The sequence below is a fragment of the Salinivibrio sp. IB868 genome (assembly GCF_001995655.1).
Taxonomy (GTDB): Bacteria; Pseudomonadota; Gammaproteobacteria; order Enterobacterales; family Vibrionaceae; genus Salinivibrio; species Salinivibrio siamensis.
The window spans coordinates 57,450-115,120 of sequence record NZ_MUEW01000006.1 but is presented as its reverse complement, the minus strand read 5'-3'; the positions used below and the strand labels follow the sequence as shown (position 1 = coordinate 115,120).

Below are 57,671 nucleotides of genomic sequence, written 5' to 3'. Positions count from 1 at the left end.
GCTATTCGCGTCGTCTGCCTCTGTTTTCCAGCCTACCGCTGCTCCGGTGTCATAACGTAGGTCGACATACTCAATGGCTTTATCTTGCGCCTTTATCCGAGGGTATAAATTGACCAGTCGCGCCAGCCTTTCTTGTCGCGCCTTTCGCCCTAACTCAATCCGTACGCCATCTCGTGTCACAATACGCCATGATCGCCGCTTGTTCAGTGATAAGGCCTGAATTGATAAGCCAATTCGCTGTAATTCATCTTCAAGCTCTCGGCTCGTTCGCAAGACTTCTTCCGACGTGCCGGTATTGCCGTGTAGCGACACCAGATTTTTATCGGCGACATCTTGCGGGGCACCATCGAATACATCACCGTCAGGCGTCAGCAGTTTTTGTCCATTCCAAATTGCACTTGCCTGATATTCGGTAATATGTACCTTCAGGGTATCCGGCCACTGCTTTCTTACCGCAACCTGTTTGACCCAAGGTAAAGCCTCGATATGGGTTTGGATGCGATCCACATCCTGCAGCATAAAGCTTTTTAAATCGCCGCCTGATAACACTGCTTTGCGCACCTGCGCCGCACTCACATGTGTCTGGTCACCTTCCATCACCAGCTGCGATAAGGGGAGCTGCTGCTCATCACTCATCCAATCAATCACACGTATCAGCCCCAGCAACATCAGGGTAATCACCCCAACCAGGAACGCGAGCGACGCGCCCGTTTGCCGATCCAGTTTTATCACTGCTTGTACGCGTGTCAGGGCATTGACCATGCTCATACCTATCTTATCGCCTTGTGTCGACACGACTTGACACTCACAGCGAAAAACCGACTGATTATAGCGATCCCGCGTCGTGCACTCCAACCCAGATACGCACTTTTATCAATATGCTGGGAGATGTTGCGAGCAATTTGGCCCGTAAAGGCGATAAAAACCTACTTTTATCCTCGCAACCGCCGATATTGGCAGCCTTTGCACTTCTCACCGGCTCATTTTTATTGCGCCATTTTAGCCTTGTCTAGCTGCTTTGCCGCTAAATTTTTCGCTACTTTACCAATATCACCCGCGCCTTGTGTTAAAACCAAGTCATTAGGTTGCAGTACATTGGCCAGCGCGGCGGGCAATGCCTCTGCGTTAGGGACAAAAATAGGATCCAGTTTGCCCCGAGCGCGAATACTACGACACAAACTTCTGCCATCCGCACCTGCAATCGGTGTTTCGCCAGCTGAATACACATCTAACATCAACAACACGTCGACTTTTTCCAACACATTGGCAAAGTCATCATAAAGATCGCGCGTACGACTATAACGGTGAGGCTGAAAGATCATCACTAAGCGGTGATCTTGCCAGCCTGCACGCGCCGCTTTAATGGTGACATCCACTTCACTGGGGTGATGACCATAATCATCCACCAGCAAGGCTGTCCCCTCATCCACCGCAAACTCGCCGAGTTGATCAAAGCGTCGACCCGTACCAGCAAAGTTGGCCAAGGCGCGCAAGATTGCGTCATCGTCCACACCATCTTCGGTCGCAACCGCAATCGCCGCTGCTGCATTGAGCGCATTATGTTGCCCGGGTGTGTTCAAGCGAATAGTTAGCGTTTCTCGATGAGGGCGTGTCACCTTAAACACACCACACTGCCCATGCTGTTGGTAATCATGTAAACATACATCGGCATCGTGCGAGAACCCGTAGGTGATCACTTGCCGCCCAATCGCGGGGATCAATTCACGCACCACAGGATCATCAATACACACCACTGCCAAACCATAAAACGGCAGATTGTGGAGAAAGTCGATAAAGGTCTGCTGCAACTTCGCAAAGCTGCCGCCATAGGTATCCATATGGTCAGCTTCTATATTGGTGACAATCGCCACCATTGGCTGCAGGTGTAAAAAAGAGGCATCACTTTCATCCGCTTCTGCAATCAAATAGCGACTGCTTCCTAACCGCGCGTTGGTCCCAGCACTTTTCACTAACCCGCCATTGACGAACGTGGGATCCAGTCCTGCCTCGGAGAAAATCTGAGTGACCATCGCTGTCGTTGTGGTTTTGCCGTGGGTGCCGGCAACGGCAATACCATGCCGATAGCGCATTAACTCGGCAAGCATTTCCGCCCGACGTACCACAGGAATGCGTGCTGCCTTTGCCGCTTCCACTTCTGGGTTGTCCGGTTTAATTGCCGTCGACACCACTACCACGCTGGCTTGTTCGACATGGCTCGCTTGATGTCCGATAAAAATCTGCGCCCCCATGGATGCCAATCGCTCTGTGACGATATTCTGTGCAAGATCCGAGCCGGTTATTTGGTAACCTTCATTAATCAGCACTTCAGCAATACCACACATGCCTGCACCACCGATCCCCACAAAGTGGATCCGCTTAACCCGGCGCATTTCCGGGATCATGGTGCGAATTTTTTCCAGCTGCTGATTATCCAATTTACCCATTCTCTATTCTCTATTTGTTGGCGTGCGAGACAATCACTTCCGCGACACGCGCATCCGCATCAATGATGGCTGCCTCTCTAGCCGCCCTTGCCATCGCTAACAAGCGTGGGCGGTCAAGCTGGTTCATTGTCTCAGCCAACGTGCTCGCTGTCAGTGATGGCTGTTCGATCATCAAGGCAGCGTCACGCGCCACCAAATAATCGCCATTGAGTGCTTGTTGTCTATCTGCGTGCATAAAGGGCACGAAAATCGCCCCAACGCCAGCCGCCGCCAGCTCAGAAACCGTCAATGCCCCGCTGCGGCAAATCACCACATCCGCCCACGCGTACGCCTCGGCGACATCATCAATAAACTCACTGACTTCAACGTCGTTGACACCGGCTTGTTGATACGCATCGCGTGTCTGCTCAGCGTTATGCTTGCCTGCTTGGTGGCGAACCGTAACCGCTTGCTCGGTGAGCGCAATCGCCTCTGGAACCGTTTGATTAAGGATCCGTGCGCCTTGACTGCCTCCCATGACTAGGACGCGCAAAGCGCCTTCTCGCTCACTCAAACGTTGCTCAGGCGCAGCGAGATCGCACACATCTCGACGCACAGGGTTACCGACCACTGTCGTGCCATCGAATGCGCCTGGAAACGCTTGCAACACTTGCTTAGCCACCTTAGCCAGCCAGCGGTTGGTTAACCCTGCCACCGCATTTTGCTCGTGCAGAATCACAGGTACACCACTTAACCATGCAGCAATCCCGCCTGGGCCACTGACATAGCCACCCATGCCCAATACAGCGTCGGGTTTAAAGCGTTTGATCACTTGTCGCGCTTGCCAAATTGCACTGACAATCATCCAAGGGGCTCGTAGCTTGCGCATCAGCCCTGATCCAATCAAGCCTTTAACACGAATAAATGCGATCTCGATGCCATATTTAGGCACCAAATCAGCCTCCATGCGATCGGCCGTCCCTAACCAGCAGATCTCCCAGCCTTGTTTTTCTAAATACTTGGCGACCGCGAGCCCGGGGAACACATGGCCACCGGTACCACCCGCCATCACTAATAATCGTTTTTTACTCATTATTCTGTTCTTTACCTTGATAAGGGTTTCGTTGATGCGCTTGCGAGGTGGCGAGCCGGTACTCGTGGTCAATACGCAATAACAAAGCAACTGCCACCGCCATGGTCACTAGACTGGACCCGCCGTAACTGATCAAGGGCAATGTGAGACCTTTGGTTGGCAACATACCAGCGGCAGCGCCCACATTGACCATAGTTTGAAACGCAAACCAAATCCCAATCCCGAAGGCGAGAAACCCACCAAATAACTGCGTTTGCTCGAGGCAACGCTTGCCAATAAACAAGGCTTTAAACACCAAGTAAAAAATCAGACACAAAATCACACTGACGCCCACCAAGCCAAGCTCTTCGGCAATCACCGCAAACACGAAATCGGTATGGGCTTCTGGCAGATATTCCAGTTTTTGAATCGAGTTACCTAGCCCTTGTCCAAACCAATCCCCGCGCCCAAATGCCATTAAGGATTGGGTTAGCTGATAGCCACTGCCAAACGGGTCTTGCCATGGATCTAAAAAGGCGGTGACGCGGCGTACCCGGTAAGGCTCAGCGACAATCAAGCCTCCGACCAAGGTCAACCCGGTGATCAGCAGTGCAATAAACTGCCACAGCTTCGCCCCTGCTATAAATAACATCCCCACGGTGGTAACAAACATCACCACCACCGAGCCTAAATCAGGTTGCGCCAACAATAAGCTTGCGAAGAGCAAGAGCACTGCCAAGGGCTTAGCAAAGCCACGAAAATGTTCACGCACCTCACCATGGCGACGTACCAGGTAGCCAGCCAAAAAAACAAACAAGGATAACTTGGCAATCTCCGCAGGCTGAATATTGATCCCGGCAATCGAAATCCAGCGCGCCGCGCCGTTAACAGACCGACCAATAGCAAGAACCGCCAGCAGCAGCATCGACGAAAGCAATAACATGTAGCCGCTATAACGCTGCCATAATCGCACCGGGATATACATCACCACCACGGCCGCAATGATGGCGACCGTCAGATAAAAAGCATGACGCTTGGCAAACAAAAACGGGGCATCGGCCAGCCTAAGTCCAACCGGCAAAGACGCCGAGGTCACCATGACTAACCCAATAACCATTAACAGCAGTGAGGTCCAGACCAATTGGCGGTCGTACAACACCCCAGGAGATGGGGTGCGTAGCCACTGCCAGCAATATTGGGGAAGTCGGCTTACTGTCATGCGTGCCTCGCGATCATCGATTCTACCTCGGCAATAAAGGCATCCCCACGGGCAGCAAAATTAGTGAACTGATCCAAGCTTGAACAAGCGGGTGATAACAGCACCATGTCTCCGGCACAGGCTTGATGAGCCGCTGCATCGACCGCTTGATGCAGCGTTTCCACACACTGCGCCGTATTATCAAGCGCTGCTAACTGCGTTTGATCTTTGCCAAAGCAGTAAAGCGATACCGAGAGTTTCGCCAACGCCGGTTGCAACAGACTAAAGTCCGCACCTTTACCATCGCCACCCACCAAAAGATGTAACCGCCCTTCAATATCTAGGCCATCGAGCGCGGCCAGGGTACTGGCCACATTGGTAGCCTTTGAGTCATTAACCCACAGCACACCTTGGTGCTCGGCGACCTTTTGGCAGCGGTGCGGGAGGCCGGCGTAAGTACTTAATGCCGATTTTTGCCCCTGCTGACTGATACCAACACTGTCAGCCAATGCCATTGCCGCCAGCCCATTTGCCACGTTATGACGCCCCACCAGCCCCAGCGAAGAGACAGGCAGCAATGGCTGGCCGTGCGCCGATAGCCACGCTTCGCCCTGGTGAGTGCTAAGGCAGTAGTCACCTTGATGAAAACCAAACAGACGCATGGAGGAGGCGCTGCTTGTTTGCAAACCTTGGCGTGTTTGCAGATCATCGTGCGTTTGCGGATCATCAGCATTGGCAATCAAGGTGGTCGCATGGGTAAAAATACGACACTTGGCGGCACGATAATCAGCCAAGCTGTCGTACCTATCCATATGATCTTCTGAGAAATTCAAAAAGGCCGCGCCATCTAGCACCAGCGAGTCGGTGGTTTCGAGTTGAAAGCTCGATAGCTCTAACACATACAGCTCGTGACCGTGGTCGAGCAAATCTAACGCCGCGACACCGATATTGCCACCCACTCCGACGTCAATCCCGCTCGCTTTCGCCATTTCGCCCACCAGCGCCGTGACGGTGCTTTTACCGTTGGAGCCAGTGATCGCCACTACCGGCTTATCGCAATACCACGCAAATAGCTCAATGTCTCCCACAACAGGCGTACCCGCTGCATGGACTGGTGCCAACGCTGGCGTCTGCAGCGATATCCCTGGGTTAATCACCACCAAATCGGCATCGGCTAACCACTGCGCCTGCCAACTGCCTGTGTGCAACTCGACGTTATCTGGCAGTTGGTCTTGCCCCGGTGGCTGCGCGCGCGAGTCCATCACACGGATGCATGCCTTGGGGTGACGGCGTGCAATAAAACGCACCACCGACAGGCCGGTCACGCCCAAGCCCATCACTACGATATGGCGAAACTCGGTTAATGAACGCTGGCTTGCGGCTGACATGATTAGCGTACCTTGAGTGTGGCCAGTGCAATCAGCACCAGCATCAACGAAATAATCCAAAAGCGCACGATCACGCGCGGCTCCGGCCAGCCTTTTAGTTCATAGTGGTGATGGATCGGCGCCATGCGGAAAATACGTTGGCCGCGCAACTTATAAGAACCAACCTGTAAGATCACTGAGACGGTTTCCATCACGAACACTCCGCCCATGATGATCAGTAGCAGCTCTTGACGCACCAATACGGCGATAGTGCCGAGCGCGCCGCCTAATGCCAACGAGCCTACATCCCCCATGAAAACTTGCGCCGGATAGGTGTTAAACCACAAAAAGCCAAGACCAGCACCCACAATCGCGGCACACACCACCACCAGCTCACTGCTGTATTGGATATACGGAATATGCAAGTAGCTGGCAAAGTTGACGTTCCCGGTTGCCCAGGCAATAAAGGCAAACCCACCGGCGACCATCACGGTGGGCAGAATCGCCAACCCATCTAGGCCATCCGTCAGGTTCACCGCATTGCTGGTGCCGACAATCACAAAATAGGTAAAGACCACATAAAACAGACCAAGTTGCGGCATCACGTCTTTAAAAAACGGCACCACCAACTGAGTGGCCGCGGTGTCTTTGCCGTGCGCATACAGCGCAAACGCCACCCCTAATGCAATGGCGGATTGCCAAAAGTACTTCCAGCGCGCCACCAAGCCATCGGTATTTTTGCGCACCACTTTACGGTAATCATCGACAAAGCCCACCGCGCCATAGCCGAGCAGTACCACCATCACCGCCCACACATAAGGGTTAGCTAGGTCTGCCCATAAAAAGACGGTTAAACTGATGGCAGCAACAATCAGCACCCCGCCCATGGTTGGCGTGCCACGCTTGCTAAAGTGAGACTCAGGCCCTTCTTCGCGTACCACTTGGCCAATTTGCATCGATTGTAAACGTTTAATCAAACGCGGTCCGGCCCACAGCGAGAACAGTAACGCCGTCAAGGCACTGACAATTGCCCGAAAGGTGAGGTATTCAAACAAGCGCATTGAAGGTAAGAGGTTTTGTAACGCCTCCGCTAACCATAAAAGCATTAGCAAGCCTCCTTGATGGCGGCAACCACGGCTTCCATCGCCATCCCGCGAGCGCCTTTAATTAAAATTGTGTTAGGTGTGTGTGTGTTCATCATGGCTACTACATGCGCGATTAGCGCCTCTTTACTGTCAAAATGGTCGCCGCTGCAGCATTCGCTGATCACACGGCTATCGTTTCCGGTCGTGAAAACACGGTCTAACTGTGCCTTTTCAGCATGTTGTCCCACTTCACGGTGCATTTGTTCACTGTATTGCCCCAGCTCAGCCATATCACCCACAATGAGCCAGCGCTCCCCAGGGTAGCTGGCCAGTACATCTATGGCTGATTTCATCGCCGGCACACTGGCGTTGTAGGTATCATCAATCAACCGCAGCCCCGGGCGTGGCTCTATCACCTGAGTGCGTCCCGCCACGTTTTCTACGGAGGCAAGGCCGTTGACCACATCGTCCAAACTCACCTCCGGTAGCTGCATCGCCGCACAACCGGCCATCAATGCATTGGTGATGTTGTGCACACCGGGTAATGGCAAGGTGACCGTTTTTTGTATCTGGCCATCACTTAGGGTGATTTGATAACAGCCTGCATCGGTGAGCACACTCTCTATTAACCTCAGTGGCGCCGCCTCGGTGTCAGTGACGGCGATCACCTGCTTGTCAGCCAAGACCGCTTGCCACTTTTCGTCGCCGTGGCTGTGCTGATTCACCAATGCAATGCCACCTTCTGGCAGACCTTGGTAGATCTCTCCTTTGGCAATTGCCACCCCTTCCAATGAGCCAAATCCCTCAAGGTGCGCCGCAGCCAGGTTGGTCACCATAGCAATATCGGGTTTCACCAGCGCGGTGGTGTAGGCAATCTCGCCAATATGGTTCGCGCCCAGCTCAATCACCGCATATTGGTGCTCAGGGGTTAGTCTAAACAGGGTCAGCGGCACACCAATATCATTATTAAAATTGCCTGCAGTGGCTAAGGTCGGGCCTTTTTGTGCCAGAATAGCCGCCAGCATTTGCTTTACCGTGGTTTTGCCACAGCTGCCGGTGATGGCAACGGTGGGTACCTGACACTGGCTTTTTACCCACGCGCCCAGCTGGCCAAGCGCGATACGTGTATCCTCCACCAACAATTGGGGCATCGCGACATCCAGCGGACGCTCGACCACTATCGCCGCCGCACCGGCCGCTTTGGCTTGCTCTGCAAAGTCATGCCCATCAAAGCGCTCACCTTTCAGGGCAACAAACATCGCCCCTTGGCCAAGTTCGCGGGTATCTGTGGTGATAGCCTCAATTCGGTCATTTTCAGGCACAAATTCTCGGTGCAATATCGTTGCGTTCACCGCGTGCGCAAGCGTGTCGAGTGAAGTCCGAATCATGATAACTCCTTGAGTTGCGCGGCCACCGTCTCTCGGTCGGAATAGTGCACCTTGCCGTGCGCTAAAACTTGATAATCTTCATGGCCCTTGCCTGCGACTAAAACAATATCCTCGGCTTTGGCTTGGCGAATAACCTGGCTCACCGCGTCGGCGCGATCGTGTTTTACCCATGCGCGCTCTGGCGCCTCCATGCCCGCAAGCATGTCTTGAGTAATGGTCTCAGGGTCTTCACTACGTGGGTTATCGTTGGTCAATACCACATGATCGGCGTGCTGCTCAGCCAAACGGGCCATTAACGGCCGCTTGCGTGTATCACGATCGCCACCGCAGCCAAAGATGCACCAAAGCGCACCATTACAATGGCGACGCAAGGCAAGCAGCGCTTTCTCTAACGCATCGGGCGTGTGAGCATAATCAACCACGACTGTGGGTTTGTCAGCAGCGAGAAAAACCTCCATCCGCCCTGTGACAGCTTGCAGCTGCGGGCTCACGGCCAATAACGGTGCTAACGGATAGCCCAGCCCCAATAAGGTGGCCAAGCTCACCAGCAAATTGCTGACATTAAAATCCCCCACCAAAGCAGCATGAATTTCGCCTTGCCCCCAGGATGAGTCAATCTGCACCCGTACACCATCGCTGGCATAGGCCACCGAGGTCGCGTGCACAAATCGGCCTGCGTGGGCATCCAGTGAAGCTGCATCCATGGCCACCGCGATCGCCTCGGGCCATTGCTGTAGCCAGGTGCGACCAACACTATCATCCGCATTGATGACTTTAAGTGGCGAACCTAACTCAAACAGTTGTTTTTTCGCCTCGGCGTAGGCATCCAGTGTGCCGTGATAATCAAGGTGGTCATGGCTTAAATTGGTAAACACCGCCGCATCAAAAGCAAGGCTGGCGACGCGTCCTTGTGCTAGACCGTGCGATGATACTTCCATCGCCACATGGCTGGCCCCTTGCTGAACAAAGTCTGCCAGCTGGGCTTGAATGCTGATTGCGTCCCCGGTGGTGTTTTCGGCCGCTTTCAGCGCGCCGATAAAGCCGTTGCCCGTGGTGCCCATTACCGCCGTGCGCTTGTCTAGCGATTCAAGCCACTGAGCAATCAGTTGTGACACCGTGGTTTTGCCGTTGGTCCCAGTCACACCAATCATCTGCAGGTGCTGCTGGGGGTTGTGATAAAAACGCGCCGCCATCGCAGACAGTGCATGGGGTAAGGCGCACACAGTGATCACGGGCACTTGGCCGTGCCAACTTACTTGGTCGTGCTCGCCTTGTTGCACCACGGCCGCCGCACCTGCCTCAATCGCAGCCTGAATAAACTGACGACCATCGACCTGATGGCCTTGCACCGCCACAAACACATCGCCATCACCGACGCAGCGACTGTCGAGTGTCATCTGTTTTACTGGGACACTCGGCGCATCTGTCAGCCACGGACTCAGCCATTGGTTTAAATCATTCATTCTGGTTCACTTCACTTGCATACTTAGCCACTTGCAACCCAGGGCCTGTGCCCGCATCCGGTGCAATGTTTAAGATCTGGAGCGCGCTTTTCATCACATCAGAAAACACCGGCGCCGCGACCTGGCCACCATAATACTTGTCGCCTTGAGGCTCGTTAATCACTACCACCATCGCCAGTCTGGGATCGCTAATCGGTGCCAGCCCCGCGGTATAACCGATATACTCATCGCCATAGCCTCCTGCCACCGCCACTTTGGCGGTACCGGTTTTCGCACCAACCCGATAACCATCCACCGCAGCACGGCGTGCGCTCCCGCCTTCTTGGGTCACGCCCTCTAGCATTTGCAGCACTTTATACACATTCGCACGTGAAGCGACTTGTTTCCCTTCAGTCACTCCCTCGCGCTTTAAAATACTCAGCGGACGATTGATACCCAGCGAACCGAGCGTGGCATAGGCACGCGCCAGTTGCGCCGGTGTCACTGACAAGCCATAGCCAAAGGCCAACGTCGCCCGTTCAAAGTCTGACCAGCGGCGGCGAGAGGGAAAGTGCCCTACCGATTCACCGACCAACTCGACGCCAGTACTTGCCCCCAAGCCAAAGCTACCGTATTCACCCAATAAGGTTTCCACGGGCATCGCCAACGACAGCTTACTGACACCGATGTTGCTCGATTTTTTGAGGATCCGCGCCAAGTTGGCTTTACCCACTTTGGAGACGTCACGCACACGACTGCCGCCGATTTGCATGATGCCATTGCCGGTATCAATCACGGTGTCCATATCCGCGACACCGTTTTCCAACGCGGTGAGCACCACAAAAGGTTTCATGGTTGACCCCGGCTCAAACACGTCAGTGATCGCGCGATTACGCATATTAAAGCTTTTCAGCGAGCTGCGATTGTTAGGGTTATAAGAGGGGGCATTCACCATTGCCATCACTTCGCCGGTTTTGACATCCACCATCACCAACGAACCGGACGTGGCGCGATAGTCGGCCACCGCTTGCTTAATCGCACGGTAAGCGATGGCTTGCAAACGCTGGTCGATACTGAGCGTGAGCGATTGACCTTCTTTTTTGTCTTCAGTGGCAATGTGCTCGACCACACGGCCAAACCTGTCTTTACGCACGGTGCGCTTGCCATGCTCTCCGGCAAGCCAGTCATCAAAACGGCGTTCAATGCCTTCCAGACCATGGCCGTCAATGCCTGTCATCCCCACTAAGTGGGCACTTACCTCAGCACTAGGATAAAAACGGCGAGACTCGGCTTTAAGACCCACGCCGGGCAAGTCAAGCTTGTTCACATACGCGGCCATTGCGGGGCGCACTTGGCGCTGCAGATAAACAAAACGCCGCTTACGGTTCGCTTGAATCTTGTCAATCAACGCCTGGCGGTCTAGGCCCAGCACATCAGCCAGCGCGTACCAGCGTTCAACGTTGTTCAGTCCCTGGTATTTAAACACTGTCACCGGATCGGCCCACACCGCTTGCACGGGGACACTGACCGCCAACGGCTCGCCTTGGCGGTCTTCAATCATCCCTCGCGCGGAATGTACTTGTTCAACCCGTACTGAGCGCAAGTCACCCTCATGACGCAGCCGGTCGGGCTCAATCACTTGGATGTACGCCGCACGAGCCACCAGTGCGACCAAGGCCAACGCGATAAACGCGCAAATAAGGCCAAAGCGCCACTGTATCAGCACAGGTGGCGCTTTTGGTGTACGGCGATTGGCAGGCTTGCTAGTACGTTTTTTCACCGGCTATTACTCAAAGACCGTTTGACGATCACTTCGTTATCACTGGTCGGTCGAATCATGCCAAAAGACTCACGCGCAACTGCCTCCACATGGCTATGTTCAGATAACGCGTTTTCTTCTAGCAATTGATTTCGCCACTCCACTTCGAGCGTTTCGCGCTGCTCAAGCAGCGCATCTTGTTTGGCAATCAAACTGCGCGTCGATTGGGTCATCGACACCACAGCGATCGCTGATAGCAACACCGCGACCAGCAATCCCAGCGGCAATTTGCCGATAGCCAGCAAGTCTTGACGAATTTGTTTGGCAAGGCTTGGCCGCGGCTCCATGATTTACCCTAATTTCTCCGCGATGCGTAATACCGAACTACGGGCGCGTGCGTTTTGCGCCACCTCATCGGCAGACGGTTTAATCGCCTTACCAATAGGCTTCATCGCCGCCGAACCGAGCTCCGCGATCTGCGCTTCAGTCAAAGGCACCCCTTTGGGCACGTCAGGCCCCTTGCTTTGCTTGCGAATAAAACGCTTCACCATTCGATCTTCTAACGAGTGAAAGCTGATCACAGACAAACGGCCACCGGGGGCGAGGCTTGCCAGCGCACCTTGCAGTGCCTGCTCAATCTCATCCAATTCACTGTTGATATAAATGCGAATCGCTTGGAAGCTTCGCGTCGCTGGGTGCTTTTTCTTTTCTCTAAACGGCACCGCATGATCAATCAGCTTGGCTAGCTGATTGGTGGTGGTTAGCGGGGTCGCTTCTTCATCCTCACGATGGCGGACAATCGCGTTAGCAATTCGGCGAGCAAAACGTTCTTCACCAAACACCTTTAACACCCAAGCAATGTCGTCTGGGCTGGCGGTTTCTAACCACTGCGCCGCTGACTGGCCGCTACTGGGATCCATACGCATATCTAAAGGGCCGTCATGCATAAAGCTGAATCCACGGCTAGGATCGTCTAGCTGCGGAGACGACACGCCCAGATCAAGCAAGATGCCATCCACTTTTTCACTCAAGCCCCGGTCACGCAGATAGGCGTCGATGTCAGAAAAAGGGCCATGAATGATTTGAAAGCGAGGATCGTCAATGGTGTTGGCTTCTTCAATCGCGCGAGGGTCGCGATCAATGGCGTACAAACGCCCGTTTTCACCCAGCTGCGATAAAATATGGCGAGAGTGACCGCCACGACCAAAGGTACCATCGACATAAATGCCGTCTGGCTTTATCGCGAGGCCGTCTACCGATTCGTTCAATAGGACGGAAACATGGGTATACTGTTCTGACATAAGTTCACTTCATTATTTACAGAGAGAGGTCAGCTAACCGCTCACTGATCATCGGGGTTGATTCCGCCTGTGTGTCCATATCCTGGCGAATTTGTGCCTGCCATGTCTGCTCATCCCAAATCTCAAACTTATTGAGTTGGCCCACCAGCATCGCTTTGCCCTCAAGCCCGGCGTACTGGCGCAACGTCGCGGACAACAATAGCCGACCTTGGCCATCCATCTCACAATCAAAGGCATGGCCGAGTAGCAAGCGCTGCAAGCGTCGTTCTGCCGGCTGAAAGCTCGACAGCTGCGCAAGCTTGTCTTCTATCACCTCCCACTCAGGGACGGGATACAAGGCCAAACAAGGGAGCTGGTGATCGATCGTGCACACAAACTGGCCGTCACAATGGTTAATTAACCCATCGCGATAGCGAGTTGGCAGGGCTAGCCGCCCTTTTTTGTCGACCGATATGGCACTGACGCCGCGTAACATGGCTCTATTTTCCCTTTTTCACCAAGATTATCCACTTTACACCACATTTTCCCACCCAGAAGTGTACGTAGCAGGTAAAAAGAAAGTCAAGCAAGCCATCACAGTGACAAAGATCACACTTAGGAAGATTAAAGAGATATTTCAGCGGGTTAATCAGTCGCCAAGCCAACCAGCCACATCAGGTTATAACCAAATCGTCTGATACAAACGCTGAAAAAGAGAGGGCGAGCCCAAAAGGCTCGCCCGATAAAGAGGTGAGTTGGCCTATAAGCCGGGTTCTGTACCGTAAAAACGGCGGTAACCATTCGTCTAGGCCTGCAATCGCTCACAGGCTCCAGCAACCTACCCGTCCCCAAACGCGGGCCGCGCCAATAGGGACCTATTTGGTCTTGCTCCGGGTGGAGTTTACCGTGCCACGAACTGTTGCCAGCCGCGCGGTGCGCTCTTACCGCACCCTTTCACCCTTACCTGTGCTCCGAAGAGCCATCGGCGGTCTACTCTCTGCTGCACTGGTCGTAGGCTCGCGCCTCCCAGGCGTTACCTGGCACCCTGCCCTGAGGAGCCCGGACTTTCCTCCCCTTTATCAGTCTCCCGTGGGACATCAATAAAGCAGCGGTTACCTGGCCAACTCGAGCGGGGGAGTATATAGAAGAATCACCACGCAAGCCAGCGTAAATCACGCTTAGCTACAGATTCTCCAAGCCCCACTTATAGAGTGCGTTCTTTTTAACCGAATACAATTCCGCGACTAATGCCGCCGCTTTTTTGAGGGGTAATTCAGCCGCTAACAAACCAAGCGCGTGACAAGCTGCTGACGGCAAGGCGCTTTTATCGGCACGATAACCGGCTACCAATAACACCATTTCACCGCGCAGCCGGTTGGCATCTTCATTTAACCACTCAATCAGTTCGCCTAAAGGTGCCCCATGAATGGTCTCAAAGGTTTTGGTCAACTCACGCGCCAATACCACGCGGCGCGCCTCACCCAGCACTTCACGCATATCCGCCAAACTGTCGCGAATACGGTGTGGCGACTCATAGAAAATCAGGGTGCGAGGATCATCGGCCAAGGCGCGGAACGTATCCTGACGTGCTTTTGTTTTCGGGGGCAGGAACCCTTCAAAACTAAAACGGTCTGAAGGCAAACCAGAGGCACTTAATGCGGTGACCACCGCACAGGCCCCAGGCAAAGGCACCACCCGCACGCCCGCTTCACGGCATTGCGTGACCAAATGGTAGCCAGGGTCGCTAATCAGCGGCGTCCCCGCGTCCGAGACTAATGCAACTGACTGGCCTTGTTGCAAGCGCGCTAATAGTGCCGCCGCTTTTTGCTGCTCGTTATGCTCGTGCAACGCAAACGTTTTGGCATTGATAGAAAAATGCGAGAGCAGCCGAGCGGTATGACGTGTATCTTCGGCAGCGACCAGATCTACACTGGCTAAAACATCGAGAGCACGCTGGGTAATATCCGCCAAGTTGCCTATCGGTGTCGGCACAATATACAGCGTGGGGTGAGCATGGTCGGATAGATTTGCATCAGTCATTTGTTTAACAACCCTTCGGCGATTAAGATAGGGGCAACGTTGTCACGGTTGAAACATGTTCATGGTTAAACTTACCCAGAAGCGTCAAAGTGTAACACGACTTATCACCCCTGTAGCCCTAGCGTTAGCGCTGGCTGCGTGTAGTGCTCCGACGTCTACGCCAACTGCGCGTGATGTCATCAGTCAGCCGGCAACGGAGAATTCGACATTTTACCTGTTGCAAGCAGAAACCAGCCAAGGTGAAAAGCAAAACGACTGGTATCTACTGGCGATAAAAGCACTGCTTAACGAGCAACAGCTAAACCAAGCCGACGTGCTATTACAACGCTTGTCGGAGCGCCAACTCAACACCCAACAACGTATTGAGTGGACCTTGGCGCGCGCGCGCTTTTTGGCGCAAACCGGCCAACTCGCCGATGCCAACCAGGTATTGACGCTTGCTCCCAGCTGGCAGCTTAAAGACAGTCAATATGAACGTTTTTACCAGCAAAAAGCCAAGATTGCTCGCCAGCAAGACGATGCGCTCGGCGCGGTGAAAAACCAGTACCAATTAGCAAATTATGCTAGCGCCGATGACGCGCAGCAAGCCTGGAACACCTTATGGCAAGATTTACAGTTACTCAGCCAAAATGACATCAAGCAGCTGCAAAACAGCGACGATGATATTCTTGCCGGCTGGGTTGCGTTACTTGATATCGCTCGTCGTTACACCGGCGATGTGGCTGAGATGCAAAGCCAGTTGGATGCCTACTTAGCGTCGCATCCTGCGCATCCAGCAAACCAATATCTCCCTGATAACTTGGCTGATATCCAGGCGTTAACCATCACCCAACCCACCCATGTTGGTGTGATGCTGCCACTGACCGACAAGTTCTCCGAACAAGGCGATGCCATTCGTGATGGCTTTGTCGAAGCCATGCTGGATGCTAATGCTGAGCAACGTCCCAAGATACGCTTTTACGACACCAACGCCTTGGATATTGATACGCTCACCCAACGCATCACCCAGGACGGCGTCGATTTTGTCGTCGGGCCTTTGCAAAAACACAAGGTAGCCGCTGTGAGCAACGCCATTGCTGGACAAGTGCCAGTGTTAGCGCTCAATGAACCAACGGATGATAACTATCAACAAGGGGTATGCTATTTCACCTTGTCCCCCGAACAAGAGGCAGCGCAAGCGGCCGATCGCTTACACCAACAGGGATATCAATTCCCGCTGGTGCTCTATCCTGACTCTGCCTTTGGACAGCGAATGCGCGACGCCTTTTCCACGCGTTGGCAATCACTCACCGACACCGAGGTAGAACAAGCACCGTTGGGTGATCGCGATAAAATGCAAGCGCGCATCCGTGATATTTTCGGCTTAGACGCCAGTCAACGTCGAATCGCCCAAATGAAGCAGCTCACCGACTTGCCGTTGCAATCACAAGCGCGTAGCCGGCGGGACATTGATGCCGTGTACATGGTCGCCGGTGCCGCCGAGCTTACCTTGCTCAAACCCTTTATCGAAGTGGCCATTAATCCGGATGTGCAGCCACCCAAGCTGTACGCCAGCTCACGCAGCAACAACCGCGCAGATGGCATGGGCCAATTGGCCGAACTGCAGGGCATCGAGTTTAGTGATATTCCGCTGCTGATTAGCAGCCAAAGCGCAGCGTATCAGCAATACCAGCAGCGCCATCCTTCACCGAGCAATAACACCACGCGTTTACACGCGCTTGGGATGGATGCTTACGGCCTGCTGAAAGGGTTACCGCAAATGCAGGCACAACCTGGCTACCAGTTTAGTGGCCAAACAGGCCAATTATCACTGGCGGAACACTGTGTTATCCATCGACAACTGGACTGGGCGCGGTTTGGCAAGACAGATATCGAGCCCATTACTAACCAAACCACGCAGGATGCGCAGTGATACGTCCTCAGCCTAGGGCGAAAGGGCAAGCTTACGAAGCACAAGCTTGCCAGTACCTCGTTCGCCATGGGCTGACCATTTTGGATAAAAACGCGCACAGTCGCCGTGGAGAAATCGACTTAGTGATGCAAGACGGCACCTGCTTGGTGTTCGTCGAAGTCCGTTTTCGCCAAGGGCGCGGATTTGGTGGCGCAGCTGCCAGCATTACCACCACCAAGCAGCGACGCTTAATTCTGGCGGCAGAACGCTGGATGCAATGTCGCGGCATAAAAAGTACACAAACCGAATTTCGCTTTGACGCCGTCACTTTTGATGGCAGTGTTGAGGCGGTCAACTGGATTAAAAACATCGTTCAAGGGTAAGTCATGCTAGAGAGCATCAAAGAGAGCTTTACCGAAAGTATTCAAACCCAGATAGCTGCCGCTGAGGCAATCCCTGAGTACCTGTCACAATCGGCTCAGGTGATGGTACAAAGCCTGCTTAATGGCAATAAAATTCTCTGTTGCGGTAACGGTGGCTCAGCCGCCAATGCCCAGCATTTTGCCTCTTGCTTGCTTAATCGCTTTGAAACCGAGCGCCCGAGCTTGCCAGCATTAGCACTGACCACAGACACCACCACCTTAACGGCGGTGGCCAATGACTATAGCCATGACGAAGTGTTTTCTAAGCAAGTGCGCGCCTTAGGACAAGCTGGCGATATTTTGCTGGCGATCTCTACCAGTGGTAACAGCAAAGACATCATCAAAGCCATGGAAGCCGCGGTAACCCGTGATATGACCATTATTGCGATGACCGGAAAAGACGGTGGCGAAATGGCCGGATTGCTCGGGCAGCGCGATGTCGAGATCCGCATTCCGTCACAACGTACCGCACGGATCCAAGAAGGGCACTTACTCACCGTGCATTGCTTGTGCGACCTTATCGATCAGGTGCTCTTCCCTTCTCACGGAGAATAAACCATGCGCCTGATAATCACCTTGATGTTTGCGCTTATCTTGCAAGCGTGCTCTACCGTGTACTCCTCCGACCCACGCACCACCGGCGAGGAGTGGCAAGACACACAAATTGGCCTAAACACCGCTGGGATTGTTAATAAACCACCGTTTAGAAACAAAATTCGTGCAAAAGCGGCCGCTTTTCAAGGGCAAGCTCTGTTAGTGGGGCAAAGCACCGATCCGGCTCTGACCGAGCAATTGGTTGAGCGCATTCGCGCGTTGGACAATGTCGACGTGGTCTATAACGAAGTGCGCGACGCGCCGATGATTGGCCTTGCCGACATCAGCACCGATAGCTGGCTCACGACCCGCGTGAAAGCGGCATTCGTGGCCGATGATCAGTTACGTTCGGTCAACATCAAGGTGATCACCGAAGCACGAGAAGTGTTTTTAATGGGGGCAGTGACCCAAGCGCAAGCGGACACAGCGGTGGACATCGCCCGCAATGTGCGTGGCGTCGAGCGCGTGATCAAAGCGTTCCAGTATGTCGGTGACGAGAACTCGCCATAAGACAGGCCTCACACTCACAACAAGCAACCTATTTGTCAGCCGACCTCTGTGTCGGCTTTTTTACGTCGGTGCGTATTCACCTGCTTCGCCACCGCTCTCCCACTCGTCATATTGTTCTTCATCAATCACGTTGCTTTCTCGTTACTCTTCACTTTCTTTTTTATCGATAAGAAAAAACATAACCGCCACATGTACCACTCAAACACACACAAAATAGTTACAAATGCTAATGATAACGATTTATATGACAATTTTTATTAGTTGATCTTGCTCCTCCCTGATATAGTCCCGCCACAACTAAATGAGAACTATTTGCATAGGAGTATGACATGCATTTACGTTTAAATCCGCTTACCCTCGCGCTCATCACCGCGGGCACCCTTAGCCTCCCTGCACATGCCCAAGATGCACAGCCTGTCGAAACGGTAACCGTCACCGCCGACAGCCTGCAAGGTAATATGGCGGTCAGCGCTGAAGAGCTTGAAGCCCGTCAGGCTCAGGATTTGGAAGACATGTTCCGCGACAACGCCAGCATCAATGTCGGTGGTGGCGTCGGTGCCGGCCAGAAGGTTTATCTGCGCGGGGTTGAAGATACAAACCTCAACATCACCGTCGATGGTGCTGCACAAGGGGGTTACTTATTCCACCACCAAGGCCGTTTAAGCATTGAACCCGAGCTTCTCAAGCGCGTTGGGGTCGAGTCAGGTCCAGCGAGCGCTGACAGTGGCCCCGGTGCACTGGGTGGCAGTGTACGTTTTGAAACCAAAGACGCACAAGACATGCTACGTCCCGGCCAAACCATCGGGGCTCGACTTTCAGGCGGCCTTGAAAGCGCAGCCAATGCCACCTCTGGCAGCTCTGCCGTGTATGGTCGCTTGGGTGAGTCCCTAGGGATTCTTGCCTACATGAAAGGCCGTAACAGTGATGACTATCGCCACGGCGGCGGAGAGCTACAACCGGCAACGGCGAGCCAACAACGTAGCTACCTAGTTAAGTTATCACTGCTCAATCACGGTGATCACGATGTCCGTGTCAGTGCCGAGCGTCGTACCGATCAGGGTGATTACTTTGTCCGTGCTCATATGCCCTACTTCAGCCGCCAGTCTCGCAGCTATCAAGAAACCGAGCGCGAAACCCTCTCTTTTCAACATCGCTGGGCGCCGGATTCTGACTGGATCGAATTGACCACCAAGTTGTATCAAAACACCTTGGATCTGGATCGGATTGAAAGCCAAACCTTTAGCCGTGCCCGTCAAATCGGCGGCGATATTCGCAACCAAATGCGCTTTGATACCGGCGCAGTGCAACATGCGCTCACCACGGGTATCGATATGTTCGAGCAAAAAACCGAAAACCTCGATTACGACGAAGCCAACGGTGCCAACAATCAAGACAAAGCACGTAATATCGGCCTGTTTTTACAAGATAGAATGACAGTCGGTGACCTTGGCATTGCATGGGGCGCACGCTTTGATGATTACCACACCGATTACGGCCAAGCCGGCGACGTCGATGGCAGTGAGGTTTCACCCAACTTGCAGCTGAGCTATCAAGCCACAGACAACCTGCGTCTGCATGCCGGCTACGGCGAAGCCGTGCGCGGTACCAAAACGCGGGAAGTGTTGCTGATTGGCGGTGCTGTTGAGGTAGATAAAGATCTACAGCCTGAGCAAGCCAAGCAAGCTGAAATCGGCGCGGAATGGCAAGGCTATGGCATGTTGACCGAGCAAGACACCCTAAATTTAGCGGTTACCGGCTTTAACACTCAAATAGAAAACTACCAAGCGTACGATCGCCGCAGCGACCCAAATTATCTTTACAACCTCGAGGATGAGGTCACAAGTCAAGGCATCGAGGCGCGCGTGGGCTGGGCACTCAATCAGTTCGATACGCAGCTCAGCTATAGCCATGTCAGCATGGAAGATGAAAACGGCGATCCTCTAGGCGACGCAATGGCAATCGGCGCGTCAGTGGGTAACACTTGGGTGTGGGATACGCAATATCAGCTGGTTGATACGGATGTGAGCTTGGGCTATACCCTGACAGGCGTGGAGCGCTTGACCGATGTGCAAGACGGCGATCACGAGAAGCCTGGCTATGTAGTGCATGACGTGCGCGCGCAGTGGCAGCCAGCCGCCTACCAAGGGCTGACGGTATCATTGGCGGTCAACAACCTGCTCGACAAGGAATACAGCGAGCACAGCTCGTTCACCTTAAACAGCGGCAGCAGCATGCCTGAGCCAGGGCGTGACCTACGTTTAGGCATGAGCTATCGTTTCTAAGTGTTTACTGTCCTATCCATAATACACAAAGGGCCGACAGCATGTCGGCCCTTTTTTGATCCCTTTATAGGGCTCACTGTCCAAGCGATAGTTTACGCCTGACAAGCTACAACTTGCGCCGAAGTAGCAGCAAAGTGATCACTAAGAAAATCACACTTGGGGTAATGGCACCAACCGCTGGCGGTAATTTGTATACCAAGCTCATTGGCCCAAAGACCTCATTGGCAATATAAAAGCCAAAACCAAAGATCACCCCAGAGAGCACGCGCGCCCCCATGGTCACGCTCCGCAGTGGGCCAAACACAAAGCTGAGCGCCAGCAACATCATGACTGCAATCGACAACGGCTGTACCGCTTTACGCCATAAAGCAAGCTCGTAGCGAGAGGCATCTTGTTGAGACGCCTGCAAGTAAGTGACGTAGCTGTACAAGCCTGACAAAGAGAGCTCCTCGGGTTTCACCGTCACCACTGCTAACTTGTCGGGGGTCAGCGTGGTTTTCCACACCAGTTGATCTTGCTGCACGTTAGAAATCGCTTCGCGCTTTTGCATCCGGGTAATGGTGACATCTTTAAGCATCCAACTGTCTTGATTAAGGTAGTCAGCACTTTCGGCAAACACCACATTGGTCATATTTTGCTGATCGTCAAACTTCCAGATGCTCACGCCCGTGAGGTTATCTTGCTCATCGGCGCGGGCAATATAGATAAAGTCATTACCGTCTTTCGCCCATACGCCGCGCCTCACCGACATCACATTGCCGCCTGATTTAGCAATGGCACGTAACTCACGCGCGGCTTTTTGCGCATCGGGCGCGCCCCATTGACCCAGTACCATCACGATGAGCATCAAGGGGATCGCGGTTTTAAGCACCGACATACCGATTTGCAGCTTAGAAATACCCGCTGCCTGCATCACCACCAGCTCGGAGCTGGATGCCAGCATCCCTAACCCAATCAAGGCACCCAGCAATACTGCCATCGGGAAGAACATTTCAATGTCACGTGGCATACTCAATACCACGTACAAAATGGCTTTACCCATGGTGTAGGTGCCATCACCCACCGAGCGCAGCTGCTCAACAAATTTGATGATCGCTGACAACCCCACCAAGGTTGCTAGGCATAACGAGGAGGTGCCAATCAGCGTGCGACCAATGTACCAATCAAGAATGCGAAACATCAGGCAGATCCTTTTAAGCTAGCTTTGAGTTTTCGCACCGGTAGCGAATCCCAACCGGCAAGCACCACAGCCAATAACAAGGCAGCGATATTGACACTCCAAAGCCCAATTTGAGCGGGGAGATCGCCATCTTCGACCGCCGATTTGGCGGCACTGATCGACAAAAAGTACGCCAGATAAATCAAAATCGCGGGGAATAGCTTAGCGAACCGCCCTTGGCGTGGATTCACCGCCGACAATGGCACCACAATCATGGTCATCAACGGAATACACAACACCAAAGAGATACGCCACTGCAGTTCAGCGCGCGCTTTTAAGCTCGACTCACCAAACAGTTGTAGCGTAGGCACCGCATCCCAGTCGCGACTTTTCTCGCGCACCTCACGCTGACCAATCAGCACCTGATAGTTCTCGTAGGTAGTCACACCATAGTTAAGCTGGGTGGGTAATCCCTCAGTGCGGGTGCCGTCGACCAGGTCCAGTACTTGGCGGCCATCGTCGAGCTCAGAGACATAGCCTTTGTCTGCCACCACCACATTGGGTAGCAAGGAGCCACGCGGCACCGGCTGAGCAACAAACACCTGATTGAGGGTTTGGCCATCATCTTCAATGTTATCGACAAAAATGACCGCTTCGCCGGAAGGGGCGCTTTGAAACTGACCTTGCACCAGCAGCTCCAGCCCCGATTTAGCTTCCAGCTGCTCCATGACTTCTAATTCTTGGTTATTGGCCCACGGTGTTAGCCAGAGTGCGTTAAAGGCGGCCACCGAGCCGGTAATGATCGCCAAATAAAGCGCCGCGCGGATCAGAAACTCGTTACCGATCCCGGTGGCGTTCATCACGGTGATCTCACTCTCGGCATACAGGCGGCCAAAAGTGATCAAGATCCCGATATACAAACTTAGTGGCAACATCAACATCGCCATCGACGGCATGTAGAGCCCCACCAAGGTAATAATTTGATCACTAGGGATCGATCCCTCCGTGGCATTGGCCAGCACACGGATGAACTTTTGGCTGAAAAAGACCAGAAATAACACAAATAAGACTGCAACTTGTGTCTTAACCGTCTCCCGGATCAAATATCGAACAATTATCAAAGCGAAGGCACCTATGGAAAACTTGTTTTTTTACTCGAATAACTATAGTTTCTGGTTTAATTAGTTGTTTTCTAATCTTTCGGCCATTTGTTGACCGCCGGCTGATCCGGGCGCATGTAGAGCGTTCAACAACATAGAGGCGGCATTATCCAACATTTGGTCTCAATTGTCTTTAGGATCTAGGAGTACAAATGGAGTTCAGTGTAAAGAGCGGTAGCCCCGAAAAGCAACGCAGTGCCTGTATTGTCGTCGGAGTATTTGAGCCTCGCCGCCTCTCCCCTGTGGCCGAGCAGCTCGATAAAATCAGCGACGGCTACATCAGCGCCTTGCTGCGCCGCGGTGATCTGGAAGGAAAACCCGGCCAAGTGCTCCTGCTGCACCATGTCCCGAACGTCCTGTCTGAGCGTGTCCTGCTAGTCGGCTGCGGTAAAGAACGTGAGCTGGGCGAGCGCCAGTATAAAGAAATCATTAAAAAAACCATCAACACCCTGAACGAAACCGGGTCGATGGAAGCGGTCTGCTTCTTAACCGAACTGCACGTTAAAGGGCGCGATACCTACTGGAAAGTGCGCCAGGCGGTTGAGAGCACCAAAGACAGCCTGTACACCTTTAACCAATTCAAAAGCGTTAAGCCAGAAATTCGCCGCCCATTGCGCAAAATGGTGTTCAACGTGCCAACACGTCGTGAACTAAACCTGGGTGAGCGCGCTATCGCGCACGGTTTGGCGGTTGCCTCTGGTGTTAACGCCTGTAAAGACTTGGGTAACATGCCACCAAACGTGGCCAACCCAGCGTACCTTGCCTCGCAAGCGCGTCGTCTTGCCGACGACTATGAAACGGTCACAACCCGTATCATCGGCGAGCAAGAAATGGAAAAACTGGGCATGCATTCGTACTTAGCCGTTGGCCGAGGCTCCAAAAATGAGTCGATGATGTCAATCATGGAGTACAAAAATAACCCAGACCCAGACGCCAAACCGATTGTATTGGTGGGTAAAGGGCTGACGTTTGACTCGGGCGGTATTTCCATCAAGCCTGGCGCCAACATGGACGAAATGAAGTACGACATGGGCGGTGCTGCGTCGGTCTTTGGGGTGATGCGCGCGCTGGCCGAGCTCAACCTGCCGATTAATGTTGTTGGGGTGCTGGCTGGCTGTGAAAACATGCCCGACGGTCAAGCGTATCGTCCAGGTGATATCCTCACTACTATGTCAGGCCAAACCGTGGAAGTGCTCAACACCGACGCTGAAGGCCGTTTAGTCTTGTGTGACGCCCTGACCTATGTTGAACGTTATGAGCCAGAATGTGTGATTGATGTCGCGACCTTAACCGGGGCGTGCATCATGGCCTTGAGCCACCACATTAGCGCCTTGATTGCCAACCAAAACCCACTGGCGCACGATATTATTAACGCCTCAGAGCAAGCCGGTGACCGAGCCTGGCGCCTGCCAATGACTGACGAGTTCCAAGAGCAGCTCGACAGCCCGTTTGCCGATATGGCCAACATTGGCGGTAAAGGTGGCGGCACCATCACCGCCGGGTGTTTCTTGTCGCGCTTTGCCAAAAAGTATAACTGGGCGCACCTAGATATCGCGGGTACCGCTTGGAGAAGTGGCGGCAAAGAAAAAGGCTCAACCGGTCGCCCGGTGCCGTTGTTGGTTCAATTCTTACTGAACCGCTCTGGCCTAGAAGTGGAAGAGTAAGGAGAAGGAGGCCAACCGGCCTCCTTTTTTGTTCACGCTTTATTCAATACTGGTGTCTGTGCGCACAATCGGCTATGTTGTTGGGCTCGCGCTACCCGGACACCCTGCTTTTGGGACGGAGGCCGTTTCTCATATTTAGGAGCGTATATGCCCACCGCCACCTTTTATTTGCTATCGCCGCCTGATCCAGCCGACGATACCGAACGCCCGGGGCTAACACCCGAACAGCAAGCGCGTGAAAACAAAGACAGTGATACGCAAAAGCGTGACACACAAATCATAGTAGCAACCGCTATCGAACTGGCTTTTTACTACTATCAACAAGGGCAACGCATTTACCTGGCCGCGCACGACCAAGCCCAAGCGCATCAACTCGATGATCTGCTGTGGCAACGTGACCCAGATGTATTTTTGCCCCATAACTTGGTCGGTGAAGGGCCGCGAGGCGGCGCACCGGTGGAAATCGGCTGGCCTGGCGTACGTCATACGGGCCATCGCAGTGTGCTTATCAATTTGGCGACAGAGCCATCAAATTTTGCGCCTTCGTTTGCACAAGTGGTAGACTTCGTCCCTTGCGATGAGACGCTCAAACAGCACGCGCGTCACCGATATAAAGCATACCGACTGGCAGGCCTGCAACTTCATACCCTGGCCATCGACCAATCGCCCAAACCTTGACGATCTTTCAAGAGCGCTATGGAAAAGACATATAATCCACAATCAATCGAAAAAGCGCTGTATCAGCGCTGGGAAGAGGCGGGCTATTTCCGACCTCATGGTGATACCAGCAAAGATGCATTCAGCATCATGATCCCCCCCCCTAACGTGACCGGTAGCCTGCATATGGGCCACGCGTTCCAGGATACCATTATGGATACCCTGACCCGTGCCGCACGGATGAAGGGCAAAAATACCTTATGGCAAGTGGGAACAGACCACGCCGGTATCGCGACGCAGATGGTCGTGGAGCGCAAGATCGCCGCCGAAGAAGGCAAAACCAAACACGATTACGGTCGTGAGGCCTTTGTTGACAAAATTTGGCAATGGAAAGGCGAATCCGGTGGCACCATCACCCAACAGCTGCGCCGCTTAGGGGCCTCTGTCGACTGGGATCGCGAACGCTTCACCATGGATGAAGGCTTTTCTAACGCCGTCAAAGAAGTGTTTGTTCGCCTGCACCAAGAAGACTTGATTTACCGCGGTAAACGCTTGGTGAACTGGGATCCTAAGCTGCATACGGCCATTTCCGACCTAGAAGTGGAAAACAAAGACAAGAAAGGCCACATGTGGCACTTCCGTTATCCACTCGCTGATGGCGCTCAAACCGCTGAAGGCAAAGACTACATCGTAGTGGCGACCACCCGTCCAGAAACCATGCTGGGCGACACCGGTGTTGCGGTCAACCCAGAAGACCCGCGTTATAAAGACCTGATTGGCAAGCACGTGTTGCTGCCAGTGGTTAATCGTCGCATCCCAATTGTGGGCGATGAGCACGCCGACATGGAAAAAGGCACCGGGTGTGTGAAAATCACCCCCGCGCACGACTTTAACGACTACGAAGTCGGCCAGCGCCACCAACTACCGATGATCAACATCCTGACCTTGAACGCCGACATTCGCGATCAGGCAGAAGTGTTTGATCATAAAGGCCAGCCAAGCGATGCCTTCGATGATGCCCTGCCAGAAAACTACCAAGGCCTAGAGCGTTTTGCCGCGCGTAAAGCGATCGTCGCCGAATTTGATGCGCTGGGTTTATTGGATGAGATTAAAGATCACGATCTGACCGTGCCGTATGGCGATCGCGGCGGCGTGGTGATTGAGCCAATGCTCACCGACCAGTGGTATGTGCGCACCGCGCCATTGGCAGAGCCGGCGGTAAAAGCTGTTGAAGACGGCGATATCCAATTTGTGCCTAAGCAGTACGAGAACATGTACTTCGCGTGGATGCGTGATGTGCAAGATTGGTGTATTTCACGCCAGCTTTGGTGGGGCCACCGCATTCCTGCCTGGTACGACGACCAAGGCAATGTCTATGTGGGCCGTGACGAAGACGAAGTACGTCGCGATAACCAGATTGGCGACGATGTGGCGCTGCGCCAAGACGAAGACGTGTTGGATACTTGGTTCTCATCCGCACTATGGACCTTCGGCACCCTAGGTTGGCCAGAAAACACCGACGCACTGAAAACCTTCCACCCTACCGATGTGTTGGTGTCAGGCTTTGACATCATTTTCTTCTGGGTGGCGCGCATGATCATGATGACCATGCACTTCATCAAAGATGAAAACGGTAAGCCACAAGTGCCGTTTAAGACCATTTACATGACCGGTCTTATCCGCGATGAAAGTGGCGCCAAGATGTCAAAATCCAAGGGTAACGTACTCGACCCGCTCGATATGATTGACGGCATCAGTGTTGACGAGCTGGTTGCCAAGCGTACCGGCAACATGATGCAGCCAAAGCTGGCAGAAAAGATTGAAAAGGCGACCCGTAAAACCTTCGAGAATGGTATCGAAGCCCATGGCACCGACGCGCTGCGCTTTACCCTCGCGGCATTAGCCTCAACCGGCCGTGACATCAACTGGGACATGAAGCGCCTTGAAGGGTATCGTAATTTCTGTAACAAGCTGTGGAACGCCAGCCGCTACGTGCTGATGAACACCGAAGAGCAAGATTGCGGCATGAGCGGCGGCGAGATGCAATTCTCACTGGCCGATCAGTGGATCGAGTCTCAGTTCCAGCAAGCGGCGAAAGACTTCAATACCCATCTCGACAACTACCGCCTCGATATGGCGGCCGGTGTCTTGTATGAGTTTATCTGGCACCAGTTCTGTGACTGGTACTTAGAGCTCACCAAACCCGTACTGTGGAAAGGTGACGAGGCACAGCAACGTGCTACGCGTTACACCCTGATCACCGTCTTGGAAAAAACCTTGCGTCTCGCGCACCCTGTGATCCCCTACATCACGGAAGCGATTTGGCAGAGCGTCAAACCATTGGTTGACGGTGTCGACGGCGACACCATTATGAACCAGCCATTGCCACAATTTGATGCCAGCCGTGTTAACGCGCAAGCGTCAGAAGACATTGAGTGGGTGAAGCAGTTTATCGTCAGCATCCGTAACCTGCGCGCAGAATACGACATTGCCCCAAGCCAGCCGCTTGAGGTGATGTTAAAAGCCGCAGATAGCCGTGATGCTGAGCGTGCGACCCGCAATCGCACTACCTTGAATGCTCTGGCGAAACTCGGCAACTTCACCGTGCTTGACGGTAGCGAAACCTTACCTGCGTGTGCCTCTGCGTTGGTCGGCAGCTCGGAGATCTTGATCCCGATGGCGGGCTTGATTGATAAAGACGCCGAGTTAGCACGTCTGGATAAAGAGATCGCTCGCGTAGAAGGTGAAATCAAGCGTGTTGAAGGCAAGCTTGGCAACGAAAGCTTTGTCGCCAAAGCACCTGAAGCCGTGGTGGCGAAAGAGCGTGAAAAGCTCGATGGCTATCGTGAGAGCCTCACCAAACTTGGTGAGCAAAAAGCGACCATCGCCGCGCTATAATCCTCGGCTCACTCAGCCTATCAAGCCACACCGCTCGGTGTGGCTTTTTTTATGCCCCACCTCGGCGCAAAATGGACTGCTCAGTTTTTAAACGCTTGTTATCCCTAGCACTGATCGCCGTTGATAGTTCGCCTCTATGTAAAGGATAGTGAGAACCGTTTTTATTTATCGACAGTCTCTGTGCATACTGTCAGTGTTGATTAAACGCGTGTTGCCAATAAGGAGCTACACCATGAAGAAGACACTCAGTTTTGCTGCTATCCACTTTTCTATCGCCTTTACCGTCGCCTATGTGCTGACCGGCGATATCATCATTGGCAGCCTGATTGCGATGACCGAACCCACCGTCAATACCGGCGCGTTTTATCTTCATGAAAAACTCTGGCAGCTTAGCCGCCAAGCGCGCCCCGCGGTCAAAACGGCCAGCTTTGCGGTCGTACACTTTAACGTTGCCTTTTTGGTGGGCTATTTAATCAGTGGCAATTGGTTGGTCGGTGGCGCACTGGCGCTGGTTGAGCCAAGCATCAACACCTTGGCGTACTTCTTCCATGAAAAGGTGTGGCAGCGTCGCCATGCGGTAAAACCGGCACCGCTTCACTTGGGGCATCATCATTAAAAAAACCACCGGCACGCTGAAGGTGCCGATGGGTTTTTATTGTTTACGCTTGCTCACGAGCATTTAACGCGCGCTTTCAATCGCCTCAATCCGCGCTTTCATGCCAGGGTGCGTACTTAACCACTCTAGCTGTTTACCCGTATTATTTGCCTCACCGAGCCGCTCAAACATCACCTTCATCGCATTCGCATTCCCATAGATAGCCGTCATATGTTGCTGGGCATACGCATCGGCTTCTCGCTCATCGTCGCGTGAGTAGCCTTGCGTCAGCAAAAACACGCCACCTCCCAATAAGTTGTCAGCTAACCCCGTGCCTTCACCGGTTAGCAAGGCAACGGTGGTCGAGATCAGGGCGGCACGCACCAGGGACTTCAGCGAGTGTTGGTATGCCAAATGCCCCATCTCGTGCAACAAGATGCTATTCAGTTGTGCGGGGGTATCCGCTAGCGCGACAAGCGCATCGGTCACAATAATAGTGCCATCAGAGAGTGCTAACGCATTCGCAGTGCTTTCCCACTGCCGAAACTCGAGCCTTGGCTCAACAGGAAGCGTCGGCAACTGCCCGACCAAAGCGTCAAACTGTTGCTGCACCTGCACCTGCGTTGCCTGACTCAACTCAGTCGGCGCTAGCATATGCTCATCCAAGGTCTCCTGAGTTTGCTGACCAATCTGGCGGGAGACCTCATCAGGCACCCAGGGCACCAAGCTACGACTCAGAGCAGGCAAACCATGGCTAAACAGCAGCACCACCAATAACACGACCACCAGCAAGCTTGCCAGAATCGCTAACTTGTGCTGCTCCAACCAATGCAACCACTTTCCGCGCCGCGAAGGTCCAAGCGCAGTGGCCAGAGACTGACTCTCATCAGGGGTGAATGTTTGCCCGTCAGGAAAGGTCAGTACCAATGGCAGATTCCCCACCGGTACCGACACATCCATGTCTGCAAGTGGCCAAGCATGTTCACCCTGCTCAGTGGTGATATACACATGGCGATCAGCCAGCGTTAGCTCAGCATCGAGCTTTGTCGCACTGTGGGGAGGGTGATAGATGCCTCGCCAACTCATCCAATACCTACACCTAAATCAAAGGCATTAGCCACCTCGTCAGCCACGGCATTGTTATTGGTCACCGCCTCGCCTTCAGCGTGCAGCTGAGACAAATCACCGATAACAAAGGTCACATTGGCAAGATAGGCCGCAGTGCGCACTTTTACCCATGGTGTGGCAATACCAATGGTGACAATCAGCAACGCCAAGTTCGTCATCAGTAAGTACAAAAGCCCCCCCACTGTCATGCGAGACGCCAATTGATAGGCAGGGCTATCGCCGATTTCGACTTGACCAAAGAGATAGTTGCGGATCCTAGTACGAATAAAAGCGTTAATAATGATGACCGTCAGCGCTAAGAATAGGTAGGCGCCGATGATTAGTAACTGGAAGCTGCCGCTGCTTGGCGATGTGAAGGCACTGACATCGGTTCCCATCACAATGGCCACTGCGATCCCAGCCACCGCCGAAAGGCCAAACCAAATAAGGCCGGCTTGCAGATAGGTTTTGGCAAATATTTTCCAGCTTACCTCAGCCTTAAATTGTTGATTTCCATAGGTAGTGTGATTGAGGTAATAACGTGCTACTTGCGAGGCAATCCATGCATAAGACAAAAAGCCAACCACAATGGCAAGTAAAAGGAGTGTGATGCCTAAGCCAAAATGGCCACCAGTCAGTTGCGAGCCGCCAAAGAACGACACCACGCCTATGCTGAGGTAGCACAATACCGGCAGCCCCAAGAAAACCAGGTACGCGGTTGACAGTTTGCCCGTAAAGTCGAACCGAACATTACGGTAGCTGGTCATTCTGGCATCAAAGCGCATATTGTTGCGAATTAACCAGGGCATCAAGGCTACCCCTATCGCTAGCAAAGCCAGTGATGCAATGGGGAAAAGCTGATTAGCAATCACCCAAACCAATACACACACCGCTGCGATAATCCGGCCAATCAAAATTTGTTTAGGTAAGGCGTGATAGCCAAAACGATCGCCCGCAATGTCTGTATTACCGTAAAAATATTGATTGGTTCGTACTTTTGCCCATGCTGAGTAAATCCCCAAAGTCACACAAGACAACAATATATTTACAATCCATATGCCGAAGAACTCTTTCCCCTGACCATGAAATTTAACCTGATTTTCCATTCACTTATCTCTTAATCAATAATAAATGCTAATTAACATTACAACGTCCAAAAAACCGGCAGGAATTATGGCACAAGCTTGAGTGTTTTGGTTAAAAAAATAGACAGAAATACAACCAATATCCCGCAACGGGGGGAGAACAAGAGAGCACTGAAAAAATAACACAAGGCAATCTTAAGAATGAGGCGGAATAATAAAAGACGACCATAAACGCATCTTGCTGCGGCGGCACTCAGTTGTGAAAAGCCATCTGGTGAGGTAATTTATTGATACATATATAATTCGGAGTGTATTCATGGCCCAGGATAGGCCCCAAGACTTACACGAGCCAAGCTCACACGCACCTTTAACCGTGCGTGTAATGACACCAAACGATAACCCTGCGATTGCCGATGTGATTCGTCGCGTCTCTGCCGAGCATGGTCTCAGTGCCGATGCCGGGTTTAGCGTCGCTGATCCCACCCTTGACTGCCTTAGCGAGCAATATACGCACCCGCAAGCGGCCTATTGGGTGATTGAAGCCGATGGGGAGATCCTCGGCGGTGGCGGTATTGCCCCTTTGCCTGGACACGATAGCGTATGCGAGCTGCAAAAAATGTATTTTTTGCCAGCACTGCGAGGCAAAGGGATGGCGAAACAATTAGCGATTCAGGCGATGGAAACAGCGCGTGCATGGGGCTATCAACGCTGTTATCTCGAGACCACCGCCAACCTCACCGCCGCCATTGCCTTGTATCAATCACTCGGCTTTACCCCGTGTGCGCGCATGGGCAACACCGGTCACGATAGCTGTGAAGTCACCATGATAAAGACGCTCTAACCCCACTAGGCACAAAAAAAGCCACGTTAACGTGGCTTTAATCAGTATGTTTTATTCGGCGATCGCGCGTTACTCGCTCTCGGGAGCGTCGTCTTCATCCGATTCGAAGTAAGTGCCCCAGCCGTCGTAATCAATGTTGTGCTTATCAGCTAACGCCACCAACTTTTCAACTTGCTCATCAATGCGCTCAGCATTCAAGGCCGTTTCCATCACTGCATCAAAGCAAACAATAGTGCCGCCCTCTTCCAGCTCAAGCTCTTCAGCCTCGGCCACTTCAAAGCCCATTTTAAAGGCTTCTACCGCCGCATCTTCCAGCGCTTCAAAGGTATCGGCACACAGATGGTGCTCAATGGTATACAGCGCATCAGGATCACTGCCATCGGCGAGAAGCTCCTCGATGATCATCCGCGTTTCTTGGTGTTGTTGTTCGATAAGTTCAGCCTGTGACATAGACGCGACTCCAGAAAATGAATACGGGCGCAATATGGCACGGTTTAGCAAAAAATGCCACGTTCCATCACTGTGTCATTGATGAGAAAACCGCCAAGTTAATGAAATTTCTGTGACCTTGTTAGTCCGGCGAGATTGTTAGTGATTTGTAACATTGACCTCCCCCGAGAAGGTTGTCATTATTCGAGCATCCAAGGAGGAGATGAGACACGCCCACCCTGTGCAAACGGCCTGCATTCCCACCTAACCGGTGAGCACACCTCCCGTGTGTGTAAAGCGCTGTTTGTCTCATTACCTGGCCCGTATTAAGGAAAAAGAGGACCTACCATGAGTGAGTTTTACGTTGGATCCGAAGTTGGGCAACTGAAGCGTGTACTGCTTCACCGCCCTGAACGAGCGTTGAACCACCTGACGCCATCTAACTGCCATGAACTGCTGTTTGATGATGTATTGGCCGTTGAGCGCGCAGGCGAAGAGCATGATATGTTCGCCCGCACACTGACCGACCAAGGCGTACACGTTTACCTACTTCACGATTTACTGGTCGAAACCCTCGCGGTGCCAGAAGCCAAGCAATGGCTGCTCGACACCCAACTCAATCAATATCGTCTCGGTTATCAGTTCGCCAGTGATGTACGCGCTTATATGGCGGACATTGACCACAACACCCTGGCTGACATTTTACTTGGCGGTTTAAGCTATATCGACTTGCCCGTGCAATCATCCTCGATGATGCAGGCCATGCACGATAAGACCGACTTTGTGATTGAGCCGCTGCCTAACCACCTATTTACCCGCGACACCTCGTGCTGGGTGTATGGCGGCGTATCACTCAACCCCATGGCCAAGTCGGCGCGCCAACGTGAAACCAACCACCTACGTGCCATTTACCGCTGGCACCCTGAATTTGCCGATAACCCGTTTATTAATTACCTCGGCGATGAAGTACGTGACTACGACAACGCCATGATTGAAGGCGGCGATGTGCTAGTTATTGGCCGCGGCGCGGTGTTAATTGGTATGTCCGAGCGCACCACCCCACAAGGGGTTGAGCAGCTGGCACGCAGCCTGCTGTTTAGTGGCCAAGCCAAAGAAGTGATTGCCGTGCAACTGCCGAAAAACCGCTCGTGCATGCACCTAGATACGGTGATGACCCACATGGACGTGCATACCTTCTCGGTTTACCCCACTGTGATGCGCCCCGACTTGCCATGCTGGCGCCTAACTCGCAAAGGCGAAGACAGCCTTAACGTGGAAGCGCAGTCTTGCTACCTTACCGCGATTGAAAAAGCGCTCGACGTTGGCCCGCTGAACATCATTACCACCGGCGGTGACAGCTATGCTGCCGAGCGCGAACAATGGAACGATGCCAACAACGTGCTCACGGTCAAACCTGGGGTGGTGATTGGTTATGAAGGCAACACCTACACCAATGAGAAATACGACAAAGCCGGAATCAAGGTGCTCTCGATCCCGGGCGACCAGCTGGGTCGTGGTCGCGGTGGCGCGCGCTGTATGAGCTGCCCGCTTGAACGCGACGGCATTTAACCTCACGCCTTTTCGCTTTAACGCCCGGCCACTTGGCCGGGCGTTTTTTTGCCACTCGCACACCTTGGTACCAAAAGTGACACATTTCATACTGCGGTTACGCCTTTTTTATGAACTCGCCTCACATCACATTATTTTCTAAATAGCATTATTTCTCATTTACGTCGCATGATGGCCTTAGTCAGCATCCGCTGGCGTCAGTTGGAAACACAACAAAAAGGAAACGCGATGAAGAAAAATACGCTCATTGCCCTATTATTGGCTGGCATCACCCAAGCTTTGACTCCCGCTTTTGCGACCAATGCCGATAATTCAGTGGTTGATATTAAACGCGACACCGCCAAACAACTTAGCCAAGATTATGCGCTATTAGCGCCTGTGCTCCACCGTAGCATTAATGCCTATGGCCTGAATGCGTCGCTACAAAGTCTCACCCAAACGCGCGCACATCAGCTTAATGATCAACTGCGCGCGGCCGACCGCGCCTTGCGAGAGGCACAAGGGGTCGAAGAGGTCGCCGAACAGTTGCTTGAAGTGCGTCTGGCAGACCCCAGCATGCTCGCACGCTGGCAAGCTGGCCAAGCCCCACTGTTTGCCTTTGAGCCAGCAGGCGATGATAAAACCTGGACCCAGATTGAAGCCTACGACACCAACGGCAAGGTGCACTGGCTAGACGTTCATCAGTTGCCTGACCGCCCTATTTTGGTGGTGGATGCCAATGGTGAAGCCTCACTTAAAGCTGGCCTAGAAGTGATGCGCCGCACCCTGGCCGAGCAAGCCCCAGCGCCCCGTACGCGTCGTCACGCGCCAATGATGGCACAAGGGCCGGCCGAGCCCATTGACACCACAGTGCTCAAATCAATCCGCCTTGAAGACGACCAAGAGCCTTGGATCTCCGGCGCAGCCGAGGTATACGCTATTGTCACCGGCGTGAACCCCAGCCGTGACGAGCCCACGCTCGATATTGTCGATATGCCCTATTTGGATTACGACCAAACCACCTATCATCCTAATCAAGTGATGATCCACTGGGAGCGTTATCGCTGGGGCGCGGCGGACGTGATCTTGATGGAGCAAGACGACGGCACCAACTACAAAGAATTGGCCTTGAAACTTAACGAGGTGGCGAGCGACATCATTGCCGCCATTCCAGATTTAGAGGTGCAAGCCTATGGCGTGATCACCAAGATCACCGGCAAAATCATTGAAGCCATCCCCGACGGCTGGCTCACCAACGATGATGACTTTGTCGATGTGTACTACACCCTACTCAAAGACCGCGAATACCGCGACCACCCCAGCGCCGGCGGCAACACCACCGCCACCTGGGAACCACTGACCATCGAACCGACAGAATAATCTTGGACTGGGGATAGAAAGCCAAAACGCAGCCATGGGGCTGCGTTTCTTGTGTCTGTTTTTTATTTTGCTGTTTCCACGCTCCGGCGTGGGAATGCATACGAGACTTGAACCATGAACTGAAATCGTTACAAAATCATCAAGCCGAACTTGTCGAGTGTGATTACTTGATTTTGCTGAACGGATCCCTGTTCTCACGCGCTCTAACAGCGTGGCCAATATTAGTTGGCTACTACAATGACAAAATTTAGACATCGATGGTGCCGTTGGCGTAGGTGACACAAGCCCCTGCAAGATGCCAACTATGATGCATTATGCCACCTGGGCGCCTGTCACGTTTGGCGCCAAATTTAACATCGAAGTTAATCTTTAGCTTTAATGTCCGATGGCGCCGTGCAACGGGCGCGCGGCGGAAATCACACCAAGCTTGCGCGATCGAGAGGCGCTTATGCCGACCTACACGTACTTTAACGTCGGTGGTCTTACTCGTTCCCACACTCCCGCGTGGGAATGCATATGGCGTTTGAACCAAGCCAGAAGCGTGACAAAACCATCAGGCCGCAATTATCGAATTTGGTTGCTCTGATTCTGCTGAACGGATCTCTGCTCTTACACGCTCTAATACCGTGGCCAATATTAGTTGGCTACTACAATGACAAAATTTAGACATCGATAGTGCCATTGGCGTAGGTGACACAAGCCCCTGCAAGATGCCAACTATGATGCATTATGCCACCTGGGCGCCTGTCACGTTTGGCGCCAAATTTAAATCTTTGGCTTTAATGTCGGATAGCGCGCGGCGGAAATCACACCAAGCTTGCGCGATCGAGAAGGCGCTTATGCCGACCTACGCGTACTTTAACGTCGGTGGTCTTACTCGTTCCCACGCTCCCGCGTGGGAATGCATACGAAACTCGAAACCTGAACAGTAGTCGTGACAAAACTATCGAACCGTACTTGTCGAATTTGGTTGCTTTGATTCTGCTGAACGGATCTCTGTTCTTACACGCTCTAACATCGTGGCCAATCTTAGTTGGTCACTACAATGACAAAATTTAGACATCGATGGTGCCATTGGCGTAGGTGACACAAGCCCCTGCAAGATGTCAACTATGATGCATTATGCCACCTGGGCGCCAGTTGCACTGCGCCTGTTACGATTGGCGCCAAATTTAACATCGAAGTTAATCTTTGGCTTTAATGTCCGATGGCGCCGTGCAACGGGCGCGCGGCGGAAATCACACCAAGCTGCGCGATCGAGAAGGCGCTTATGCCGACCTACGCGTACTTTAACGTCGGTGGTCTTACTCGTTCCCACGCTCCCGCGTGGGAATGCATACGGAGTTCGAACTATGGGCAGAAGCCATTACAAAACCATCAAGCCGCAATTATCGAATTTGGTTGCTCTGCCTTTGCTGAACGGATCTCTGTTCTTACACGCTCTAACACCGTGGCCAATTTGGGGCAGCCACAACACTTCTCCACATTTATTGCAATACAGAGCATATTGCAATACAGAGCATCATTATAAATCGTCCACATGTGTATGCGCCGTAGCTTTGGCAAATTATTAAAGGCCCGATCAATAAATCTATTGGAGCCACTTCACGGTTTGGTCAGAGTTAACCTAACGATGACAACAAAAGTATCCAAAAATCTAGCTTGCTGAGTAGAATGCATCGCCATGATTCTTGATTGGCGGACAATGCGGTGGGTTACAAAATAGTTCGACTGACTGAACTTATGACGTATGAGTTCGGTCAAGCAGAGGGGGATATTGAGGCGCTTCTAAGAGGCGTTTTTGATAGGGATGTTGACCATTTAACATATGTCCAAAATATTACGCACCAATTTATCGTCTCTGTAATGATACGATGCGCATATTCATTTCAACTGCGTGGAAAGTGATATGAGCTTACCCGATATCTTTGACCCTTCTAAGCCTCATCGGTGTCCTTTGATGCATCCTAACCCGTCAGTGTGTCGTTGTACGAGTTGTGAGATGGCTAGGCAATCGGCCGCGTCAAAGGCGGCAGTAGAAAGCGCGACGGCTAGAAATTTTGCGCCCACCGGCTCGTTGATGCCAGTAAAAAACGAGGTAAAGGAGCCCGTCGCCACCAAAGAATCTCCCAGAGAAAAAGTTGAAAGACAGCGTAGAGAGCGGCTTCAAGAACGAGAAAAGGAATGGCAACAGCTTCAAAATAAAGTCAGCTTTGAGCTAGGTTGGATGCAATCACCGGTTACTCAATCACAATCTGCCTTGTGGGACAGTCTTTTTACCTCTGAAACCACCGCAGAGCAAAAGCAAACCATCAAGCAGTGTAATGCACACCTCAATGAGCCTGTGCGTCAGGGTGAGATTGTTTTACTGCCAACAACGAAACCAGAAAAACAACACGAGCAGGAGTTACTCGATAAGTGGATAGAAGAAGCCAAGATCGCCAGTGCTGAATTAGGCAAACTTCTGGATGAGGAAGTGGTCACGCTTAACCGTCACTTTGAGCTTTTTTCTCATCAACTAGATGAAAGAATCCGTAATGATGGATTGCCAACGGATTATTACGCTCAAGTGGCGACAGGCGTTGGGGCAACGTCTGCGCTTGTCCAACAAAACTTAAAGAACATTCAAAATGTCCTGTTAGAGATTAATACTCTTTATGCTTCTCAAGTCGCTATGGCGAGCCGTACTGGAGGCATGAATTACGGCGCATTTGTTGCTGACCGTGTGGCGTTGTTTAAAAAGCTTGATGGCTCTTTTGCAATACTCTCCAAGCGTAACGTTCAGCTCCCTGTTTACACGCAAATCAAGCGTAATCTAAAACTCTCCACGAAGTCCGTCATTCATAATGCGGATGAAATATTAAAAACAGGCTTTGTGAAAGAGTTGGGCAAGCGTATTGGCAATATAGCGATAGGGATTTCCGCCGCTAGAGGTTTGGGGTATGTCGGGCTAGTGCTCGGTTTTGCCAGTGGTGTGGATAATGTCTATGAGGCGTGCAAGGTCGATGGAGCGGGAGACTTTGGTCAGACAATAACCCGTGAAGCTGGTGGGTTTATTGGTGGTATATATGGAGGAGGAGTTGGTGGTGCAGCGATGACTTCTGGTGTATTACTTGTTCTAGGAGTTGTCGGTGTAACTTCTGCCCCTGTACTTGCCATTGCTGCAATCGGTTCTTTTGTTGTTGGTGGTGCTATTGGTGGTATCGCTGGAGCAACTGCTAGCAAATGGTTTGTAGATGAAATGTATGCTTGGAGTTCTTAATTATGATTAAGGATGTAGCATTTTTTTTCTTTTACTATGCCATTGTTTGGTCGGTTCCTGGAGCAATTATGAGTGCAATGGTTTCTTTAGGTGACCCTCAAAGAATCGTTTTTATAGACAACCAACTCTCTAAGAATGTGGATAAATTGCATGCTAATAGAATGTGTATGCTTTCTGCTTATATCGGCACAAGGTTATTCCATTATTGGGTAAAATACCCATTCATTCGTAAGCGTGCAAAAACTAACTCCATTAAGTTTAAAGTGTTTATGTGGGTTAATGCACTAGGTATGTGGAGTTACATTTTATCTTTTGTGTTAATGGTGATTGGTAAGTATTTAACTTAAATGATGGTTGGCGTAACCGCATAAGATCCTGTTCTGGCGGTTGCCGGTGGTTTGGTTAGTGGCGTAGCTCTGAGGAATCCTCTGATGATTTAGATAAAAATCGTCAGGGGATTCCTCAGAGCTCAACTGCGACAGCATCAGATTCCAGTTTCGTATCAGTGTGTCAACTTGCGTAACAACCAGAAAGTCATACTTTTTATTATATTAAATCCTTAAAAAAACCGAGGTTAATATATAAAGCCGCATTCCCAGCAGTGTTGAAGAGCATGTAATTAAAGGGCGATTCAATGACTTTAGTGTTGGCTCTATTTTTTAGGGAGAGGGAGCTGGGATGTTAGATATGAAACAATGTGTGGGTGTGTTTTTTTTGGTGTGGATGTTCGTCTATTTTTACCACCTTATCATTTACTCTTTAGGGGATAAGAAGCACGTTAATGACTTAGTTGATAACTTAGCTAAAAACCCAGAAAAATTTAAGAGAAAAAACAATATTGCCATGGTTAGCATAGGCGCTGGTGGTGTATTTTCGTACTTCTGTCTAGTTTATCCATTTGTTAGACATAGGCGAAGGAACAAAAAAACCCTTAACGATATGTTCATGATGTTGAATTGGTTGTTTTTTATGGCAGGTATTTATATTTATTTTTTCGCGGAAGTATAAAAACTAGCCAGAGAGTGTTCATGGTTATGTGTCTCCGATTCATCACAGAGCCACATAATCGTCGATACGTACTTAGAAGTGCCTATTAAGACCTCTAATCAGATGGCCAAACTCACCGATACCTCTACACACGCTGAAAAATGTCATAGGCAGCGCCTACCTATGCGCATTCGAGCTATTTACTTAATAAAGCAACGGGCTTGTTCAACATCCAAATAAGGTGTCGGCTGCGCGACACTTATTCCTATTTGTTATGTAATTAGCCAGAGGCTTCCTGTTTGAGTAATTTATCTAAGAACCTCTGGGTTTTCATATACCACAAGACAAAACCTGCAATCGACAGCAGTATCCCAGCAAACAATAAAACTGTGGCGCGGTGGTCATAAGCCTCTGACATCACCAACTTCTCTTGTGCCGCTAATAATTTCGCTTTCGCTATTTCCAACTCAGAGCTATCAGCTACGACTACCTTTAACGTTGCTTGCTCGATCCTCAATTCAGATATTGTCGCTTGAATATTCGTTATTGCCATGTACTTAAATACTGCACTACAAATAATAATTACCAACCCAAATAAAGCCATGAATTTATACAAGTTATCTGTTGGTAGGTTCTGAGATATCATAAATCACTCCACTTACATAACGCCTAAATCAGCCGATCGTTTTTTGCGTCGGCTGCATTTTATTGTTAGGGAGATTTAGCACTGAAACCACAATCATTTCTATCAATAGTGAAATCATCAATAAGCACTCCGTCATTTCCTGAATATGAATAAGTATATTTTCCACCGTACTGTAGTGACGGCTTCATTTCTTTGCTTGAGCAAACACTGCTCATTACGGAAGGAAGCACGTCAGATTGTATTACCCCAGAGTCAATATCACTTGAAGCATAATTCGGAAGTGTATAGTGATAAGTAAGCAATGCGCCTGGGCCGGCACTAGCCCCGTCCATGCGAGTTTCCTCATCGACCATTGTTGGAGCAGCGTCATTTATCTGCTTTGCCGCAACTTCAAAGCCTTCGGCTAACTTGGCCATGATTTCTTGTTCTGTTGGCTTAGATGGAGAGAATGCTGCCTTTCCTACCTCCTTGCCAACTTGACTACCAATGCCAGAAAAGACAAGAACGACAATAAGGCCAATGATACCCCCTAAAATTGAAAGCAACTTTTTAATCATATCTTCTCCCTAACGCCTCAATCAGCCGACGCTTTAGCAGTCGGCTGCATTGACTTGTTAGAAATCATTTCATGCATTTGTGATTCTACCTTGGTAAGAATAGATACCAACATCTCCTTCGATGCCCCATCTTCTATACCATTGAGAATTTCATTCTTCTTATCATTCGGCATAAAAACCAATGTTTTTACTAGCGTCCCCAGAATCGGAGACAACAAATTGGTAGTAACTTCCTCAGCCATCTCAATCGATTTTTTTGAAACACGCTCTAGGTTTTCTATTCGTTCATCTTTTTCCCTAAGCTGGCGTTCTATTTCTTCTTCCAGCTTCCCTCGCTCCTCCTTCTGCTCCAAATCAACTTCCTTACGAATTAGTTTCTCTAACTTTTCCGGAGAGAAAGACTCTGAGTATTTAATTGCGGTATCCACAACCTTACTCTGACTATCTATCGCTGTGGACTGCTGAAGAACGATTCCTTTCGTTTCATTGAGGACTTTCTCCTGATGCTCTATTCGGTCTACTAAGACTTTGTTTTTGTTTTTCTGGTAGAAGAAAATTCCTAGAAGAATTGCGGTATTGATTAATGGTATTAAATTCTGTACTTCCATGAACTCTCCTAGATTTCTAACGCCGAACAGCACGCGCGGTTACGAAATGGAGGCGAAGCCGCAATGTAGTAACCGTCGCAGTGACTGTGATTGTTATGTTCATTGTGCACGCTGATCGTAAACTATCTGCGCGTCATCCAAAAACCCAAAGACCGCGCCCGCAATGCTTTCAGAGTTCTTTGTAAACTCCTCCATTTTATCAGCGAGGAACGAAGCAGCGGCATCGGTTACGTGACTCTCATTTAACCCAATTGAGTCTAGTCTCCCACTCAGTATTTTCTTCGCTTTGAGTGCCGTATCCACCCAATCAAGCCGATCGTCATTATAGCTATCATGATGAACTACAGAATTTCTCTCGAGACGATAAACCTCACATGTCTTTTTCACTCTTTTGATTGCTTCTTTTAATCCTGCCTGCTCCACCTTCCGGTTGGTCAAAATAGAGTTATGATTTACATGCTCTTTGGCCATCTGAATATCACAGAGATAATTCACAAACATTAGAACCCTGTCATAAACCGACTTGCTTCGAATCAAGTAGTTTTCAACATGAAACTCAATGTATTCAGCGAGCTGATGATCATTTTGGCAATAACGGTATGACTGCCGAATACAGTCTTCGGCAATTTTCAGCTTGTCTTGCGCGATCCGAATGGTCTTGCATGACTTCCAGCAATCAACATGGTACTGCTGAATATCGTCTAGCGCCTCATTCTTGGTGTGAGTCTCAAGGTCTCTAAGGAACGAATAAAATATCGGGTGACTCAAAATTTGACCTCTTGCCAAACATAACATTGTATTAGTGCGCACGCACGATTTCCCAAAATCGTTATCCGCACCATTTTCTACCTAACAGACTGATCCCAGGCGGATTTTTACTCTTTAATCGACACTGCTCTTCCGCTAAAGTGTGCATGCCGCCTATCACTACTCAGGTATTCACACTATCCGCAAGCGTGAGTCTGTAAACGACTGACTAATAGGATCTTTTTGTCATCCGTTCTGGGATAGTGTGAATTTGTCACGGATAAACGCGCACACTATTGGGTATCTCTGACCGATAAGCTGGTTAGGCATCCAGTGTTTAGCCATGCTACCGCCGATCAGTTGTCGGCACCTAACACGCCATCGAGTTGGTAGATTTGAAGCTAGTGTATCAAGGGCTGTTTTGGTTTTCGTGCGCTATTGTCCAAAGTGTTAGATAAACCATATTTTGTGAGATGGGTACAAGAAGTTACCTAGGCGCAACGGATAAATCATTTTAGTGGGCGTTTGTATCAGCCAGGGAAAAGAGGACTGCTAGCAGGATCGGAGTGTTGAGCATCTCTCAGTGTTACCCCGCTGATTTTTTCTAATGCGAAAACGGGAGTTGTACCCGTTCCTTGTTTGACTAAGTGTTTGACTAAAAATCGGCAGGTACAAAAAAGGCGTAGTAGGTACTAACCTGCTACGCCTTGCTATAACTGGTGGCCCCTCCCAGACTTGAACTGGGGACCAATCGATTATGAGTCGACTGCTCTAACCACTGAGCTAAGGGGCCGAATGGAATGGGATTATAGGGGAAGGCTCACAGGGTGTCTAGCTGTAAGGGGGGCGAATTCAGTATGCTTTTTGAGCACTTAGCGTGTTGCGGGATAAACAAGCGCCGCCAATGTGGCGGCACTCACGCTTTGCTTGCTTAGGAGGTTACCGCCTTATTGCATGGCGGGGTCTTGGCTGTCTTCTGCCGGCCAGGTGCTGTTGTCATCTTCTGGCATTGGCTGCGTGTCGCAATCCGTGCCGCCGTCTGGGCAGGTTACCACGGGTTGGTCGCCTTGTGGTTGGCTGGCTTCGTTGGCCATCGCGGGGCCGGCGAGGCCAACCATCATCATGAGTGCGCTAAGAGTCAGTGCTTTGTTTTGTGTTTTCATCATGTTCTCCTTCCTAGTATTGTCGTTTGCCCTTGAGGACATAAACACTATCTCGTACTCATCGCGCGGCCCTGTCATTCTCTCGCTATAAGGCGGTAAAAGGATTGTCTAGTTTGTCGCCAACTTATCAGCATTGTCAGCGCTTGATTAAATCCCTCCTTCGCGGTCAGAAAACCATCAAAACGGTGTGTTATTGGTCAATTCATGGCCTTTACGCTCGGTTTTGTCGCTTGCATCTTGCTGGCACGCGCTTTACCATCAAAGAATAATTAAACACAAATATCGATTTAATATTCAATTTAGCGCGTTATTTAGGGATAGATATGAAAAGCGACCTCTACCAGCAATCACTGCTCACCTTACTCGACTTGTCACCTCAGCAAATCCACGATCTGGTTGATGATGCCGCTGCACTAAAAGCGGCAAAAGCCTGTGGTGAGGAAACCCCACAGCTCACGGGCAAAAACATTGCGCTGATTTTTGAGAAAACGTCGACCCGTACCCGCTGTGCCTTTGAGGTGGCAGCGTTTGACCAAGGCGCACAGGTCAGCTACCTCGGCCCTAGCGGCAGCCAGATTGGCCATAAAGAAACCATGAAAGACACCGCGCGGGTGTTAGGGAGAATGTACGATGGCATTCAATACCGTGGCTTTGGCCAAGAGGTGGTCGAGACGCTCGCCGCACATGCCGGGGTGCCGGTGTGGAATGGCTTAACGGATGATTTTCATCCCACCCAAGTGTTGGCCGATCTGCTCACCATGCAAGAGCACAGCGACAAGCCGCTTAATCAAATCGCGTTTGCGTATGTGGGGGATGCGCGCAACAACATGGGTAATTCGCTATTGGTCGGCGCGGCGAAAATGGGGATGGATCTGCGCCTGATTGGCCCCAAAGCCTACTGGCCTGAGGCCGATTTGATTGCCGCATGCCAAGATATCGCCGCCAATACGGGCGCGACGCTCACCTTAACCGAAGACACCGCAGCGGTGAACGGTTGTGATTTTGTGTATACCGATATCTGGGTGTCGATGGGTGAACCCGAATCGGCCTGGGCGCAGCGTGTGGCTGATCTCACCCCTTATCAGGTGAATCCAAGCTTGATGGCCGCCACCGCGAATCCACACGCTAAGTTTATGCACTGTTTGCCTGCCTTCCATAACGATGAGACCGGTGTGGGTAAACAAATTGCCGATCAATACGGGCTCAATGGGCTGGAGGTGACCGACGCGGTGTTCGAATCTGAGCAGTCGATCGTCTTTGATCAGGCAGAGAACCGACTGCATACCATCAAGGCTGTGATGGTTGCCACACTCGTCAACGCAAGCACGTAAACGATTGCACTTTTGCTTGCACGACATAAATAGGGGCGTATAATTCGGCCAGATTTCACTACACGGCCAGAAGTTATGTTGGTTATTCCACCCACAAACAGCGATTTATCCGCCCCATTGCGGGACGGTATCCGCATTGGTCGTGATCGTAAAAACCTCCGTTTCGGAGGTTTTTTTTTGCCTGTAGCACACTGCAAAGAAAGGGACTCGCGTTATGGCCAATACGCTTTATAACAAACATATTATTTCCATTCCCGAGCTCAGCCGCGACGAGCTGGAGTTAATCGTCGCCACGGCGGGCGAGCTTAAAGCGCGCCCTAACCCGACGCTGTTGAAGAATAAAGTGATTGCCAGCTGCTTTTTTGAGGCGTCGACACGTACGCGCTTGTCGTTTGAAACCGCGATTCAACGTCTTGGCGGCTCGGTGATCGGCTTTCCCGACGGTGGCAATACCTCGTCAGGCAAAAAAGGCGAAACGTTGGCCGACTCGGTACGGGTGATTTCCTCGTATGTCGATGGCTTTGTGATGCGCCACCCAAAAGAAGGTGCCGCGCGGTTAGCCTCGGAGTTCTCTGAAGGTGTGCCGGTGGTGAACGGCGGTGATGGCGCTAACCAGCACCCAACCCAAACCCTGCTCGACCTGTTCTCGATTTACGAAACCCAAGGTCGGCTCGATAACCTCAATATTGCCATGGTAGGCGATCTGAAGTATGGCCGTACCGTGCATTCGCTGACGCAAGCCTTGTCAAAGTTCGAGGGGAACCGCTTTTTCTATATCGCCCCAGATGCGCTGGCGATGCCAGAGTACTTGCTCGATGAACTGACTGCCGCGGGCCACCCGTATAGCCTGCACAGCAGCATCACCGATGTGGTGCCTGAATTGGATGTGTTGTATATGACGCGGGTGCAAAAAGAGCGCTTTGATGAATCAGAATACGCGCACATTAAAGCGGCGTTCATTTTAAATGCGGCCATGTTGCGTGATGCCAAACCCAACATGAAGGTGATGCATCCCCTGCCCCGTGTGGATGAAATTACTGTGGATGTCGATAAAACCCCGCACGCCTATTACTTTGAGCAAGCCGAGAACGGCGTCTATGCCCGAGAGGCCCTGCTGGCACTGGTGTTAAACGAACAGGTTGAAGGAGTTGCAAAATGAGCACGGATAACAAACTACAAGTTGAAGCCATCTGTCACGGCACGGTGATCGATCATATCCCGGCGCATATTGGCTTTAAGATCTTAAACCTGTTTCAAATGCACGGCAGCGATCAGCGGATCACCATTGGCCTGAATCTGCCCTCATCGGCGTTGGGCAGCAAAGATCTGATCAAAATCGAGAACGTGGTGATCAGCGAAGATCAGGCCAGTCAACTCGCGCTGTATGCGCCACAGGCAACCGTCAATCAAATCGAAGACTATCAAGTGGTGGCCAAGCTGCCATTGACCTTGCCGGAAGTGATTCAAGGCATATTCCGCTGCCCTAATTCGAATTGTATTACCCACGGTGAGCCGGCGGTGGATAGCTCGTTCCGCGTGCTGAGTGAAGCAGATGATGTGAAGCTACGCTGCAAATACTGTGAGAAGGTATTCTCACGCGAGATCATGACGGAGCGTCACTGATACCCCGCAGCGGATACAGGCGCCGGGAGGCGCCTTAGTTTCGCACCTGTGCGGCGAGCACAAGGTCTAGGCGTAAAGCCTAGGCATAAAAAAACCAGCACTTGGGTGCTGGTTTTTTGTGTCTCACTTTCAAGGAGAACTTGCGACGCGGTTATTTCACCACGGTCAGCGTCGGCTTGCCTTTTTTGCTTGGCGTGGCCGGCGTGTCGTCTTCGTCATCCGCTTGCGGCAGTGCTTCAGGATCGTCAACGCTGTCGACCGACACCAAAGACGGCTCGTCGTCGTCTTCTCCCTCGCTGGATGGGGCGGTTTGTTCAAACATCTCCTCATCATCAGCGTGGGCGTACGCTGGCTCCATATCAAACATGGTGCCCGCGCCATTTTCACGTGCGTAGATGGCGAGCACCGCCGCCATAGGCACCAGCACTTGCTGAGGCTTGCCGCCAAAGCGCGCGTTAAAACACACGTGCTCGTTGCTCAGCTCCAAGTTACCGACCGCACGTGGGGCGATATTGAGGACAATTTGTCCGTCTTTAACGTAATCAAACGGCACTTGTACGCCCGGCAAGGTCGCATCCACCACCATGTGAGGGGTGAGATCGTTATCTAATAACCAGTCGTAAAACGCACGCACTAAATACGGGCGGCGTGGTGTCATCGCAAATTCTGATGTAGACATTATTGACCTGTTAGTCGCATTTCACGTTCAGCTTCTGTCAGTGAGGCGAGAAACGAATCACGCTCAAACAGACGCGTCATGTAATCTTTTACTTGCTTCGCACCTGGGCCAGTTAGCTCAATGCCTAGTGCAGGCAAACGCCACAGCAGCGGCGCTAAATAGCAATCTACCAGGCTAAACTCTTCGCTTAAGAAGTAAGGATCTTCGGCGAATACTGGAGCCAGAGCCAGAAGCTCTTCACGCAGCTGCTTACGCGCTTTGTCGGCGTCGTCAGCACTGCCTTCCATAATTTGGTCAACCAAGGTATACCAGTTACGCTTGATGCGGTACATCATCAAACGGCTTTGTGCACGGGCAACAGGGTATACCGGCATCAATGGTGGGTGAGGGAAACGCTCATCCAAGTATTCCATGATGATATCCGCGTTGTACAACGCTAACTCACGGTCTACCAAGGTTGGAACAGAGTTATAAGGATTTAAGTCAACCAGATCTTCTGGCAGATTATTCGGATCCACCAGCTCGATTTCTACACTGACACCTTTCTCTGCGAGGACGATGCGTACCTGATGACTATAGAGATCAGATGCGTCAGAGAATAACGTCATCACCGAGCGTTTATTGGCAGCAACAGCCATCAACCCCTCCAGGATGTTCAATATCAATAGAAAGCAATGGGGACCTAAAGTCCCCATTGCGGATTAGCAACACACTAGATTAACCGATCAGTGCACATCGCGCCAATATTCTTTCTTGAGGAAGTACGCCAAAATCAAGAATACCACGAAGAAACCAATCACCCACCAGCCCAGTTGCTGGCGCTCTAGCTTCACCGGTTCCCCTGAATATTCAAGGAAGTTAACCAGATCGCGCACCGCATTATCGTACTCGCTGGCACTGAGTTCGCCGTTGCCGTCAGATTTGAGACCAACAAACTCTTCCACCGGCTCACCGTCCACCATACGTGTTTCGTACACTTTACGGGGTGTGCCTTGAAGCTCTTCGAGCACGTGTGGCATACCCACGTTCGGGAACACGGTATTGTTCACCCCAAATGGGCGCGATGGGTCGACGTAGAACGAACGTAAATAGGTATATAGCCAATCCACGCCACGCACACGTGCCACCAAGGTTAGATCGGGCGCAGGTGCACCGAAGTATTGCGCGCCCGCCTCTTGTGTCATGGCGTTTTTCATCAACTCGCCGTAATCGGCATTCTTATCGACAATCAGGTTATCTTCCATCAAGTCTTTAGGAATATTGAGATCTTCGGCCACACGCTGATAACGCTGATACTGCGTAGCATGGCAGCCAAAACAGTAGTTCATGAACAGTTTGGCGCCACGTTGCAATGAGGCTTTGTCCGTCAAATCATTGTTGGCTTCGTCCAAGTGGACATTACCACCGGCGGCCATCGCCAAAGAGGGCAACAGCGCGCACAAGATTACAATCCATTTTCTCATTTGAATGTCACCCTCTCTGGTAGCGGTTTCGTTGCCTCATTTTTGCTGTAGAAGAACAACAGCACGAAGAACATGAAGTAACAGAAGCTGAAGATCTGCGCCAGCAAGGTGTACGTTGGGGTTGCTGGCAACGCGCCCAGAATACCCAGAGCAATAAAGGCAATCACAAATTGGACGATGTTCGCCAAGTGCAGCTTGCTGCGGTAGCGGTATGAGCGCACACGGCAGCGGTCAAGCCACGGCAGGATGAACAGCATCACAATCGACGCGCCCATGGCAATAACACCAATTAGCTTGTCTGGGATCGCACGCAAAATCGCGTAGAACGGCGTGAAGTACCAAACAGGGGCAATGTGCTCAGGGGTCTTCAGCGGGTTAGCCGCTTCAAAGTTGGGTGGCTCAAGGAAATAACCGCCCATTTCGGGATTAAAGAAAATCACGTAGGCGAACAAGATGCCGAACACACCCACACCAATCAAGTCTTTCACTGTCCCGTAAGGGTGGAAAGGAATCGAATCAATGATCTTATATTTCTTGGTGTAATCCGGGTGGAACTTGAACTGTGACTGCTGGCCATCGTCATCTGCCTCACCTTTCGGTAATTTAGTGTCGATACCATCTGGGTTGTTTGAGCCCACTTCGTGCAGTGCAAGCACGTGCAATGCCACCAACAGCAAGAGCACAATCGGCAGTGCAATCACGTGGAGAGCAAAGAAACGGTTCAAGGTCGCGCCAGAGACAACGTAGTCACCACGAATCCACAGTGTTAGGTCATCACCAATCACTGGGATGGCCCCGAACAAGGAGATGATGACCTGTGCGCCCCAGTACGACATTTGTCCCCATGGCAGCAGATAGCCCATAAAGGCCTCAGCCATCAGCACCAGGAAGATCAGCATACCAAATAGCCATAACAGCTCACGTGGCTTTTGGTAGGAGCCGTAGATCAGGCCACGGAACATATGCAGGTAGACCACCACAAAGAAGGCCGAGGCCCCGGTGGAGTGCATATACCTCAAGAGCCAGCCGTACTCCACATCACGCATGATGTATTCAACAGACGCAAATGCGCCTTCCGCTGAAGGTACGTAGTTCATGGTTAGCCAAATCCCAGTAAGAATTTGGTTAACCAGAACCAGCATTGCGAGCACCCCAAACATATACCAGAAGTTGAAGTTCTTCGGCATGGGGTACTCAGTCATGTGTTTGCGATACGCATTCATCGCTGGAATGCGTTTCTCAACCCAGTTCAGCAAGTTTTCCATTACGCAGTCCCCTCATCTTGTCCCACGAGTACCCGTTTGTCGTCCAAGTACATGTAAGGTGGAACGACCAGGTTTAGTGGTGCAGGTACGCCTTGGAATACGCGTCCTGCCATGTCAAATTTGGAACCATGACACGGACAGAAGAACCCGGCTTTCACCCCACTCACTTGCTCACTGAAACTGTCAGGCAGGTAGGTTGGCGAACAACCTAGATGGGTACAGATACCAACCGCGACAAAAATTTCAGGTTTAATAGAGCGGGTCTGGTTGGCTGCGTATTCTGGCTGTTGCGGCTGTGCCGAACCGGGATCACGAAGCTGGTCCTCGAAGCTAGACAGCTCTTCGACGACCGCGTCACTACGACGCACGATCCATACAGGTTTTCCTCGCCACTCAACACGGATCATTTGTCCGTCTTGTAGCTTACTGATATCGACTTCGACAGGCGCGCCCGCCGCTTTGGCTTTCGCGCTTGGGTTCCAAGACTTAATAAAAGGTACGGCAACTGCTACGGCCCCTAAACCGCCAACAACTGACGTCGTCGCAGTCAGGAAACGGCGTCGGCCGGTATTCACTGGCGCATTGCTCATCCAACATTCTCCCATGTGCTCCCGCTTGGATTTTTATTGTGTCCTTTGCGTCCATGGAGCGTACGGCTTACTTAAAAACGAATATGTAATAACGGCTGACTGGGATCAGTTCGATTAAATCTTAGCTGCTATTACGTCGGCTAGATGATAGAGAAAACCCTACTTTTTGACAAGATAAAGCTACCTTTTTGTAACAAATGTGAGCGGTGTGCACAGAATTGAGGAAAGGGTAATAAAAATGTTGGAAAGTGAGTGCTTATACACTGTTTTGAAAGGAAATAAATGAGTATTGCACCCAAGAATGACGGATAAATTGATGGATAAAAAAAGCCTGGCGTTGCCACCAGGCTTTTGCAGCAAATCTGACTGGAACGTCGATTAACGCTTCGAGAACTGCGGGCTGCGACGTGCTTTGCGTAGACCCACTTTTTTACGCTCAACGCGACGAGCGTCACGCGTAACAAAGCCAGCTGCACGTAGCGCAGGACGTAGTGACTCGTCATACTCCATCAGGGCACGAGTGATGCCGTGACGGATTGCGCCAGCTTGACCAGAGATACCACCACCAGAAACGGTGATGTACAGGTCTAGCTTCTCGGTCATTTCTACCAGCTCAAGCGGCTGACGAACGACCATGCGAGCGGTTTCGCGACCGAAATAAGTCTCGAGAGAACGCTTGTTGATCTCGATGTTACCGCTGCCCGGCTTGATGAAGACACGCGCTGCGGAGCTTTTGCGACGGCCGGTGCCGTAGTATTGTTCTGCCATTGCTTTATTCCTCTTAGATGTCTAGTACTTGCGGTTGTTGTGCCGCGTGCTTGTGCTCAGAACCTGCGTAAACTTTCAGTTTACGGTACATAGCACGACCTAGAGGACCGCGTGGCAACATACCTTTAACGGCTTTTTCAATAACCAGTTCAGGTTTTTCCGCGATCAGTTTTTCAAAGCTGATTGACTTGATGCCACCAATGTAGCCAGTGTGGCTGTAGTACATCTTGTCAGACTTTTTGCGGCCAGTAACAGCCACTTTCTCAGCGTTGATAACAACGATGTAGTCACCGGTGTCAACGTGAGGAGTGTATTCTGGCTTGTGCTTGCCACGCAGACGCGTTGCAATTTCAGTGGCCAGACGGCCCAGCGTTTTGCCTTCAGCGTCTACAACGAACCAGTCGCGTTTTACAGTTTCTGGTTTAGCAACGAAAGTTTTCATGCTAATGATTACCCGATTAATAAGTTTCACTTCAGGAGCCTAAGCTCCCACTGTTAAGCGCCCATACATCACCCCTTCGAGTGGTGGTACACTCGGCCTAAGCCTTTCAACAGTAACGGTGGGTCGCGAGATTATAGGGAAGAGTGGAGAAAAAATCACCTCCTTTTGGCAAAAAAATTCGGTGGATTTTTTTCAGTTGGTGATTGTTTGGCTACTGCACACCATTGTGTTGCGGGACGCGCGCCGTTAGCGAGCTTGCGCCCCGCGTTCTATCCGATTTAGGGCAAATGCGGCAACGCAAGATAGTCATGGCTTTGCATCTCGATGAGGCGTGATTGGCAGCGCTTAAATTCAAACGCCAACCGTTCGCCTTGATAGAGGCTATCCATGGGTACCGCCGCCGAGATGATTAGCTTCACGCTACGCTCGTAAAACTCATCCACCAAGGCAATAAAGCGCCGTGCGGCGTCGTCTTGCGCCCCGGTTAGCTGAGGCATATCAGCCAGCAGCACCGTGTGGTAAAGGCGTGCCAGTTCCATATAGTCGGTTTGACTACGTGCCGATTGGCAAAGCTCAGCAAAACTAAAGTGCACCACGCCGTCGCCATTTTCGAGGGTTTGCAGCGGCCGATGATTCACTTCAATCACATCCTGTTTCACCCCGCCCTCGCCATTGAGCTTTTTAAAGTAGGCATGCATTTGCGCGGTGGCGGCGTCATCTAAAGGATGATGAAAGATCTCCGCTTGCTCTAGCGTGCGTAAGCGGTAATCAACCCCTGAGTCGACATTGACCACCTCACAATGCTGATTAATCAAGGCGATCGCAGGTAAAAAACGCGCACGTTGCAATCCATTCCAATAAAGCTCATCCGGCACGATGTTGGAGGTGGCCACTAGGGTAATACCACGCGCAAATAGGGCTTCCATTAAGGTGCCCAAAATCATCGCATCGGTGATGTCAGAGACAAAGAACTCATCAAAGCACAATACTCGGGTTTCTTGAGCAAACTTATCGGCGATTTGTGGCAGAGGGTCAACCTCGCCATCCAAGGTTTTGAGCTCTTGATGAACGCGATGCATAAAGCGGTGAAAGTGCATCCGCATCTTGTTCTCAAACGGCAAAGCGTGGAAAAACGTATCCATTAGGTAGGTTTTGCCGCGCCCCACCCCACCCCAGAAATATAAGCCTTTTACTGGGGTCACTGGCGCGGGTTCGCGCTTACGCCAAGGCAGCCAGCTGCGCTTTTCGGGCATGGTGGGGACAATGGGATTGGCGACCAAGCGATGGTAGAGATCATCGAGTTTCTCCACTGCCATACGCTGCGCCGGGTCTTCAATAAAATCGTTGTGGGTCAGATCGTTATTATAATGCTCGAGTGGCGTCATTCCGTGAAAGCCTCATTGGTTATCGCCTCGCACGCATAGTAACACGCCCCGTGAAAACGTCACACGTCGGGCGTCACCGCGCACAACAGACCAAACACGTAAGACAGTATCCCAAGCGGAAAGCGACGTGTATAGTGAGCTAAATCTTCCCTTGCTGAGTCATTGGGGAATGTACGATATTATTAGGTAGGCAAGTGATTTTACTTGTCTTGACTGACCCGTCAGTGGTATCTGTGGACAGTCAACTTGTGACTACAAGGAGCAGTTATGGCCTGGATTAATAGCCTGATCTTTCTCGTCATCGGTATCGCGGTAGGCTTCTTTATTGCCCGCATGACGACGCGCGATCTCAAACAACAAAAAAACATGAAAAGGGAGCTAGAAAAGTCACGTTACGAGCTGGAGCAATATCGCCAAGAGTTGGTGGATCATTTTGCCCAAAGCGCAGAGCTGCTCGATACGCTATCCAAAGATTACAACAAGCTCTATCAGCATATGGCAAAGACCTCGACCGATTTGATGCCGAATTTGCCCGATCAGGACAACCCATTTGCTAAACGGCTGGGTAAAATCACCGAAGTGAAGGCCGAAACAACCAGTGAGCCGCCCAGAGACTACTCAGGCAGTGCCTCAGGACTGCTCAAAAGCGGTGAAGGTTCACGCGCGACGAGTTGATGGAGGATTGAACTTTTTCAGATTGCCCCCACTCTCATTTCATACCTCGACAATCGGAGTGTGAGTCTATGATGAAGAAGTCTTTACTAGCGATGAGTATCGCCGCGCTGACTCTTGGCGCGGCCTTTTCCCCTCTCCCAAGCCACGCCGCCCTACCGCAAACCGTAAACGGCGAAGCCATGCCGAGTTTGGCACCCATGTTGGAGAAGGTCTCTCCGGCCGTCGTCAGTATTGCCGTTGAAGGCAATAAAGTCGCGAAGCAGCGTATTCCAGAAGCCTTTCGTTTTTTCTTTGGCCCCAATCTACCGCCCGAACAAGCCCAAGAGCGCCCATTTCGCGGATTAGGCTCGGGGGTGATCATTGATGCGGATAAAGGCTATATCGTCACCAACCACCATGTGATTGATGATGCAGACCAAATCCGAGTACAACTAAAAGATGGTCGCGAGTACGACGCCACCTTGATTGGCAGTGACGAAATGTCTGACATTGCCCTCCTCCAGTTGGATGAAGATGCCAATAACCTCACACAGATCCCACTGGCCAACTCTGACGAGCTCCGCGTGGGCGATTTTGCGGTGGCGATTGGTAACCCGTTTGGACTGGGACAAACCGTTACATCAGGGATCATCTCAGCACTGGGACGCAGTGGTTTGAATTTGGAAAACTTTGAGAACTTTATTCAAACCGATGCGGCGATCAACAGTGGTAACTCGGGGGGCGCCCTGGTGAACCTTAATGGTGAGTTGATGGGGATCAACACCGCCATTTTAGGCCCCAATGGCGGTAACGTCGGGATTGGCTTTGCGATTCCGGTGAATATGGCGAAAAGCCTTGTCGATCAAATTATCGAGTATGGCTCGGTGCGCCGTGGCATGCTGGGTGTCACCGGGCGCGAGCTAACATCGGAGCTCGCCGATGCCTTTGGTCTTGCCACGCAACACGGCGCGTTTGTTAGCCAGGTGATGCCGGAATCGGCCGCGGAAGAAGCGGGGTTAGAAGCCGGTGACATCATCGTCTCGGTCAACGGCAAAAGTATTCGCAGCTTTGGTGAATTACGCGCCAAAATTGCCACCTTGGGCGCGGGCAAGCCTGTCACCTTGGGGGTTATCCGTGACGGTGAAAACCTAGAAATGGACACCACCCTCAAAGAAGCGAGCCAGACGCAAACCAAGGCCGATAACTTACACAAAGCCCTCACCGGTGCCGAGCTGAAAAATCACGACACCGAGCCGGCTGGGGTAGAAGTGACGGCCATTGAAGAAGGTTCACTCGCCGCGCGCTACGGGCTGCGTGAGGGGGATGTAATTGTCGGCCTCAACCGCCACAAGATTGAGAACCTCGGCGATTTGCGCAAGTTGCTTGAAGACAAGCCCAGCGTGTTAGCGCTCAATATCGTCCGCGACAACAGTTCCTTGTATCTGGTGATCCGCTAGTCCGCTCACGCGCGCCTGGCGCACACCGATTGATGCCTGCCTCCTCGGCAGGCATTTTTTTGCCCAGAGCGCGGTGATGATTTCCCCAACCCTCGCTGACAATGCTATTCTCTAGCTCCGCGTTAAGTTGCTTGAGGATGGCATTATTTATGCTGGCGTTATTGATTCGCTCTGTGATTATTGGCTTGGTGACGGCTGCCTTATTGTTGGTGGCGGTGCCGGACTTACGCTCGGGTCTGCTATCAGGCTTTTCAATTGCAGACAGCATCGAGGACGATCCCGTGGAGCTGGTGTCGTTTAATTACGCGGTTAAGCGCGCATCGCCGGCGGTGGTCAATATTTACACCCGCAACTACACCGGCAACGAACGATTAGCCCTCAACACTCAGGGGTTAGGCTCTGGGGTGATCATGAGCGCCAAAGGCTATATTGTTACTAACTACCACGTGGTCGCCGAGGCCGATCAGGTGATTGTGGCTTTGCAAGATGGCCGTATTTTCACCGCCCAAATGGTGGGCAAAGATCAACGCACCGACTTAGCGGTGATCAAGGTACAAGCCGATAACTTACCCGTGATCCCGGTCAACGAGCGTTATCAGCCTGCGGTGGGCGATACGGTGCTCGCGATTGGCAACCCCTATAACCTCGGCCAAACCACCACTTATGGCATTATTTCCGCGACTGGGCGTACCGGGATGAGCTTTTATGGCCGCCAAGACTTTTTACAAACCGATGCCGCAATTAACCGGGGCAACTCCGGCGGCGCCTTGGTCAACAGTCGCGGCGAGTTAGTGGGGATTAATACCGCCTCGTTCCAGCAAGCCACCGATTTGGAAACCTACGGCATCTCCTTTGCTATCCCCTACGGCTTGACCGAGAAGATCATGAATAAACTGATTGCCGATGGCCGAGTGATCCGAGGCTATATCGGGATTGATGGTCGCGATGTCAACCCAGTGATGGCGCGATTGCTGGATGCCGAGCAGCAACGAGGCGTCATGGTGTCTGGTGTTGACCAAGGGGGACCGGCGGATAAAGCGGGGATCCAACCGCAAGATTTAATCATTAAGATTGATGGTCAGTCCGTACGCGGGGCGCGCAGTGCCATGGATATGGTCACCGATACTCGCCCAGGCTCAACGCTAGATGTGACCCTTATTCGTGATGGTGAGACCCTGACACTGCCGGTCAAAGTGGGCGATGAAAGGCAGCGCCGCTAATACAATCGTTCTCGACGCTTATCGCGTCACGCCATAAAAAACGCCAGCAAGATGCTGGCGTTTTTGTGTCGAGTGAGTGGCAGGTTACTCCGCGTCAATCCGCTCTATTTTGGCTCCCAAGGCTTGGAGTTTATCCTCGATACGCTCATAGCCTCTATCGATATGATAAATCCGATCGACAATGGTCTCACCTTTGGCAATGCAGCCAGCAATCACGAGGCTTGCTGAGGCGCGTAAGTCGGTGGCCATCACCTGTGCCCCGCTTAAGCTGTCGGTATCACCACAGATCACTGTGTTGCCCTCAATTTCTGCATGTGCGCCCATGCGCTGCAGTTCAGGCACGTGCATAAAGCGATTTTCAAAGATGGTTTCGGTGATAATGCCCGTGCCTTTTGCCACCAAGTTGAGCAAGCTAAATTGGGCTTGCATATCGGTCGGAAAACCCGGGTGTGGCGCCGTGCGCACATTGACCGCTTTTAGCTCGCGATCGGTCATGTCGAGCTCAATGAAGTCATCACCGGTCACCACTTTAGCCCCCGCCTCTTCGAGCTTGTGCAATACCGCTTCGAGCAACTCCGGCGAAGTATGGCGACAAGTAATATGCCCGCCAGACACGGCCGCGGCGACCAAGAAGGTGCCGGTTTCAATCCGATCGGCCACGACTGAGTGCTTGCCGCCGCCGAGGCGCTCCACCCCTTCAATTTCAATCCGGTCAGTGCCTGCACCTGACACCTTCGCGCCCAGCATATTGAGGAACTTCGCGGTATCAACAATCTCTGGCTCACGGGCGGCATTTTCGATCACTGTGGTACCGTCAGCCAAGGTGGCTGCGCTCATGATGGTGACCGTCGCGCCAACGCTGACTTTGTCCATCACAATATGCGCCCCTTGCAAGCGGCCATCCACGGTCGCGCGCACATAGCCCTCATCCAAGGTGATGGTGGCACCGAGTTGCTCTAGACCATTGATGTGCAAGTCGACCGGGCGGGCACCGATGGCACAGCCACCAGGCAATGACACTTCGCCTTTACCAAAACGCGCCACTAAGGGCCCTAACGCCCAAATAGACGCGCGCATGGTTTTGACCAAATCATAAGGGGCACACAGCTCAGTAATGTCACTGGCATCGACATGCACAGAGCCGTTGCGATTAACCTTGGCACCTAAGCGAGATAACAGTGCCATAGTGGTATCAATGTCACGCAGCTTAGGGACATTCGCCACTTCGACCGGCTCTTCGGCCAGTAGTGAAGCAAATAAAATCGGGAGGGCGGCATTTTTCGCGCCGGAAATGGCCACATCACCTTTTAGCGGGCCATTGCCCGTCACTCGAAACTTTTGCATCAGACCCTCTTACAACTGCATCAGCTTTTTATCGCGCGCCCATTCAGCTGGGGTCATCGCTTTAATACTGACGGCATGGATATCATTGCGTGCAATATGCGCCATCAGCGGTGCATAAATCGTTTGTTGCTTTTTCACACGTGACATCCCGTCAAACATCTCTGCTACGGCAATCACTTCAAAGTGGCTGCCATCGCCTTTCAC

At 51.7% G+C, this 57,671-nt stretch carries 54 protein-coding genes, 1 tRNA gene and 1 other RNA gene (2 of these 56 cut by a window edge); 21 read left to right on the top strand and 35 right to left on the bottom strand.

What is annotated here, in order from left to right:
• The 14 genes from BZG20_RS08410 to rsmI all read right to left on the bottom strand — a co-directional run.
• Positions 1–768 carry the 5' portion of a cell division protein FtsQ/DivIB gene (locus tag BZG20_RS08410; protein WP_077578708.1) on the bottom strand. Its footprint begins 9 nt before the window's first position, so 768 of the gene's 777 nt are visible here — the first part of the coding sequence; its start codon is at positions 766–768; the stop codon falls past the left edge of the window.
• 218 nt (positions 769–986) lie between these two features.
• Positions 987–2,444, bottom strand: a complete 1,458-nt coding sequence (gene murC / locus BZG20_RS08405) for a UDP-N-acetylmuramate--L-alanine ligase (RefSeq protein ID WP_077578707.1) — start codon at positions 2,442–2,444, stop codon at positions 987–989.
• Positions 2,445–2,454: 10 nt separating this feature from the next.
• A complete protein-coding gene (murG, locus tag BZG20_RS08400; protein WP_077578706.1) occupies positions 2,455–3,516 on the bottom strand; it encodes an undecaprenyldiphospho-muramoylpentapeptide beta-N-acetylglucosaminyltransferase in 1,062 nt (353 codons plus the stop codon).
• Positions 3,509–4,714, bottom strand: coding sequence for a cell division protein FtsW (gene ftsW / locus BZG20_RS08395; protein ID WP_077578705.1), 1,206 nt, complete (start codon positions 4,712–4,714; stop codon positions 3,509–3,511). Before ftsW ends, murG begins: the two co-directional genes overlap by 8 nt.
• A complete protein-coding gene (gene murD / locus BZG20_RS08390; RefSeq protein ID WP_077578704.1) occupies positions 4,711–6,081 on the bottom strand; it encodes a UDP-N-acetylmuramoyl-L-alanine--D-glutamate ligase in 1,371 nt (456 codons plus the stop codon). Before murD ends, ftsW begins: the two co-directional genes overlap by 4 nt.
• 2 nt (positions 6,082–6,083) lie before the next feature.
• Positions 6,084–7,166 (bottom strand): phospho-N-acetylmuramoyl-pentapeptide-transferase, encoded by a 1,083-nt coding sequence (gene mraY / locus BZG20_RS08385; protein WP_046073965.1) that lies wholly within the window; start codon positions 7,164–7,166, stop codon positions 6,084–6,086.
• Entirely contained in the window at positions 7,166–8,533 is a 1,368-nt protein-coding gene (murF, locus tag BZG20_RS08380; RefSeq protein ID WP_077578703.1) for a UDP-N-acetylmuramoyl-tripeptide--D-alanyl-D-alanine ligase, read from the bottom strand. The genes mraY and murF overlap by 1 nt, the downstream gene beginning before the upstream one ends.
• Positions 8,530–9,996, bottom strand: coding sequence for a UDP-N-acetylmuramoyl-L-alanyl-D-glutamate--2,6-diaminopimelate ligase (gene murE / locus BZG20_RS08375; RefSeq protein ID WP_077578702.1), 1,467 nt, complete (start codon positions 9,994–9,996; stop codon positions 8,530–8,532). The genes murF and murE overlap by 4 nt, the downstream gene beginning before the upstream one ends.
• Positions 9,989–11,755, bottom strand: a complete 1,767-nt coding sequence (locus BZG20_RS08370; RefSeq protein ID WP_077578701.1) for a penicillin-binding transpeptidase domain-containing protein — start codon at positions 11,753–11,755, stop codon at positions 9,989–9,991. The genes murE and BZG20_RS08370 overlap by 8 nt, the downstream gene beginning before the upstream one ends.
• Positions 11,752–12,081: a cell division protein FtsL gene (gene ftsL / locus BZG20_RS08365; RefSeq protein ID WP_077578700.1), complete on the bottom strand. Its 330-nt coding sequence runs from the start codon at positions 12,079–12,081 to the stop codon at positions 11,752–11,754. The genes BZG20_RS08370 and ftsL overlap by 4 nt, the downstream gene beginning before the upstream one ends.
• 3 nt (positions 12,082–12,084) lie before the next feature.
• A complete protein-coding gene (rsmH, locus tag BZG20_RS08360) occupies positions 12,085–13,035 on the bottom strand; it encodes a 16S rRNA (cytosine(1402)-N(4))-methyltransferase RsmH (RefSeq protein WP_077578699.1) in 951 nt (316 codons plus the stop codon).
• Between the two features lie 16 nt (positions 13,036–13,051).
• Positions 13,052–13,510: a division/cell wall cluster transcriptional repressor MraZ gene (mraZ, locus tag BZG20_RS08355; RefSeq protein WP_077578698.1), complete on the bottom strand. Its 459-nt coding sequence runs from the start codon at positions 13,508–13,510 to the stop codon at positions 13,052–13,054.
• Positions 13,511–13,761: 251 nt separating this feature from the next.
• An RNA gene (gene rnpB / locus BZG20_RS08345) (RNase P RNA component class A) lies at positions 13,762–14,142 on the bottom strand.
• Between the two features lie 54 nt (positions 14,143–14,196).
• Positions 14,197–15,054 (bottom strand): 16S rRNA (cytidine(1402)-2'-O)-methyltransferase, encoded by an 858-nt coding sequence (gene rsmI, locus BZG20_RS08340; protein ID WP_077578696.1) that lies wholly within the window; start codon positions 15,052–15,054, stop codon positions 14,197–14,199.
• A gap of 61 nt (positions 15,055–15,115) precedes the next feature.
• On the opposite strand from rsmI, the gene BZG20_RS08335 reads away from it, so the two are divergent.
• The 5 genes from BZG20_RS08335 (at position 15,116) to BZG20_RS08315 (ending at position 20,753) form a co-directional block, all read left to right on the top strand.
• Positions 15,116–16,966, top strand: coding sequence for a penicillin-binding protein activator (locus BZG20_RS08335; protein WP_158010029.1), 1,851 nt, complete (start codon positions 15,116–15,118; stop codon positions 16,964–16,966).
• The gene (locus tag BZG20_RS08330) at positions 16,963–17,328 is read left to right on the top strand and encodes a YraN family protein (RefSeq protein WP_077578694.1); all 366 of its coding nucleotides are present in this window, start codon (positions 16,963–16,965) and stop codon (positions 17,326–17,328) included. Before BZG20_RS08335 ends, BZG20_RS08330 begins: the two co-directional genes overlap by 4 nt.
• Before the next feature lie 3 nt (positions 17,329–17,331).
• The gene (locus tag BZG20_RS08325; protein WP_046073955.1) at positions 17,332–17,922 is read left to right on the top strand and encodes a phosphoheptose isomerase; all 591 of its coding nucleotides are present in this window, start codon (positions 17,332–17,334) and stop codon (positions 17,920–17,922) included.
• Positions 17,923–17,925: 3 nt separating this feature from the next.
• Positions 17,926–18,471, top strand: coding sequence for a BON domain-containing protein (locus BZG20_RS08320; RefSeq protein ID WP_077578693.1), 546 nt, complete (start codon positions 17,926–17,928; stop codon positions 18,469–18,471).
• Positions 18,472–18,800: 329 nt separating this feature from the next.
• Positions 18,801–20,753, top strand: a complete 1,953-nt coding sequence (locus tag BZG20_RS08315; protein WP_077578692.1) for a TonB-dependent receptor — start codon at positions 18,801–18,803, stop codon at positions 20,751–20,753.
• Positions 20,754–20,859: 106 nt separating this feature from the next.
• On the opposite strand, the gene lptG is transcribed toward BZG20_RS08315, so the two are convergent.
• Together lptG and lptF are read right to left on the bottom strand one after the other, a co-directional pair.
• The gene (gene lptG / locus BZG20_RS08310; protein ID WP_077578691.1) at positions 20,860–21,933 is read right to left on the bottom strand and encodes an LPS export ABC transporter permease LptG; all 1,074 of its coding nucleotides are present in this window, start codon (positions 21,931–21,933) and stop codon (positions 20,860–20,862) included.
• Positions 21,933–23,033, bottom strand: a complete 1,101-nt coding sequence (gene lptF, locus BZG20_RS08305) for an LPS export ABC transporter permease LptF (RefSeq protein WP_077578690.1) — start codon at positions 23,031–23,033, stop codon at positions 21,933–21,935. Before lptF ends, lptG begins: the two co-directional genes overlap by 1 nt.
• 191 nt (positions 23,034–23,224) lie before the next feature.
• On the opposite strand from lptF, the gene pepA reads away from it, so the two are divergent.
• From pepA to BZG20_RS08285, 4 genes are all read left to right on the top strand, one after another.
• Complete coding sequence (gene pepA, locus BZG20_RS08300; RefSeq protein WP_077578689.1) at positions 23,225–24,736, top strand: leucyl aminopeptidase; 1,512 nt, start codon at positions 23,225–23,227, stop codon at positions 24,734–24,736.
• A 147-nt stretch (positions 24,737–24,883) separates the two neighbouring features.
• Positions 24,884–25,414: a DNA polymerase III subunit chi gene (locus tag BZG20_RS08295; protein WP_077578688.1), complete on the top strand. Its 531-nt coding sequence runs from the start codon at positions 24,884–24,886 to the stop codon at positions 25,412–25,414.
• Positions 25,415–25,432: 18 nt separating this feature from the next.
• Entirely contained in the window at positions 25,433–28,291 is a 2,859-nt protein-coding gene (locus tag BZG20_RS08290; protein ID WP_077578687.1) for a valine--tRNA ligase, read from the top strand.
• 232 nt (positions 28,292–28,523) lie between these two features.
• On the top strand, positions 28,524–28,907 hold the full coding sequence (locus tag BZG20_RS08285) for a DUF2061 domain-containing protein (RefSeq protein ID WP_077578686.1): 384 nt from the start codon (positions 28,524–28,526) through the stop codon (positions 28,905–28,907).
• A gap of 63 nt (positions 28,908–28,970) precedes the next feature.
• Here BZG20_RS08285 and BZG20_RS08280 read toward each other — a convergent pair whose 3' ends face one another.
• Both BZG20_RS08280 and BZG20_RS08275 read right to left on the bottom strand, forming a co-directional pair.
• Complete coding sequence (locus BZG20_RS08280) at positions 28,971–29,972, bottom strand: M48 family metallopeptidase (RefSeq protein WP_077578685.1); 1,002 nt, start codon at positions 29,970–29,972, stop codon at positions 28,971–28,973.
• Positions 29,969–31,099 (bottom strand): YjgN family protein, encoded by a 1,131-nt coding sequence (locus BZG20_RS08275; protein ID WP_077578684.1) that lies wholly within the window; start codon positions 31,097–31,099, stop codon positions 29,969–29,971. Before BZG20_RS08275 ends, BZG20_RS08280 begins: the two co-directional genes overlap by 4 nt.
• A 295-nt stretch (positions 31,100–31,394) precedes the next feature.
• Between BZG20_RS08275 and BZG20_RS08270 the strand changes: the two genes are divergently transcribed.
• Positions 31,395–31,919, top strand: a complete 525-nt coding sequence (locus tag BZG20_RS08270) for a GNAT family N-acetyltransferase (RefSeq protein WP_077578683.1) — start codon at positions 31,395–31,397, stop codon at positions 31,917–31,919.
• Between the two features lie 69 nt (positions 31,920–31,988).
• On the opposite strand, the gene rraB is transcribed toward BZG20_RS08270, so the two are convergent.
• On the bottom strand, positions 31,989–32,369 hold the full coding sequence (gene rraB, locus BZG20_RS08265) for a ribonuclease E inhibitor RraB (protein WP_077578682.1): 381 nt from the start codon (positions 32,367–32,369) through the stop codon (positions 31,989–31,991).
• Between the two features lie 327 nt (positions 32,370–32,696).
• Between rraB and arcA the strand changes: the two genes are divergently transcribed.
• The 5 genes from arcA to BZG20_RS08235 all read left to right on the top strand — a co-directional run bounded on the left by arcA (position 32,697) and on the right by BZG20_RS08235 (position 39,546).
• Positions 32,697–33,917: an arginine deiminase gene (arcA, locus tag BZG20_RS08260; protein ID WP_077578681.1), complete on the top strand. Its 1,221-nt coding sequence runs from the start codon at positions 32,697–32,699 to the stop codon at positions 33,915–33,917.
• A 228-nt stretch (positions 33,918–34,145) separates the two neighbouring features.
• A complete protein-coding gene (locus BZG20_RS08255; RefSeq protein ID WP_077578680.1) occupies positions 34,146–35,276 on the top strand; it encodes a DUF3103 family protein in 1,131 nt (376 codons plus the stop codon).
• Positions 35,277–37,278: 2,002 nt separating this feature from the next.
• Positions 37,279–38,538, top strand: a complete 1,260-nt coding sequence (locus tag BZG20_RS08245; protein ID WP_198531471.1) for a hypothetical protein — start codon at positions 37,279–37,281, stop codon at positions 38,536–38,538.
• A gap of 2 nt (positions 38,539–38,540) precedes the next feature.
• Complete coding sequence (locus BZG20_RS08240) at positions 38,541–38,885, top strand: hypothetical protein (protein ID WP_077578677.1); 345 nt, start codon at positions 38,541–38,543, stop codon at positions 38,883–38,885.
• 331 nt (positions 38,886–39,216) lie between these two features.
• Positions 39,217–39,546: a hypothetical protein gene (locus BZG20_RS08235; RefSeq protein ID WP_077578676.1), complete on the top strand. Its 330-nt coding sequence runs from the start codon at positions 39,217–39,219 to the stop codon at positions 39,544–39,546.
• A gap of 259 nt (positions 39,547–39,805) precedes the next feature.
• Here BZG20_RS08235 and BZG20_RS08230 read toward each other — a convergent pair whose 3' ends face one another.
• The 6 genes from BZG20_RS08230 to BZG20_RS08205 all read right to left on the bottom strand — a co-directional run bounded on the left by BZG20_RS08230 (position 39,806) and on the right by BZG20_RS08205 (position 43,249).
• On the bottom strand, positions 39,806–40,171 hold the full coding sequence (locus tag BZG20_RS08230; protein ID WP_077578675.1) for a hypothetical protein: 366 nt from the start codon (positions 40,169–40,171) through the stop codon (positions 39,806–39,808).
• Positions 40,172–40,236: 65 nt separating this feature from the next.
• A complete protein-coding gene (locus tag BZG20_RS08225) occupies positions 40,237–40,728 on the bottom strand; it encodes a hypothetical protein (protein WP_077578674.1) in 492 nt (163 codons plus the stop codon).
• Positions 40,729–40,745: 17 nt separating this feature from the next.
• Positions 40,746–41,336, bottom strand: coding sequence for a hypothetical protein (locus tag BZG20_RS08220; protein ID WP_077578673.1), 591 nt, complete (start codon positions 41,334–41,336; stop codon positions 40,746–40,748).
• A 99-nt stretch (positions 41,337–41,435) separates the two neighbouring features.
• Complete coding sequence (locus tag BZG20_RS08215; RefSeq protein WP_241829525.1) at positions 41,436–42,146, bottom strand: Cthe_2314 family HEPN domain-containing protein; 711 nt, start codon at positions 42,144–42,146, stop codon at positions 41,436–41,438.
• A gap of 654 nt (positions 42,147–42,800) precedes the next feature.
• Positions 42,801–42,876, bottom strand: a tRNA-Ile gene (locus BZG20_RS08210).
• 154 nt (positions 42,877–43,030) lie between these two features.
• Complete coding sequence (locus BZG20_RS08205; RefSeq protein WP_131825349.1) at positions 43,031–43,249, bottom strand: hypothetical protein; 219 nt, start codon at positions 43,247–43,249, stop codon at positions 43,031–43,033.
• A gap of 320 nt (positions 43,250–43,569) precedes the next feature.
• Here BZG20_RS08205 and argF point away from each other — a divergent pair, with 320 nt between their 5' ends.
• From argF to pyrI, 3 genes are all read left to right on the top strand, one after another.
• Entirely contained in the window at positions 43,570–44,577 is a 1,008-nt protein-coding gene (gene argF / locus BZG20_RS08200) for an ornithine carbamoyltransferase (protein ID WP_046073936.1), read from the top strand.
• Positions 44,578–44,791: 214 nt separating this feature from the next.
• On the top strand, positions 44,792–45,736 hold the full coding sequence (gene pyrB, locus BZG20_RS08195) for an aspartate carbamoyltransferase (protein WP_046073935.1): 945 nt from the start codon (positions 44,792–44,794) through the stop codon (positions 45,734–45,736).
• Entirely contained in the window at positions 45,733–46,200 is a 468-nt protein-coding gene (pyrI, locus tag BZG20_RS08190) for an aspartate carbamoyltransferase regulatory subunit (RefSeq protein ID WP_077578672.1), read from the top strand. Before pyrB ends, pyrI begins: the two co-directional genes overlap by 4 nt.
• A gap of 151 nt (positions 46,201–46,351) precedes the next feature.
• Here pyrI and sspB read toward each other — a convergent pair whose 3' ends face one another.
• From sspB to zapE, 8 genes are all read right to left on the bottom strand, one after another.
• Entirely contained in the window at positions 46,352–46,879 is a 528-nt protein-coding gene (gene sspB / locus BZG20_RS08185; protein ID WP_077578671.1) for a ClpXP protease specificity-enhancing factor, read from the bottom strand.
• The gene (gene sspA, locus BZG20_RS08180; protein WP_046073932.1) at positions 46,879–47,517 is read right to left on the bottom strand and encodes a stringent starvation protein SspA; all 639 of its coding nucleotides are present in this window, start codon (positions 47,515–47,517) and stop codon (positions 46,879–46,881) included. Before sspA ends, sspB begins: the two co-directional genes overlap by 1 nt.
• 87 nt (positions 47,518–47,604) lie before the next feature.
• On the bottom strand, positions 47,605–48,342 hold the full coding sequence (locus BZG20_RS08175; protein WP_046073931.1) for a cytochrome c1: 738 nt from the start codon (positions 48,340–48,342) through the stop codon (positions 47,605–47,607).
• The gene (locus BZG20_RS08170; RefSeq protein ID WP_046073930.1) at positions 48,339–49,607 is read right to left on the bottom strand and encodes a cytochrome bc complex cytochrome b subunit; all 1,269 of its coding nucleotides are present in this window, start codon (positions 49,605–49,607) and stop codon (positions 48,339–48,341) included. Before BZG20_RS08170 ends, BZG20_RS08175 begins: the two co-directional genes overlap by 4 nt.
• Positions 49,607–50,197 carry a ubiquinol-cytochrome c reductase iron-sulfur subunit gene (petA, locus tag BZG20_RS08165; protein ID WP_046073929.1) on the bottom strand — a complete coding sequence of 197 codons (591 nt, stop codon included), beginning with the start codon at positions 50,195–50,197 and terminating at the stop codon, positions 49,607–49,609. The genes BZG20_RS08170 and petA overlap by 1 nt, the downstream gene beginning before the upstream one ends.
• A gap of 378 nt (positions 50,198–50,575) precedes the next feature.
• Positions 50,576–50,965 carry a 30S ribosomal protein S9 gene (gene rpsI / locus BZG20_RS08160; RefSeq protein WP_046073928.1) on the bottom strand — a complete coding sequence of 130 codons (390 nt, stop codon included), beginning with the start codon at positions 50,963–50,965 and terminating at the stop codon, positions 50,576–50,578.
• 13 nt (positions 50,966–50,978) lie between these two features.
• Positions 50,979–51,407: a 50S ribosomal protein L13 gene (gene rplM / locus BZG20_RS08155; RefSeq protein ID WP_046073927.1), complete on the bottom strand. Its 429-nt coding sequence runs from the start codon at positions 51,405–51,407 to the stop codon at positions 50,979–50,981.
• A gap of 278 nt (positions 51,408–51,685) precedes the next feature.
• Positions 51,686–52,792 (bottom strand): cell division protein ZapE, encoded by a 1,107-nt coding sequence (zapE, locus tag BZG20_RS08150; RefSeq protein ID WP_077578670.1) that lies wholly within the window; start codon positions 52,790–52,792, stop codon positions 51,686–51,688.
• 267 nt (positions 52,793–53,059) lie between these two features.
• On the opposite strand from zapE, the gene zapG reads away from it, so the two are divergent.
• The 3 genes from zapG (at position 53,060) to degS (ending at position 56,123) form a co-directional block, all read left to right on the top strand.
• Positions 53,060–53,467 (top strand): Z-ring associated protein ZapG, encoded by a 408-nt coding sequence (zapG, locus tag BZG20_RS08145; RefSeq protein WP_069363320.1) that lies wholly within the window; start codon positions 53,060–53,062, stop codon positions 53,465–53,467.
• A 71-nt stretch (positions 53,468–53,538) separates the two neighbouring features.
• Complete coding sequence (locus tag BZG20_RS08140) at positions 53,539–54,903, top strand: Do family serine endopeptidase (RefSeq protein WP_108743058.1); 1,365 nt, start codon at positions 53,539–53,541, stop codon at positions 54,901–54,903.
• 149 nt (positions 54,904–55,052) lie between these two features.
• Positions 55,053–56,123, top strand: a complete 1,071-nt coding sequence (degS, locus tag BZG20_RS08135) for an outer membrane-stress sensor serine endopeptidase DegS (protein ID WP_077578668.1) — start codon at positions 55,053–55,055, stop codon at positions 56,121–56,123.
• An 84-nt stretch (positions 56,124–56,207) separates the two neighbouring features.
• Here degS and murA read toward each other — a convergent pair whose 3' ends face one another.
• Both murA and ibaG read right to left on the bottom strand, forming a co-directional pair.
• A complete protein-coding gene (murA, locus tag BZG20_RS08130) occupies positions 56,208–57,467 on the bottom strand; it encodes a UDP-N-acetylglucosamine 1-carboxyvinyltransferase (RefSeq protein ID WP_077578667.1) in 1,260 nt (419 codons plus the stop codon).
• A gap of 9 nt (positions 57,468–57,476) precedes the next feature.
• On the bottom strand, positions 57,477–57,671 hold the 3' portion of the coding sequence (ibaG, locus tag BZG20_RS08125; RefSeq protein ID WP_077578666.1) for a BolA family iron metabolism protein IbaG. Its footprint extends 60 nt past the window's final position; the window shows 195 of its 255 coding nt (coding positions 61–255); its start codon lies off the right edge, out of view — the gene reads right to left on this strand; its stop codon occupies positions 57,477–57,479.

Excerpts from the sequence above, each read along its gene's own strand:
- murC (WP_077578707.1), bottom strand. The coding sequence starts at position 2,444 with ATGGGTAAATTGGATAATCAGCAGCTGGAAAAAATTCGCACCATGATC.
- murG (WP_077578706.1), bottom strand. The coding sequence starts at position 3,516 with ATGAGTAAAAAACGATTATTAGTGATGGCGGGTGGTACCGGTGGCCAT.
- ftsW (WP_077578705.1), bottom strand. The coding sequence starts at position 4,714 with ATGACAGTAAGCCGACTTCCCCAATATTGCTGGCAGTGGCTACGCACC.
- murD (WP_077578704.1), bottom strand. The coding sequence starts at position 6,081 with ATGTCAGCCGCAAGCCAGCGTTCATTAACCGAGTTTCGCCATATCGTA.
- mraY (WP_046073965.1), bottom strand. The coding sequence starts at position 7,166 with ATGCTTTTATGGTTAGCGGAGGCGTTACAAAACCTCTTACCTTCAATG.
- murF (WP_077578703.1), bottom strand. The coding sequence starts at position 8,533 with ATGATTCGGACTTCACTCGACACGCTTGCGCACGCGGTGAACGCAACG.
- murE (WP_077578702.1), bottom strand. The coding sequence starts at position 9,996 with ATGAATGATTTAAACCAATGGCTGAGTCCGTGGCTGACAGATGCGCCG.
- ftsL (WP_077578700.1), bottom strand. The coding sequence starts at position 12,081 with ATGGAGCCGCGGCCAAGCCTTGCCAAACAAATTCGTCAAGACTTGCTG.
- rsmH (WP_077578699.1), bottom strand. The coding sequence starts at position 13,035 with ATGTCAGAACAGTATACCCATGTTTCCGTCCTATTGAACGAATCGGTA.
- mraZ (WP_077578698.1), bottom strand. The coding sequence starts at position 13,510 with ATGTTACGCGGCGTCAGTGCCATATCGGTCGACAAAAAAGGGCGGCTA.
- rsmI (WP_077578696.1), bottom strand. The coding sequence starts at position 15,054 with ATGACTGATGCAAATCTATCCGACCATGCTCACCCCACGCTGTATATT.
- BZG20_RS08335 (WP_158010029.1), top strand. The coding sequence starts at position 15,116 with ATGGTTAAACTTACCCAGAAGCGTCAAAGTGTAACACGACTTATCACC.
- BZG20_RS08325 (WP_046073955.1), top strand. The coding sequence starts at position 17,332 with ATGCTAGAGAGCATCAAAGAGAGCTTTACCGAAAGTATTCAAACCCAG.
- BZG20_RS08320 (WP_077578693.1), top strand. The coding sequence starts at position 17,926 with ATGCGCCTGATAATCACCTTGATGTTTGCGCTTATCTTGCAAGCGTGC.
- BZG20_RS08315 (WP_077578692.1), top strand. The coding sequence starts at position 18,801 with ATGCATTTACGTTTAAATCCGCTTACCCTCGCGCTCATCACCGCGGGC.
- lptG (WP_077578691.1), bottom strand. The coding sequence starts at position 21,933 with ATGTTTCGCATTCTTGATTGGTACATTGGTCGCACGCTGATTGGCACC.
- pepA (WP_077578689.1), top strand. The coding sequence starts at position 23,225 with ATGGAGTTCAGTGTAAAGAGCGGTAGCCCCGAAAAGCAACGCAGTGCC.
- BZG20_RS08295 (WP_077578688.1), top strand. The coding sequence starts at position 24,884 with ATGCCCACCGCCACCTTTTATTTGCTATCGCCGCCTGATCCAGCCGAC.
- BZG20_RS08290 (WP_077578687.1), top strand. The coding sequence starts at position 25,433 with ATGGAAAAGACATATAATCCACAATCAATCGAAAAAGCGCTGTATCAG.
- BZG20_RS08285 (WP_077578686.1), top strand. The coding sequence starts at position 28,524 with ATGAAGAAGACACTCAGTTTTGCTGCTATCCACTTTTCTATCGCCTTT.
- BZG20_RS08280 (WP_077578685.1), bottom strand. The coding sequence starts at position 29,972 with ATGAGTTGGCGAGGCATCTATCACCCTCCCCACAGTGCGACAAAGCTC.
- BZG20_RS08275 (WP_077578684.1), bottom strand. The coding sequence starts at position 31,099 with ATGGAAAATCAGGTTAAATTTCATGGTCAGGGGAAAGAGTTCTTCGGC.
- BZG20_RS08270 (WP_077578683.1), top strand. The coding sequence starts at position 31,395 with ATGGCCCAGGATAGGCCCCAAGACTTACACGAGCCAAGCTCACACGCA.
- rraB (WP_077578682.1), bottom strand. The coding sequence starts at position 32,369 with ATGTCACAGGCTGAACTTATCGAACAACAACACCAAGAAACGCGGATG.
- arcA (WP_077578681.1), top strand. The coding sequence starts at position 32,697 with ATGAGTGAGTTTTACGTTGGATCCGAAGTTGGGCAACTGAAGCGTGTA.
- BZG20_RS08255 (WP_077578680.1), top strand. The coding sequence starts at position 34,146 with ATGAAGAAAAATACGCTCATTGCCCTATTATTGGCTGGCATCACCCAA.
- BZG20_RS08245 (WP_198531471.1), top strand. The coding sequence starts at position 37,279 with ATGGCTAGGCAATCGGCCGCGTCAAAGGCGGCAGTAGAAAGCGCGACG.
- BZG20_RS08240 (WP_077578677.1), top strand. The coding sequence starts at position 38,541 with ATGATTAAGGATGTAGCATTTTTTTTCTTTTACTATGCCATTGTTTGG.
- BZG20_RS08235 (WP_077578676.1), top strand. The coding sequence starts at position 39,217 with ATGTTAGATATGAAACAATGTGTGGGTGTGTTTTTTTTGGTGTGGATG.
- BZG20_RS08230 (WP_077578675.1), bottom strand. The coding sequence starts at position 40,171 with ATGATATCTCAGAACCTACCAACAGATAACTTGTATAAATTCATGGCT.
- BZG20_RS08225 (WP_077578674.1), bottom strand. The coding sequence starts at position 40,728 with ATGATTAAAAAGTTGCTTTCAATTTTAGGGGGTATCATTGGCCTTATT.
- BZG20_RS08220 (WP_077578673.1), bottom strand. The coding sequence starts at position 41,336 with ATGGAAGTACAGAATTTAATACCATTAATCAATACCGCAATTCTTCTA.
- BZG20_RS08205 (WP_131825349.1), bottom strand. The coding sequence starts at position 43,249 with ATGATGAAAACACAAAACAAAGCACTGACTCTTAGCGCACTCATGATG.
- argF (WP_046073936.1), top strand. The coding sequence starts at position 43,570 with ATGAAAAGCGACCTCTACCAGCAATCACTGCTCACCTTACTCGACTTG.
- pyrB (WP_046073935.1), top strand. The coding sequence starts at position 44,792 with ATGGCCAATACGCTTTATAACAAACATATTATTTCCATTCCCGAGCTC.
- pyrI (WP_077578672.1), top strand. The coding sequence starts at position 45,733 with ATGAGCACGGATAACAAACTACAAGTTGAAGCCATCTGTCACGGCACG.
- sspB (WP_077578671.1), bottom strand. The coding sequence starts at position 46,879 with ATGTCTACATCAGAATTTGCGATGACACCACGCCGCCCGTATTTAGTG.
- sspA (WP_046073932.1), bottom strand. The coding sequence starts at position 47,517 with ATGGCTGTTGCTGCCAATAAACGCTCGGTGATGACGTTATTCTCTGAC.
- BZG20_RS08175 (WP_046073931.1), bottom strand. The coding sequence starts at position 48,342 with ATGAGAAAATGGATTGTAATCTTGTGCGCGCTGTTGCCCTCTTTGGCG.
- BZG20_RS08170 (WP_046073930.1), bottom strand. The coding sequence starts at position 49,607 with ATGGAAAACTTGCTGAACTGGGTTGAGAAACGCATTCCAGCGATGAAT.
- petA (WP_046073929.1), bottom strand. The coding sequence starts at position 50,197 with ATGAGCAATGCGCCAGTGAATACCGGCCGACGCCGTTTCCTGACTGCG.
- rpsI (WP_046073928.1), bottom strand. The coding sequence starts at position 50,965 with ATGGCAGAACAATACTACGGCACCGGCCGTCGCAAAAGCTCCGCAGCG.
- rplM (WP_046073927.1), bottom strand. The coding sequence starts at position 51,407 with ATGAAAACTTTCGTTGCTAAACCAGAAACTGTAAAACGCGACTGGTTC.
- zapE (WP_077578670.1), bottom strand. The coding sequence starts at position 52,792 with ATGACGCCACTCGAGCATTATAATAACGATCTGACCCACAACGATTTT.
- zapG (WP_069363320.1), top strand. The coding sequence starts at position 53,060 with ATGGCCTGGATTAATAGCCTGATCTTTCTCGTCATCGGTATCGCGGTA.
- BZG20_RS08140 (WP_108743058.1), top strand. The coding sequence starts at position 53,539 with ATGAAGAAGTCTTTACTAGCGATGAGTATCGCCGCGCTGACTCTTGGC.
- degS (WP_077578668.1), top strand. The coding sequence starts at position 55,053 with ATGCTGGCGTTATTGATTCGCTCTGTGATTATTGGCTTGGTGACGGCT.
- murA (WP_077578667.1), bottom strand. The coding sequence starts at position 57,467 with ATGCAAAAGTTTCGAGTGACGGGCAATGGCCCGCTAAAAGGTGATGTG.